The organism is Paraburkholderia domus, from assembly GCF_905220705.1.
In the GTDB taxonomy this organism is placed as follows: domain Bacteria; phylum Pseudomonadota; class Gammaproteobacteria; order Burkholderiales; family Burkholderiaceae; genus Paraburkholderia; species Paraburkholderia domus.
This window is the reverse complement of sequence record NZ_CAJNAT010000018.1, coordinates 1-55636: the sequence shown is the minus strand read 5'-3', so window position 1 is coordinate 55636 and position 55636 is coordinate 1. Positions and strand designations below refer to the sequence as shown.

Below are 55636 nucleotides of genomic sequence, written 5' to 3'. Positions count from 1 at the left end.
TCGGTGATCTCGAAGCCGGAAAACGAAGAAGAAGTGGCGCTGTACAAGTCGATTGCCAAGCATCTGGATGCGGATCCGGTGTGGTACTCGACACGCCTCGCGCACATCAAGGGCGTGACCGAAGAAACCACGACCGGCGTGCATCGTCTGTATCAGATGGAAAAGGAAGGGCGCCTGCCGTTCCCGGCCATCAACGTGAACGATTCGGTGACGAAGTCGAAATTCGACAACCTGTATGGCTGCCGTGAATCGTTGGTCGACGGCATCAAGCGTGCAACCGACGTGATGATCGCGGGCAAGATCGCGGTCGTGGCCGGTTACGGCGATGTGGGCAAGGGTTGCGCGCAATCGCTGCGCGGTCTGGGCGCCACGGTGTGGGTCACGGAAATCGATCCGATCTGCGCGTTGCAGGCAGCGATGGAAGGTTATCGCGTGGTGACGATGGAATATGCCGCCGACAAGGCCGACATTTTCGTGACGGCAACGGGCAACTTCCACGTGATCGGCCACGATCATATGGCTGCCATGCGCAACAACGCGATCGTCTGCAACATCGGTCACTTCGATTCGGAAATCGACGTGGCATCGACGCGCCAGTACCAGTGGGAAAACATCAAGCCGCAAGTCGACCACATCATTTTCCCGGACGGCAAGCGCGTCATCCTGCTGGCTGAAGGGCGTCTGGTGAATCTGGGTTGCGCGACGGGGCATCCGTCGTTCGTGATGTCGGCATCGTTCACGAACCAGACGATCGCGCAGATCGAACTGTTCGTGCACGGCGACAAGTACGAAAACAAGGTCTACGTGTTGCCGAAACACCTTGATGAAAAGGTCGCGCGTCTGCATCTTGGCCGTATCGGTGCCGAACTGACGGTCTTGTCGGACTATCAGGCAAACTACATCAGCGTCGACAAGAACGGTCCGTTCAAGCCGAACCATTACCGCTACTAAGTCACGCTGCTAAGTAAGATTAAGCACGCGGGCGGTTTTAAAGCATGACAGTCTGATAACAGGGCGGCGCGCAAAGCGCCGCTTTGTTCGCCATGCCCGCCCCTTTCCGTTCAACCGGACATCCTGCCCAAAAGGAGCTCTACATGACCGTGCTGCTGACCTGGCTGATCAACGCGCTTGCGCTTCTGATCATCACCTACCTCGTACCGTCGATTCATATCCGCAGCTTCGGAACCGCTTTGATTGTCGCGGTGGTGCTCGGCTTGATCAATACGATTCTGCGGCCGGTGCTGATCCTGTTGACGCTGCCCGTCACGATCGTCACGCTCGGACTCTTCATCCTGGTGGTCAATGCGCTGTGCTTCTGGCTGTGCGCGTCGCTGCTGAAGGGTTTTGAAGTGTCGGGTTTCTGGTCGGCGTTCTTCGGCTCGATTCTGTACAGCATCGTTTCGTGGCTGCTGTCCGCGCTGATTTTCGGCAACCGCAGCATCGGTTGAGCTACTGAATCATGAACCCGATCGAACTTTCATTCGAATTCTTTCCGCCGAAAACGCAGGAAGGCGTCGACAAGCTGCGCGCCACCCGCGCGCAACTCGCGTCGCTCAAGCCCAAATTCGTGTCCGTCACGTTCGGCGCCGGCGGCTCGACGCAACAGGGCACGCTCGATACCGTCGTCGATATGGCGAAGGAAGGGCTCGAAGCGGCGCCGCACGTGTCGTGCATCGGCTCGTCGAAAGAGAGCCTGCGCGCGATCCTCAACGAGTACCGCGCCCATGGCATCCGCCATATCGTCGCGCTGCGCGGCGATCTGCCGTCCGGCATGGGCGCAGTCGGCGAGCTGCGTTATGCGTCGGAACTGGTGAGCTTTATCCGCGCCGAGTTCGGCGACTGGTTCTGGATCGAGGTGGCCGGCTACCCGGAGTACCACCCGCAGTCGCGCTCGCCGCGTCACGATCTGGAAAACTTCGCTCACAAGGTGAAGGCCGGCGCCAATTCGGCGATCACGCAGTATTTCTTCAACGCGGATGCGTATTTCCGTTTCGTCGACGACGCGCGGAAACTCGGCGTCGACGTGCCGATCGTGCCGGGCATCATGCCGATCACGAACTACTCGCAGCTGATGCGCTTCTCGGAGATGTGCGGCGCGGAAGTGCCGCGCTGGGTTGCACGCCGCCTGGAAAGCTTCGGTGACGACCGCGAGTCGATTCGCGCGTTCGGGCTGGATGTGGTGACTGACCTGTGCGGGCGTCTCATCGACGCGAAGGTGCCGGGCCTGCACTTCTACACGCTCAACGGCGCAGCGGCGACCAAGGCGATCTGCGAACGGCTGGGCGCTTAAGGCCCGAGCGGCCTCAGCACCGTTGTAAAGAACCGCGCGGCTACTCGAGCCGCGCGGTTTTTTTTCGGACGGGCAATCTCGCGCGGCTATCTCCCAAGGGAAACTTTGCCCGCGAATCTGTCCTAGATCGTTGCTGCGACGCAACAAAACACGCCACCAGGCGTTTCCTTCGCCGTGTAAGCCCGCATTGAACCCGATTTTTCTGCTGCCTATGATCGATACGCAGCTGACGTGGCTGCCGTGCGGAGAACATGATGACAGTATCCCGATTGCTGTTTGCAGTTCGCCATACCTGCCTGCCAGTCTTGAGCGCCTGCGCGGTCCTGGCTGCCGGCCTCGCGCCCGCTGCTGCCAACGCGGCCACCTTGCCTGACAAAACCCTCGTGTTCTGCTCCGAAGGCAGTCCGGCGGGTTTCGATTCCGCGCAGTACACCACCAGCGTCGAATTCACCGCCGCTTCGTACACGGTCTATAACCGCCTTGTCGAGTTCGCGCGCGGCAGTACTGATATCGAGCCGGGCCTCGCCGAGAAGTGGGATGTGTCGCAGGACGGCCTGCAATACACGTTCTACCTGCGGCACGGCGTGAAGTTTCAGACCACCTCGTTCTTCAAGCCGACCCGTGAATTCAATGCTGACGACGTTGTCTTTACTTACGAGCGGATGCTGGATCCCGACCAGCCGTTCCGTAAGGCATACCCGGTCCCGTTTCCCTACTTCGTCGACCTCGGACTGGCGAAGAACATCGCCAAGGTCGAGAAACTCGATCCGTACACGGTGCGTTTCACGCTAAAAGATGTCGATGCACCGTTCCTGCAGCAGATCGCGATGCCGTTCGCGTCGATTTTGTCGGCGGAATACACGGATCAATTGCTGAAAGCCGGCAAAGCCGCCGATATCAACCAATACCCGGTCGGCACCGGGCCGTTCATTTTCCGAAGCTATACCAAGGACGACTCGATCCGCTTCGACGGCAATCCTGATTACTGGAAACCGGGCATCGTGAAGCTCGGCAAGCTCCTCTTCTCGATTACGCTGGATCCCGCGGTGCGGCTGCAGAAACTGAAACGTGGCGAATGTCAGGTGATGAGCTATCCGCGTCCAGCGGATATTCCGCAGATCAAGGCAGACTCGTCGCTGGCGTTACCGAGCGAGGTTGGTTTCAATCTGGGCATTCTCGGGTACAACACAACGAAAAAACCGCTCGACAACGTGCTGGTGCGACGCGCGCTGGATATGTCGATCAATAAGAAAGCGATCATCGAGTCGGTGTATCAGGGCGCCGGGCAAATCGCGACGAATCCCATGCCGCCGACCCAATGGGGCTACGACAAGAATCTGAAAGATGCGCCGTATGACATTGATAAGGCCAAGGCGTTGCTGAAGGAGGCCGGTTACCCGGACGGCTTTGACCTTACCCTGTGGGCCATGCCGGTACAACGGCCCTACAACCCGAACGCGAGGCTGATGGCCGAAATGCTGCAGGCCGACTGGGCGAAGATCGGCGTCAAGACGACGATCGCCACGTACGAGTGGGGCGAGTACATCCGCCGCGCCCATGCCGGTGAACACGAGGCGATCCTGATCGGCTGGACGGGGGACTACGGCGATCCTGACAATTGGCTTGGCGTGTTGCTTGGCTGCGATGCGGTAAAGGGCAGCAACTTTTCCAAATGGTGCTACAAACCTTTCGACGACCTGATCAGGAAAGGCCGCGGCACCACCGATCTCGCCGAGCGAACCAAGGACTATGTGGAAGCACAGGAAATCTTCAAGCAGCAGGTTCCGTTCACGCCGATCGCCCACTCCACAGTCTATCAACCGATCAGCAAAGACGTCACGGGCTTCAAGATCGACCCGTTCGGTCCGACGCAATTCATGGGCGTTGGCCTGAAATAGCCGCCGGCAATGCCCCATGGGCCGCTTTTTGCTGAGCCCACTTCTCGCGCCGCGCGTTCCGGCCAGCGCCGGCGCGCGGCCGCCCTTATGCCTCAACTGTTTCCGATCGTCAACGGGGGTATTTTCCTCCGCTTGTTGCGGTGAGCCAAGCTCAAGTAATATCGCGCTACGCTGGCGGAAGCCAGCCCCGAACCTGGAGGAAACATGAAGCAAAACAATCTGTTGCGCGCCGCGCGTGTTACGACGCTCGTCGCAGCTGCAGCGGCATCGATGGTGGGCGCAAGTGTCGCGCGTGCCGAGATTCCGAATAAAACCCTGGTTTACTGCTCAGAAGGCAGTCCCGCGGGTTTCGATCCGGCCCAATACACCACGGGCACCGATTTCACGGCTAACACGTTCACTGTCTACAACCGCCTCGTCGAATTCGAGCGCGGCGGCACCAAGGTCGAACCGGGCCTCGCCGAAAAGTGGGAAGTCTCCGCCGACGGCAAGACGTATACGTTCCACCTGCGTCATGGCGTGAAGTTCCAGACCACGTCGTTCTTCAAGCCGACGCGCGAATTCAATGCGGATGACGTCGTGTTCACGTTCCAGCGCATGCTGGACCCGAACTCGGCATTCCATAAGGCGTACCCGGTCCAATTCCCGTACTTCACCGACATGGGCCTCGACAAGCTGATCACCGGCGTCGAAAAGGTCGATCCGTACACGGTCAAGTTCACGCTGAAGGAAGTCAACGCACCGTTCATCCAGAATCTGGCGATGGAATACGCGTCGATCCTGTCGGGTGAATACGGTGACCAGTTGATGAAGGCGGGCAAGGCCGCCGACATCAACCAGTACCCGGTCGGCACGGGCCCGTTCATCTTCCGCAGCTACACGAAGGACGCGACGATCCGCTTCGACGGCAATCCGGATTACTGGAAGCCGAACGCAGTGAAGATTTCGAAGCTGATCTTCTCGATCACGCCGGACGCCGGCGTGCGCGTGCAGAAGATCAAGCGCGACGAATGCCAGGTGATGAGCTATCCGCGTCCGGCCGACATTGCGCCGCTGAAGGCTGAAGCGAACATCGATATGCCGTCGCAACCGGGCTTCAACCTCGGCTACCTCGCGTACAACGTGACGCACAAGCCGGTCGACAAGCTCGAAGTGCGTCAGGCGCTCGACATGGCGATCAACAAGAAGGCGATCATCGAGTCGGTGTACCAGGGCGCAGGCCAGGCCGCAACGAACCCGATGCCGCCGACCCAATGGTCGTACGACAAGAACCTGAAGGGCGCGTCCTTCGATACGGACAAGGCCAAGGCTCTGCTGGCGAAAGCGGGTTACCCGAATGGCTTCGACATCACGCTGTGGGCCATGCCGGTGCAACGCGCGTACAACCCGAACGCCCGTTTGATGGCGGAAATGATCCAGGCCGACTGGGCCAAGATCGGCGTCAAGGCGAAGATCGTCACCTATGAATGGGGCGAGTACATCAAGCGCGCTCACGCGGGTGAAGACGACACGATGCTGATCGGCTGGACCGGCGACAACGGCGATCCGGACAACTGGCTCGGCACGCTGCTCGGCTGCGAAGCGATCAACGGCAACAACTTCTCGAAGTGGTGCTACAAGCCGTTCGACGATCTGATCCAGAAGGGTCGCGTCACGTCCGATCAGGGCGCACGCACGACGGCGTACATGCAGGCGCAGCAGATCTTCGCTCAGCAACTGCCGTTCTCGCCGATCGCTCACTCGACCGTGTACCAGCCTGTCAGCAAGAAGGTGGTCGACATGCGTATCGAGCCGCTCGGTTATGCGCGCTTCGACGGCGTCAGCGTCAAGTAAAAGTAATACAGTCAAGCTTACGCAGTAGCTTTTCGCACGGTTAGAAAACTGGTCGAAATGGTCCGGCGGCCGGGGTCACAAGCCCTCGTCGCCGGTTGCGTTTTTTCTTCATCAAGACCATAGGGACGAACCATGTTCCGCTTTGTTTTGCGCCGCATCGGCATGGTGATACCGACCTTCATCGGCATCACGATCCTCGCGTTTGCGCTGATTCACCTCATACCGGGCGACCCCATCGAAGTGATGATGGGCGAGCGCGGCGTCGATCCGGCCATGCATGCCGCCGCGATGCACCGCCTGGGGCTCGACGAGTCCTTGCCGATGCAATACGTTCACTACATCGGCCGCGCCGCGCACGGCGACCTCGGCACCTCGATCATCACCAATACCAGCGTGATGGGCGAATTCCTCGCACGTTTCCCCGCTACCATCGAACTGTCGTTCTGCGCGATGATGTTCGCGCTGATCGTCGGCCTTCCGGCGGGCGTGTTCGCGGCCCTCAGGCGCGGCACGGTGGTCGATCACGGTGTGATGGGCACGGCGCTAACCGGCTACTCGATGCCGATCTTCTGGTGGGGCTTGATTCTCATCATGTTTTTTTCCGTGGACCTCGGCTGGACGCCGGTGTCGGGCCGCATTGCGGTCGAATACGACATTCCGCACGTGACCGGCTTCATGCTGATCGACGCGCTGATGTCCACTGACGAAGGCGCGTTCAAATCCGCGCTCAGCCATCTGATCCTGCCGGCCATTGTGCTCGGCACGATTCCGCTGGCAGTCGTCGCGCGGATGACGCGTTCGTCGATGCTGGAAGTGCTGCGCGAGGATTACATCCGCACTGCACGTGCGAAGGGCTTGTCGCCTGGCCGCGTGATCGTCGTGCATGCGTTGCGTAATGCGCTGATTCCGGTCGTGACCGTAATCGGCTTGCAGGTCGGTACGCTGCTGGCCGGTGCCGTGCTGACCGAGACGCTGTTTTCGTGGCCGGGTATCGGCAAGTGGCTGATCGACGCGATCGGCCGGCGCGACTACCCGGTGGTGCAGGGCGGTATCCTGATGATCGCTACGCTAGTGATCGTTGTGAACCTCGTCGTCGATCTGTTGTACGGCGTGTTGAATCCGCGCATTCGGCATACGAGGTAACTAGCCATGGCAGACATTCAAAATACAGTCCCCCAGTCGGTGACGCCGCCCAGCGGCCGCGCCATCGCCGCCCGCGAATTCTGGGCGAATTTCTCGCGTAACCGTGGCGCGGTCGGCGCCGGCATCATCGTGCTGGCGCTGGTCTTCATTGCGATCTTCGCGCCGTTGATTGCGCCGCATAGCCCGATCGAGCAGTACCGCGATTCCGTGAAAATCCCGCCCGCCTGGCTCGACGGCGGCAACTGGAAGTTCATTCTCGGTACCGACGAAGCGGGCCGCGACATCCTCTCGCGGCTGATGTATGGCGCGCGGTTGTCGTTCTGGATCGGCTTCGTCTCGGTGGTGCTCGCGCTGATTCCGGGCATCGTGCTCGGGCTGATCGCGGCCTTCTTTGAGAAGTGGGCCGATACGCCGATCATGCGCATCATGGACGTGCTGCTCGCGTTGCCGTCGCTGCTGCTGGCGGTTGCGGTGGTCGCGATCATCGGCCCGGGTCTCGTCAATACGATGCTGGCGATTGCGATCGTCGCGTTGCCGGGTTATGTGCGTTTGACGCGCGCGTCGGCACAAGGCGAATTGCAGAAGGAATATGTGACGGCTTCGCGCGTGGCGGGTGCCAGTACCTTGCGTCTGATGTTCTCGCAAGTGCTGCCGAATTGCACGGCACCGCTGATCGTGCAGGCCACGTTGGGCTTTTCGTCGGCGATTCTTGACGCTGCGGCACTCGGCTTTCTCGGCCTTGGCGTGCAGCCGCCGTCGGCGGAGTGGGGCGCGATGCTGGCCTCGGCGCGCGACTATATCGACAGCGCCTGGTGGATCGTCACGATGCCGGGTCTTTCCATCCTGATCTCGGTGCTCGCGATCAATCTGCTCGGCGACGGGCTGCGCGACGCACTCGATCCCAAACTGAAACGGATGGCCTGACATGAGTAATCTATTGACCATCCGCAATCTCGCGGTGGATTTCAACGGCCTGCCCGCTGTCGATCGGATCAATCTCGATGTCGCGCAGGGCGAAGTGGTCGGCGTGGTCGGCGAATCGGGCTCGGGCAAGAGCGTGACGATGATGGCGCTGATGGGCCTGATCGATGCGCCAGGCAAAGTGACCGCCGACGAAGTCACCTTCAACGGCAAGAACCTGCTGAAAGCATCGGCGAAGGAACGCCGCAAGATCATCGGCAAAGACATCGCGATGGTGTTCCAGGACGCGCTTACCAGTCTGAATCCGAGCTACACCGTCGGCTATCAGATCAAGGAAGTGCTGAAGCTGCACGAAGGCTTGCGAGGCAGTGCGCTGGACAAGCGCGCGCTGGAGCTGCTCGATCAGGTCGGCATTCCCGATCCGAAAGGCCGTATTGGTTCGTTCCCGCACCAGATGTCCGGCGGCATGAACCAGCGCGTGATGATCGCGATGGCGATCGCCTGCAATCCGAAGCTGCTGATCGCCGACGAACCCACCACCGCGCTCGACGTCACGATCCAGGCGCAGATCATGGAGCTGCTGATCAAGCTGCAGAAGGAACGCGGCATGGCGCTCGTGCTGATTTCGCACGATCTGGCGGTGGTGTCCGAGGTCGCGCAGCGCGTCGCGGTCATGTACGCTGGCGAAGTGATCGAAACCAACCGCGTGCCGGATATCTTCGCCGCGCCGCATCATCCGTACACGGAAGCGTTGCTGGCGGCGATCCCGGAGCACAATGTCGGCGCGGTACGGCTCGCTGCGCTGCCAGGCATGGTGCCGGGGCGCGACGACCGGCCCAAAGGATGTCTCTTCGCGCCGCGCTGCAAGTACGTGGTCGACGACTGCATGAAGGCGCGGCCCGCACTGGCGCCGCTGCAAGGTCACGCTGAGGTCGCGCGTGTGCGCTGTATCAAACCCTTGAACCTGAGCGGCGACGCCAACGTTCACACCCATGGAGGCGCACGATGAACGCAGTACTCGAACCGCGGCGCCAGTCGGACCATGCGGGCGATCACGTGCTGGTTGCCGACAAGCTTGCGCGTTACTACACGGTCAAGCGCGGCATGTTCAGTCAGGGCACCGTCAAGGCGTTGAACGGCGTGTCGTTCGCGCTCGAACGCGGCAAGACTCTTGCCGTGGTCGGCGAATCGGGCTGTGGCAAATCGACGCTCGCACGCCAGCTGACGATGATCGAAGCGCCCAGCGCGGGTCGCTTGCTGATCGATGGCGAAGATGTCGCCGGCGCCGATCATGCAAAGATCGCGGCATTGCGGCGGCGCGTGCAGATGGTGTTTCAGAATCCGTTTGCCTCGCTGAATCCGCGCAAGACCGTCGAGCAGACGCTCGGCGAGCCGCTCGCGATCAACACGCAACTGAGCACGACCGAACGCGCCGAACGGATCGCGCAGATGATGCGCACGGTCGGCCTGCGTCCGGAGCACGCAAAACGCTATCCGCATATGTTCTCGGGCGGCCAGCGGCAGCGCGTGGCGATTGCGCGCGCGATGATCCTCGATCCGCAGATCGTGGTCGCCGATGAACCGGTGTCCGCGCTCGACGTGTCGATCCAGGCGCAGATTCTCAATCTGTTCATGGATCTGCAGGAGCAGTTCAAGACCAGCTACGTGTTCATCTCGCACAACCTGTCAGTGGTGGAGCATATCGCCGACGATGTGATGGTGATGTACTTCGGCGGCGTGGCGGAACTCGGCGACAAGAAGCGGATTTTCTCGAATCCGCGTCATCCGTACACGCGTGCATTGATGTCGGCCACGCCTTCGATCTTCGAAGCGGACCGCACCATCAAGATCAAGCTGCAAGGCGAAATGCCGTCGCCGCTGCATCCGCCGTCGGGCTGCACGTTCCATCAGCGCTGCCCGTACGCGATCGACCGCTGCCGCAGCGAAGAACCGAAGTTGCGTGAAGTGGATGGCCGTCAGGTGTCGTGTCACCGCGCCGAGGAGGTGGGGGACGTGGATGCCTGATGGAGTGGCGGCGCGTCGTTTTACGCGCCGCTTGCGTGATGGCGGCCGCAATGCTGCTTTCGCGCGGCGCTGGGCAGCGCGTGCACGAACCGGTGCCGCGCTCTTCGGCGTTTGTTCTGTTTTTCACCTGAGCGCGGGGCCGGTCGGCGTCGCGCATGCCGCGGGGGCGGCCGCCAATGCGCCGTCACAGGCGGGGCACCCGGCGATGCCGGTGCCCAATCTGCCGGCGCCGCCACGCGCCACCTTGCCGGGCTTCAATCCGCCGCCCGCCGCGCCGGGCACCACAGCGAGCGGTCCGGTGCAAACGCAGCCGGCGCGCATGCCGTTCTATGTCGCGACGCGCGGCACCACGACCATCTACGTGCTCGGCACCTTGCACGTCGGCGACCCCGCCGACTATCCGCCCAAGCAACCGTTCCGCGCGCCGATTCTCGGTGCGCTGGCCGCATCGCCAACGCTAGCGCTCGAACTCTCACCCGATGAACTCCTGGTCTCGCAAGACGACGTGTCCAGGTACGGTGTCTGTCGGCGCGACTGTCTACCGGGCCTGTTGCCCGATCCTTTGTGGCGCAAGCTCGCCTATCGCTTGCGCGGCAATCCCGCCGCACTGGATGAAATCAAGAAGATGCGGCCGTGGCTCGCTTCACTGGTGGTGGAAACCTACGACTCGCTGAGTGCCGGTCTGCAGACCGAATACGGCACGGAAGCGCAATTGCAGAACGTCTATATCAGGACGCGGGGCAAGATCGTCGGGCTGGAAACGTTGTCGCAGCAGATGCGTGCGTTCACCGGTTTGTCGCTCGCGCAGCAGCGTGAAATGCTCGCGCAGGATCTGGTGCAGACGCCTGCGGAAAACGTCGACGATGTGCGGACTTTGCACCGGCTGTGGAGAGTGGGCGATGCTGACGCGATCGCCGCATGGCAGGCCGCGAAGTCAGAAACACTGGCGCGCGACAAACGCATCTCTGATCAGATCGACAACAAGATCGTGTACGAGCGCAACCGGCGCTTCGTGTCACGGATGCTGTTGATCGCCGCACCGAACAAGCCGGTGTTCGTGGCGATCGGCGCGTTGCACCTTGGGGGCCGCAAAGGCGTGCTGCAGCTGTTGCGGCAGCACGGGTTCGTGGTGGATGCGGGGTGAGCTTATTGGTCCTGCAGCGCTTTGGAAACTTCTGCAACCACCGGCGCCCAATCGCCCAGCAGCGTCTGCCGGAACAATTTCATCGCCGGATACCACGGTGAATCGCTGCGGTTTTCGAGCCAACGCCAGTCGGAGTTGGCCGGCAGCAGCACCCACACCGGCTTGCCCAGTGCGGCCGCCAGGTGCGCCACGCCAGTGTCCACGGCGATCACCAGATCGAGATTCATGATGAGTGCCGCGGTGTCGTCGAAGCTATTCAGGTCGGCGGTGAAATCGTGGGCGCGGAAAGCTTCCGGCGCGTTAGCCAACTGCGCGTGCGCCGGGCCTTTCTGCAGTGCATACCAGGCGACATTCCCGATTTCGCTGAGCGCGCTCAGGTCGGCCAGCGCCATTGACCGGTAGCAGTCGTTGCCGAACGTCGGGCTGCCGGCCCAAACCAAACCCACTTTACGCGTCGATTTGCCGGCAACGTCCGTCCGTTTGCGCCACGCCTCGATCTTCGCTTTGTCGGCGAACATGTACGGCACTTCAGCCGGGATGGTCGACAGCTCCGTGCCGACGCACGACGGCACACTCATCATCGGCACCCAGAAGTCGTACTGGCCATCGGGCTTGCCGCTGAACGCGCGGTGCACGCCGGGTATGCGTTCGACTAAAGGCAACAGCGGCTCGCGCACGCAGATGTCGACCGTGGCGCCGAGTTGCTCAAGCACGCGCGCATAGCGTAGGAACTGGAAGTGATCGCCGAAGCCCTGTTCGCCGACTAGCAACAGACGGCGTCCGTCGAGCGGTTCGCCGCGCCATTCGGCGACGTCCGCGATGGCGATCGCCTCGTAGTCGCTCTTGCGCCAGCGTTGCGCAAACTCCGCCCAGCCGTGCCTGTAGTCGCCGCGTTTGAGCAGGAGCCACGCGAGATTCTGGTGCGCGTCCGCATAGTGGGGATCGAGTGCCAACGCATGCCGGTAAAACCCTTCCTCTTCGTCCAACCGACCTTGCGCGCCGAGCGATCCCCCGAGGCAGACCAGGTTCGTGGGGTTCGGCTTGAGTGCGACCGCACGCCGATACTGTGATTCAGCGCCGACATAGTCGCCGAGCTTGCCGATCAGGCTGCCCAGGTTGATGTGCGCCTCGGCGTAATCGCCGCGCAGTGCCAGTGCCCGTTCGAAACTGGCGATGGCCGCGGCGTGCTCGCCTCGCGCGTTGTACGCATTGCCAGCATTGAAATGTGCTTCCGCCGAGTGCGGGTCGAGCGCCAACGCGTGTTGATAGCAGACCAGCGCTTCATCGTAGCGGCCCAGCTTGTTCAACGCCGTGCCGAGGTTCAGATGCGCATCGACCAGCGACGGATTCACTGCCAACGCCAGCTGATACTGCCCGACCGCTTCGTCAAACGCACCTTGCGCTTGCAGTGCGACCCCGAAATTGTTGCGTGCGTCGGCGAAATCCGGCTGCAACTGCAAGGCCTGGTCGTAGCAAATCATCGCTTCGTTGGGATGGCCGAGCGCGGCAGCCACAAGGCCGCGATTGCTCCAACAGGTGGCGTCGGTGCGATCGAGTTTGAGCGCTTCGCTCATCAACTCGGCGGCGAAGACGTGGTCGCCGCGCTGATGTTGCAGCACGCCGAAGTAGTGCAACGCTTTTGCATACGCGGGGTCGAGGGCGAGGGCTTCGCGGTAGAAGGGCTCAGCGGCATCGAGCCGGCCGGCCTGGTGCGCTTCGAGCGCTGCGTCGATCAGCGAGGTGAGGTAGGGGGTGGGCGGCGCGTCGGCGCGCGCGGTGTCAGGGTGGGGTTGATGTTGCATGGGAGACCTGCTGGAAAGCACTGGCGGCGCGCGTTGCACGCGTCGCCAGTGTATGTGGATGGGGGAGACCATCCGTCAGCTTATGTTCCGGCCCCTTTCCTGACGATCGGACGCCTCCGAATTCGGTGGCGTCCATTTGCCACGGGCTTGTACAACTGCACCGACCCGCGCGAAATTTCTACACGATGTCGGCATCTGCCGCGCGGCCTTGCCAAAGGTCCTACAAGAACATCAAGAAATTCAACAGGAAGATATTCACCACGAGCAAGGTGAGCGCGGTGGGCACTTGCACCTTGATCACGGCGTTCTTATCCGGCAACTCCAGCAATGCCGCCGGCACCATGTTGAAGTTAGCGGCCATCGGTGTCATGAGTGTGCCGCAGTAGCCGCTGAACATGCCGATCGCGACCATTACAGCCGGATTGCCATGGAACACGCCGACCAGGATCGGCACGCCGACGCCGCCCGTCATCACCGGAAACGCGGCGAAGCCGTTGCCCATCACCATCGTGAACAGCGCCATGCCGATGCAGTACACAGCGACCGCGATGAATCGGTAGTCGAGGCTGATATAGGCCGTGGTCACGTGAGCGACGGCCTTGCCGACGCCGGCGTCCGAGAATACGAGGCCGAGCATGCCGAGCATCTGCGGCAGCACCGCGGCCCATGACAATGCATCGACCAGGCGGCGCGCCTCCTTCACCGATTGGCCGACGGTGTCACGCGTCAGCACGCAGGCAATCGCTAACGCGATCACGCAGCCGATCCCGAAGCCGATCAACGTGACGTTGGCCTTTTCGATCAGCGGCGTGCCGCCAAAGATCAGATGGCTGGCAGACAAGGTGATGATCACGGTGACGACCGGGATCGTCAGCGCGGGCACGAACAGCTTGTTGCCCAGACGCGCGGCGCTAGCTTTGCGGGCTTCGAGCGACAGTACTTTGGGCTTGGCCGCAGTGACGCCGCCAAAGCCCGCAATCAGTGCCATCACGATCACCAGCACGCCGACCACCGAGGGCGGCAGCTTGTCGCCGATCAGGAAGATCAGCGCATAGAGAATCCAGAAACCGCCGGCGGTGAAACGGCGCGGATGTTCCTTGTCGGCGACGATCATGCCGCCGATAACGAGCAGCACGACGCCGAGCAGCCAGAAGAGATAGGTAATCGTGAACGTCATGCTTTGTCTCCCGCGGCAGGCTGGGCCGGCGAACCAGCGGCTGCATTGCCGCGCAATTCGCGCTCTAGCGTGCGGTCGAGCAGATACAGGCGAAAGCCGTGGATGATGAACGCGCAGATCGCGGTCGGAATGCCCCAGACAGCGACGTGGATTGGTTCGACGACGATGCCCGCTTCCTTCAGGAAGGTCGTCATCAGCACGATTGCGCCGAAGGCGACGAAGATGTCTTCGCCGAAGAACAGGCCGACGTTGTCGGTCGCCGCGGAGAACGCGCGCAATTTGAAACGCACAGCGTCGCTGATTTTGCCGAAGCGGGTTTCAGTGGCGCCTTCGGCCATCGGCGCGATCAGCGGACGCACCATTTGCGGATGGCCGCCGAGACCTGTAAGACCGACAGCGGCGGTCAGCTCGCGCACCAACAGATAGACGATCAGCAGACGTCCGGCGGTCGCGGCCTTGATGCTGCCGATCCACGCTTGCGCTCGCTCGCGCAGGCCGTGCCGTTCGAGCAGGCCGATCACGGCGAGTGGCAGCAGGATGATTAGCGGGATATTGCGGGTCTTGATGAAGCCGGTGCCGATCTCAGCGAGAATCTTTTCAGGCGGGAAGTGCGCGGCCAGTCCGGTGACAATCGCGGCAACCGCCACGATCAGCATCGGATTGAACCGCAATAAAAAGCCGACGATGATGACGGCCACGCCAATGAGCGGCCATAGACTGACTGTTGTCTGCATCTGGATCTCCAAACAGGGTTTCAACCTCGCCGCTTGTGGCGGCTCACGTGGGCCGGCGGCCGGGAGGGAGACCCCGCGCCGTCTTGCTGCTACGGCTCTTGATGGCCGCATTGCTTCGACTGCACCTGCACCTGCATCTACTGCTTATCTGCTGATTGACTGCGGGCACTGCAATGAGTCCTGCACCTGGCAAACGCCCCGCTGAGGGCGGGGCGTTCAGGGCCTGGCAAGAGGTTGAATCGCGCTGTCTGGCTCGTGTAAGCCGACGCGTGGATCAGACGCTCGCGGCGCCGGCCGCGTGGACTTCAATACCGGCGTCCTGTAGCGCGCTGCGGATGCGCCGCGCGAACGCCAGCGCATGCGGGCCGTCGCCATGCAGGCAAATGGTCTGGGCGTTGAGCGGCACCCATTGTCCGTCCACGGCTTGCACGCGGCGCTCGCGCACCATCGCGAGCGTGCGCGCCAGCACCACCTCTTCGTCGTCGAGCAGCGCGCCGGGCTCCTTGCGCGGTACGAGCGACCCGTCGGCCCGGTAGCCACGGTCGGCGAAGACTTCTTCGACGGCAGTCAGGCCGGCTTGGCGTGCGGCCGCCACGAGTCCGCTGTTGGCGAGCGCGAACACCGCCACCGACGGGTCGAAATCGTGAACGGCAGACACGATCGCGTCGGCGATCTTTGCGTCGCGCGCGGCCTGGTTGTACAGCGCGCCGTGCGGTTTGACGTGCGCGATGCGACCGCCCTCGGCCTGAGCGATCGCCGACAGTGCGCCGAGTTGATACAGCACGCCCGCGTAAATGTCGTTGGCCGGCAGATCCATTTCCTTGCGGCCGAAATTCTCGGGATCGTTAAAGCTTGGATGCGCGCCGATCGACACACCTTTTTGCACTGCCCAGCGCACGCAATCGCGCATGGCGTTGGCGCCGCCCGCGTGCCAGCCGCACGCGATGTTGGCCGAGCTGACGAGGTCGAGCAGCGCCTCGTCGGAGCCGCAGCCTTCGCCGAGATCGGCGTTCAAATCGATTTCCATGGTGTTCCTCTGCTTAGTGTTACAACGCTGCGACCGCCGCGAGTTGGCGCGCGCAGCGCTCTTCGTGCATGGCAATCGCGGCGTCGATCTGCCGCAAATAGGTGCGTTCTTCCAGTAAAGCCTGGCGCGCCTCGTAAGGTGTCGTCGGGATGAAGCGGATGGAGGCGTTCAGGCGAACCTGCGCGAGCTTCCACAGATCGGCCTGGATCACGGCGCCGATCTTCGGGTAGCCGCCGGTGGTCTGTGCATCGCTCATCAGTACGATCGGCTGGCCGTTCGGTGGGACCTGAATCGTGCCGGGCAACACCGCGTGCGAGAGCAGATCGCGTTTCTGGGTGCGCTTCAGTTCCGCGCCGGCGAGGCGGTAGCCCATTCGGTTGCTGTTCGGTGTGACCAGCCATTCATCGGACCAGAACGATTCGTGCGCTTCCTCGGTGAAACTGTCGTACTCGGGGCCTTGCAGCACGCGGATCGGCACAGCCCACGGCACGCCGGACGGATGCCGGCCGCGCCGCAGCGGTTCGTGGACCAGCACGAACTTGCACCAGGCGGGCGCCTTCACGCCGAATTCCGGCGCATCGGGGGTAAAGCCGAGGTGGCCGCGTGGTGGCGGCGCGCCGACCGGCAGACGATCGCCGTCGCGCAGCGGCCGGCCGCCGAGTCCGCCGAAATGTCCGGCGATATCCGTGCTGCGCGAGCCGAGCATCGGCAAAACGTCGATACCACCCGCGACGCAGACATAGCCGCGCATGCCGCGTTTGGCGGCTTGCAGAACCAGCTCCTGGCCGGCCTGCACGGGCAGGCTCCACCATGAATAGACCGGTTTGCCGTCGAGCGTCGCGCCGAATTCGGTGCCGGTGATGGCCACGCGTGTGGCACGCAGAAAGCGCAGCACGGTCGGGCCGAAGGTAATTTCCAGGCCGGCCGCATCGGGCCGGTTGCCGACCAGCCGGTTGCCGACTTCGAGCGACAAACGGTCGAGCGCGCCACCCATCGCGACGCCGAGGTGCCGGTAGCCGTGGCGGCCGAGATCCTGGATCGTGGTCAGGAGACCCGCGCGAATCACATCGATCATGCGTGTATCCCCGCGACGGTGAAGCGCACCCGGTCGCCCGGTTGCAAGAGCGTGGGCGGACGGCGGGCCGGATCGAACAGCGGCAGTTCGGTGCGGCCGATCAACTGCCAGCCGCCGGGGGAGGTCGCCGGATAAATTCCGGTCTGTTCACCGCCGATGCCGACCGAACCGGCCGGCACTTCCAGCCGCGGCGACGAACGGCGCGGCGTGTGCAGCGCTTCTTCGAGCCCGCCCATATAGGCGAAGCCCGGCTGGAAGCCGAGGAAGAACACCACGTACTCGCCTTGCGCATGGCGTTGCACGACCTCGCGCACGCCCAGGCCGGTGTGATTGGCGACCGCTTGCAGATCGGGACCGAACTCGCCGCCGTACTGCACCGGAATTTCGACTTCACGGCCGGGTGCGGGCACGTCGCTTACCGCGTCCCAGGCTGCTTGCAATTGGTTCACGAGCGCTTCGCGGTCGGCTTCGAGCGGATCGAATACGAGCGTCAGATTGTTCATGCCCGGCACAACCTCCAGCACATGCGGCCAGTCGCGCGCGGCCTCGGCGGCGGCCCATACGCGCCGCTGGCAGTCCAGCGTGGCAGGCGGCGGCGCTTCGCAGACTAGCGCGGCGTCGCCGAGCAGAAAGATTCGTGGTTGGCTCATCGCTTAATGGCCCAGGTCGAGTCGGAAATGTCGAGCATATCGGACCCTATGGTTATTTATCGACATAAGGTACGTGATGCTTGAAGCGTACATTATCAATAAAATATCAACAAATTATCAATAAGCGTTTTCGCCAGGCTCCCGGGAATGGGCTGCTCGTCGTACACTCCCGACACCTTTCCATCCTGCTTCTCGAGAAACGTCACCATGTCGCGCCACCCCACCAAGATTGTCTCCTCGGAACATCTCGTGTCTGACACAAGCGCGGAGCTGTCCGAGCTGGAGTACGCACTCATCATGGCGAGCAATGCGTTCAACCGGTGGATGGTGCGCTGCATGTCAGCCGCCGGCGAAAAGGACATGACCGCGATCGAAGTCTCGTTGCTGCACCACGTCAGCCATCGCGAGCGGCGCAAGAAGCTGGCAGACATCTGCTTCGTGCTGAACATCGAAGACACCCACGTCGCCACTTACGCGTTGAAGAAGCTCGTAGCTAGAGGGTATGTAAAAAGCGAAAAGACCGGCAAGGAAGTGTTCTTCTCGGCGACCGATGCCGGCCGTGAGCTCTGTCTGAAATACCGCGAGGTGCGCGAGAGCTGTCTGATTTCGACGCTGAAGGAAAGTGGCCTGACCAACGAGCAGATCGGCGAGGCGGCGCAACTGATGCGCAACGCGTCCGGACTGTACGACACGGCCGCGCGGGCGGCGGCGTCTTTATGACTCGGCTCGGCCTCGGCAACGGATGAAGGAGGCGCCTCGCACGGCGCTCTTCGAACGCTTAATCCGCCGGATGTGGGTAGAGGCCGGCTTCTGTCACGATCAGATCGAGCGGGATGTCGTGAGCTTCGCGCTGCAACGCGTCCGTGCGGCACACTTCATAGGCGATGCCGACCGTGACTGGCTTCTTCGACGCCGGCCACGCGGCCAGCGTGCGGTCGTAGTAGCCGCCGCCGTAGCCGAGCCGGAAGCCGCCGGCGTCGAAGCCCACGCACGGCACGAACAGCAGATCGGGAACCACCACGCGCCCCGAAGTGGGCTCGGCGATCTTGTGATGGCCGATCTTCATCGGCGTATCCGGCGTCCATGCGTGAAATTCGAGTGGCGCGCCACGTTCCTTGACGATCGGTAAGCTCGCCTCGCGTTGCGCATTTGCCGCGAGCCAGATCGCGATCGCGGCGCGCGCGTCGAACTCGCCCGACAGAGGCCAATAGAACCCCACGCTGCTCACGCCATAGTGCTTCAACGCGTCGAGAATGCGACGGCTGAGCGCGGCGTTGTGCGCCGGCTCGGAAGCCGCTTGTAGCCTTGCTTCCAATAGCATTCGACGCAGCGCCTTTTTCGATTCTGCGACCGGGTTGCATGCTATGCTTGGGTCCAATTCGCGCTCCAGAAACAACGATGTCAAAACGCCTCTATCGAGTATATCGCGCGGCCGGTCTGGCGCTTGCCGCTGCGGCACTCGTCGCGTGCAGCACGGCCTCCGCCGTCAAGCCCGTTCCCCTTTCGCAACTCACGAACGACGACCAGATCTTCGTCCAGCTGCGCGAAGCCGCCCGCAATAATGACGCGGCGCGTGCAGCGCAACTGGCGAGCATGATCCCGAACTATCCGGCGCCTTCGTATCTGGAGTACTTCCAGATCAAGCCGCAGCTGTTCGATTCCAGCGGCCATGCGCGCATCGACGCGCCGGATGCGCCGGTGCTGGCGTTTCTGCAGAAGTACGACGGCCAGGCCATCGCCGACCGCATGCGCAACGACTATCTCACGGTGCTCGGCGCGCGTCACGACTGGCGCAACTTCGATCAGCAATACGTGCGTTTCGTGCTGGACGACGATACGCAGGTGAAGTGCTACTCGCTCGAATCGCGTGCCGCGCGTGGCGAAAACGTCGCCGACGCGGCGCGTGCCCTGCTGGTCGATCCGAAGTGGTACGGCGACGGCTGCGTCGATCTGATTACCTCGCTGGCGGTGAGTCAGCAGTTCAGTTCCGACGACGTGTGGCAACAGATCCGCCTCGCGTACGAGCAGAACTACACCAACACCGGCAGCAAGCTCGTCGACGCGCTCAGCAACCAGCCGCCCGATCCGGTGCTGTTCGGCCAGGCCACGAGTACGCCACCGTTGCTGCTGGCGCGCGGCGTCGGTCCGGATACGCAGTCGCACCAACTCGCGTTGCTCGCAATCACGCGCATGGCGCGCAACGACCCGGCCATGGCCGCGGCCACGTTCGCCTCGGTGGCGCCGTCGCTGAGCTCGCCCGAGCGTGCAATCGGCTGGGGCACGATTGCCTATCAGGCCGCGACCAAACAGATGCCGAGCGCAGTCGACTGGTACCGGCTCTCGGTGAATGCGCCCCTGTCGACCCCGGCGTACGAATGGCGCACTCGCACCGCGCTGCTGGCGGGCGATTGGACGATGGTGCGCTGGTCGATCGAACAGATGCCGGCGGCGCTGCGCAATCAGCCGTCGTGGGTGTACTGGCACGCCCGTGCGCTCAAGCAAGCCGGCGACACGGCCACGGCCAACCAGGAATTCGGGTCGATCTCGCAGGGCTTCAACTTCTACGGCCAGCTGGCTTCGGAAGAGCTCGGTCAGAAGATCACCGTGCCGCCGAAAACGACAGTGACCGACGCCGAAATCCAGCAAGCCGGCAACACGCCGGGCTTCGATCTGGCGCAGCGGTTCTATGCGCTGAATTTGCGGCTCGAAGGCAATCGCGAATGGAACTGGCCGCTGCGCAACATGAGCGATCGGCAACTGATCGCTGCTGCTGAGTACGCGCGCCGTATCCAACTGTACGACCGCACCGTCAATACGGCGGACCGCACGAAGAGTGAGCACGATTTCTCGCTGCGCTACCTGTCGCCGTTCAAGGATATCGTCGAGCGCGATGCGCAGTCGAATGGGTTGGATGTGGAATGGGCGTACGGGCTGATCCGCCAGGAGTCGCGTTTCATCATGAATGCGCGCTCGGAAGTCGGCGCGAGCGGTTTGATGCAGCTGATGCCGGGCACCGCGCAACTGGTGGCAAAGAAGATCGGCCTCGGTCCGATTTCGCGCGAGCAGATGAACGACATCAACACCAACATCCTGCTCGGTACGAACTATCTGTCGATGATCTACAATCAATTCGACGGTTCCGCCGTCTTGGCCACCGCGGGCTACAACGCAGGCCCAGGCCGTCCGCGCAACTGGCGGCAATCGCTGCAGCGTCCGGTTGAAGGCGCAATTTTCGCTGAGGCGATTCCGTTCCAGGAAACGCGCGACTACGTTAAGAATGTGTTGTCCAACACGGTCTACTACGCGGCATTGTTCGAAGGCCGTCCGCAATCGCTGAAGGCGCGCCTAGGTTATATCGCACCGTAAGCGCCGTGCCGCCGCCGCGTCAATCTGATGCGGCGGTGCGCCACGCCAGCCGTTGCCGCGGCTTCCTCCAGGGAGTCGAGAAATGCGACATAAAGCCATTGCGATCATCGGCGGCTCCGGTTTTATCGGCAGCCATCTCGTCAACGCCCTCGTCGAAATGGGCAAAGACGTGCGCATCGCCACCAGGCGGCGCTACAACGCCCGCCATCTCACCCTGCTCCCCATCGACGTGATCGAAGCCGACGTGTTCGATCCGGTGCAGCTGGCGCGTTTCGTCGAAGGCGCCGATTGCGTCATCAACCTCGTTGCCACCCTGCATGGCAAACGTGGCACGCCCTATGGCCCGGAATTCGCACGCGTGCACGTCGAATTACCCACGAAAATCGTTGCGGCTTGCGAAGGCAAGGGCGTGCATCGGCTGATTCATATCAGCGCGCTCGGCGCTGACTCGAACGGGCCGAGCATGTATTCGCGCTCGAAGGGTGACGGCGAAAAGGCCGTGCACGCGGCGAATGTGGCGTGGACGATTTTCCGGCCGTCGGTGGTGTTCGGTCCCGAAGACCAGCTTCTCAACAAGTTCGCGTTCCTGCAGCGCGTCTTCCCGGTGATTCCGCTTGCCATGCCGGATGCGAAGTTCCAGCCGGTGTACGTTGACGACGTGGCGAAAGCGATCTGCAACGTGCTCGATCTCGATGCGGCCAGCGGCCATACCTACGAACTGGGCGGCCCGACCGTCTATACGCTGGAAGACCTCGTCAAATATTGTGGCGATGTGATTGGCAGGCATGCGCGCATCATTCGCCTGCCGGAAGCGTTGGCGCGTTTGCAGGCGTTGACGTTTGAAATGGCACCCGGCGAACCGGTGATCTCGCGCGACAATCTCGACTCGATGAAAGTCGACAATGTGTTGAGCGGACCGCTTGCGCCTGAACTCGACATCGAACCCGCCAGCATCGAAACGATTGCTCCCGTGTATCTAACCGGCGCCTCGACGCGTTCGCGCTTCGACACGTTTCGCGCCAGCGCGGGGCGCTGAACTTTTTTATCTCCTCTCTTATAGACGAAACATGAAGCTGCTTATCGGTGACAAAAACTATTCGTCATGGTCGATGCGTCCGTGGCTGCTGGTCAAGCATTTCGGCCTTCCGTTTGAAGAAGTGTTGATTCATCTGAATGAACCCGGCACGAAGTCAGCGATTCTGGCTTACGCGCCGACGGGTCCGGGCAAGCTGCCGTGTTTGATCGGCGAAGACGGATCGGCTACCTGGGATTCGCTGGCGATCGCCGAGACGCTGGCTGAGCGCTTCCCGCAGCATGCGCTGTGGCCGCGCGACCCGGCGGCGCGCAGCCACGCGCGCAGTGTGAGCGCCGAGATGCATTCGGGCTTCGGCGACTTGCGCTCGAACATGTGGATGAACATTCGCGCGTCGTTTCCGGGCAAGAACGCCACGCCGGGCGCGCTGGCCGACATTACGCGCATCGAGTCGATCTGGAGCAGGTGTCTCGATACCTACGGTGGCCCTTTCCTGTTCGGCGAGTTCAGCATTGCCGACGCGATGTACGCGCCGGTCGTGATGCGCTTCAACACGTGGCAACCGGCGCTTTCTGAAGCCGCCGCGGCTTACGCGCGTCGCGTCACGGCATTGCCGGCAGTGAGGGCATGGGTCGACGATGCACTGCGCGAAACGCACGCGATTCCCTATCAAGACGTATGTCCATGAATATCTACGCGGTTGGCGGCGCGATTCGCGACGAGCTATTGGGCGTGCCCGTGCAGGACCGCGATTACGTGGTGGTTGGCGCGACACCCGAGCAGATGGTGGCGCAGGGCTATCGTCCGGTGGGCAAGGATTTTCCGGTGTTTCTGCATCCGCAAACGCACGAGGAATACGCGCTCGCACGCACCGAGCGCAAGACGGCTGCGGGTTATCACGGCTTCCAGTTCTTCTACGCACCGGACGTCACGCTCGAAGAAGATCTCGCTCGCCGCGACTTGACGATCAATGCGATGGCGCGCGAGATGCGCCCGGACGGCGAACTGACCGGCCCGGTGATCGACCCGTTCAACGGCCGGGGCGATTTGCAGGCGCGGCTCTTTCGCCACGTCAGCGATGCGTTTCTCGAAGACCCCGTGCGAATTTTGCGGATTGCGCGGTTCGCGGCACGCTTTGTCGATTTCACCGTTGCACCGGAGACGATGGCGCTGATGCGCAAGATGGTGGCCGACGGCGAGGTGGATGCGTTGGTGGCCGAGCGCGTGTGGCAGGAAGTGTCGCGCGGGTTGATGGAGAAGAAGCCGTCCCGGATGTTCGAGGTGCTGCGGGAGTGCGGCGCGTTGGCGCGGATTCTGCCGGAGATCGATGCGTTGTTCGGCGTGCCGCAGCGGGCTGATTATCACCCGGAGGTGGATACGGGCGTGCATGTGATGATGGTGATCGACCATGCTGCGCAGCAGGGCTACGCGTTGCCGGTTCGGTTCGCGGCGCTCACGCACGACCTGGGCAAAGCGACGACGCCGGACGACGTGTTGCCGCGGCATATCGGGCATGAGGGGCGCAGCGTCGATTTGCTGAAACCTTTATGCGAACGGCTGCGGGTGCCGAATGAATGCCGCGATCTGGCGCTGCTGGTCGCGCGGGAGCACGGGAATATTCATCGTGTGATGGAGATGGGCGCGGCCGCGTTGGTGAGGCTGCTCGAGCGTAGCGATGCGATTCGGAAACCGGCGCGGTTTGCTGAAGCCTTGCAGGCTTGCGAGGCGGATGCGCGTGGGCGGCTTGGGTTTGAGATGCGGGCGTATCCGCAGGCTGAGCGTTTACGGATTGCGCTGGTCGCTGCGCGAGGCGTGGATGCTGGCGCTGTGGCTGGGCGGCTCGCTGACTCGCCTGGTGGGATTAAGGATGCGGTGCATCTGGAGCGCGTTCGCGCTGTTGAAGTGGCTCTTGTATAAAGGTTTGGTTTTTTGCTTTCGCGGCGCGTATTGTCTGTGTGCCCATGGTGTTGGCCTTTCCTTGATTTCTTATTGGTCTATTAGTGTCGCCCCTGTGCGGGGCGGGCACTTACTTCTCTTTGCCGGCCGCAAAGAGAAGTAAGCAAGAGAAAGCGGCTTAAACCGCTAATTCTTAAGTGGGTCTGCCGCGCAGCCGCGGTAGTGGTGCATCTGGAATCCGTGCTCTCGCACATTCAGCGTCAGTGACAAAGGAGTCATCAGCGCCCACTCCGCACGACGTGCGTCGCGGATGGGCCTGCCAGGGAAACCAGGGGCTTTGGTTGGACGCGGGGGGCCATCGGCTTCGCCTCGGCGAGGCGTCGAGCGAAGCCCGCGCGCGAAAACAAGCCGACGGTTTTGAGAAGTACCCTTCGGCGCGCGCAGCGTCGCCGGAAGTATGACGGCCTTGTCACCAGGGCGGAATGTACGAGGGCACAGATTCCAGATGCACCACTCCCCGCTCCAAGCCAAGGGACCCGCTTAAGAACTAGCGGTTTAAGCCGCTTTCTCTTGCTTACTTCTCTTTGCGGCCGGCAAAGAGAAGTAAGTGCCCGCCCCGCACAGGGGCAACGCTAATAGACCACTAACAAAACAAGGAAAGGCCAACGCCCCAGGCATACAGACAACAAACGCCGAACAGTCAAAAACCCTCACTTACAAAACCCTGGCAAGCAGCGACAAAACAATAGAAAGCACCAACGTCGACATAAATGGAAACGGATACTCACGCCCGAAGAGGCGCAACGTCACATCACCAGGCATCCGCCCAATCCCAATCTTCCTGAGCCACGGCCAGCAGGCCGACAACACCGCCACCGCAACAAACGTAGTCAACAGCCAGCGGATCATCACAAATCCCTAAGGCAAAAAATCACAACGTATGTGACCGGTCACCGCTGGAAAACGCCTGCAGCGTGTCATCCAGCCCGCGCGAAAACGCAATCACCTTGAACAACTCGCCCATCTCCGCCTCGGACAACAACTTCTGCACCGCGTTCGCCGCAGGCAAAAACCTCGCCGTGTCCGTTGGATCGAGCGTCGATAAAGCCTCAGTAATCCCCGCATTCAACAGGAACCGCGCCTGCGAAGTGAACCCCAATAAATCCGCGCCAGCGTCGACTCCGGCTTCGGCAATGCCGGTAAATTCCACGTGCGCAGTAATGTCCTGCAAGCCCGGATAAACAAACGGATCGCCATGCGCCCGGTGCCGGTAATGGCACATCAACGTGCCCTGCGCACGCTGCTCATGGTAGTACTCGTGGCGCGGAAAACCATAGTCGATAAAGAACGCCGCGCCACGCGTGAGCATCGCGCAAATGGTCCGCGTGAACGCCCGGGCGGCGTCGTGCGTCTCGGTGACGTAGTCGTCGCCGGTCGTTTCAATCTCAGCCAGAAACGCAATGTCCGCAGCCGCCGATACCGGACGGTCGTCAAACGCAAAAGCCTCATCCCGCCATACCACGCCGCGCTCGTGCCAGGCGCCGCCAATAAAGGCGAAGAGCCGCACGGGCATCGCGTCCAGCACCTCATTGCCGATCACCACACCTTCGAACTTTTCCGGCAACGCGTCCAGCCAGCGCACCTTCGCGGCCAGCGCCGGCGCGGTGGTTTCGATCGTTTCGCGCTGACGCTCGCGCAGTTCACCCGACAAATCCACGATCGAGTAGCTGTCGAATTCGACGCCCAGAGCGTCGAGCGCGTTCAGCAAACCGGCGGCGAGTTTGCCTGTGCCGGCGCCAAATTCCATCACGTCGCGCGTGCCGCTTGCCTGCAAGGCCTCGGCGAGCGGGCGCGCCAGCGTCGCCGCGAATAGGGGTGACATTTCCGGCGCCGTCACGAAGTCGCTGCCGTCGTCGCCGCGCAGGCCGAATTTGCGGGCGCCGCCGCTGTAATAGCCGAGTCCCGGCGCGTAAAGCGCGCGCTCCATATAGCGGTCGAATGGCAGCCAGCCACCGGCGGCTTCGAGCTCCGAGCGGATCTGCGCGACCAGCGCTTCTGACTGCTCAAGCGCGCTCGGGCCGGGAGCAGGTAAACTATCGGGTTGGTGAGCTTTCGGATTCATCCCCGCATTGTAAATGACCGCCTCTCTGGACACCGCCGCCGCCCGCGCACCTGAAACGCCGCGCATCGTGCTGATTACCGGCGCCGCCCGCCGCATCGGGCGCTCGCTCGCGCTCGGCTTCGCCGCGCGTGGCTGGGACGTAGCGGTCCATTACGGCGCTTCGCGGGAGGAAGCTGACGAGGTGGTCGCGGAAATTGCCGCCTTGGGCCGCCGTGCGGTGGCTTTACACGCGGAATTAGGCGACGAAGCTCAGGTCAAGCAGCTCATACCTGCCTGTATGGCCGCGCTGGGGCGCCCGGCGTGTATCGTCAACAACGCGTCGCGCTTCGAAGAAGATACGGCGCAGAACGTCGGTTACGACCTTCTGCTGAAGCTGACCGCGATGAATCTCGGCGCGCCGGTGGTATTGGCGCGTATGCTGTTCGAGGCCACGCCGGAGGCCGCTCGCACCGATGAAAGCCAGCGCGGCGTGGTCATCAATGTGCTGGACCAGAAGCTGTACAACATGAACCCGGACTACCTGTCCTATACGCTGTCGAAAGCAGCGTTGCAGACGGCGACGGTTGCTCTGGCACAGGCGTTGGCGCCGAAAGTGCGCGTGGTCGGGCTCGCCCCCGGTCTGACGATGCAATCCGCAGATCAAACGCCGGCCGGTTTTGAAGAAGCTCACCGTGCTACGCCTTTGGGCCGCGCGTCGCGGCCGGAGGATATTGTCGCCGCAGCGCTGTATCTCGCCGATGCAGCGGGTGTCACCGGAACGACGCTGGTGGTCGACGGCGGGCAGCACCTTGTGCCGCTGCCGCGCGACGTAATGTTTTTGACGGGCGCCTGAAGCGCGTGCGTGTCTGTTGCCGGGTCAACCGGCGGCTGCCCGCGCGTTGAAGCGCCCACCTGAGTGCTCCGCGCTCTTTTTTCGACTGGAACGAACATGTTTGCCGCTCTTTCGCATCCCCGGCTCGCCGATTGCCGCCGGCTCTTTCTGCGCAATTACGAAGTGCACATCAACATCGGCGTGCACGACTTCGAAAAGCGTGGCGAACAGCGCGTCGTGATCAACGTCGAACTGTTTGTGCCGCTCGCGCTGTCCACGCCGGTTCAGGACAAGTTGAACGAAGTCGTCGATTACGACTTCATGCGCTCGACCATCGCGCGCCGCGTCGAACAAGGTCATATTCACCTGCAGGAAACCCTCTGCGACGACCTGGTCAAGGCACTGCTCGATCATCCGCAGGTGCGTGCCGTGTGCGTGTCGACCGAAAAGCCGGACGTTTATCCCGACTGCGACGCAGTAGGCGTCGAAGTCTTCCGTATCAAAGAGGATTGAGCCATGAATGCTCAGGAAATCCTGAACGACACCGTGGCCCCTGGGACTGCGCAAGCTGCGCACGCCTCGGCGGTCAAAGCGCCGCTCACGCGCCGCGAGCAGAAAGAAGCCTACGAGAACAACAAGCTGTTCAAGCGGCTTGCGCGCCAGGTCGGCGAGGCAATCGGCGACTTCAACATGATCGAGGAAGGCGACAAGGTGATGGTGTGCCTGTCGGGCGGCAAGGACAGCTACGCGATGCTCGAAATCCTGATGCGGTTGCGCGAACGCGCGCCGATCAACTTCGACATCGTCGCGGTGAATCTAGACCAGAAGCAGCCGGGCTTTCCGGAGCATGTGCTGCCCGAGTACCTCAAGCAACTCGACATTCCGTTTCATATCGAGAACCAGGATACGTACAGCATCGTCAAGCGGCTGGTACCGGAGGGCAAGACCACCTGTTCGCTGTGCTCGCGCTTGCGTCGCGGCATTCTGTATCGCGTGGCGGGCGAACTCGGTGCGACCAAGATAGCGCTCGGCCACCATCGCGACGACATCCTGCAAACGTTGCTGCTGAACATGTTCTACGGCGGCAAGCTGAAGGGCATGCCGCCCAAGCTGCAATCGGACGACGGCAAGAATATCGTGATTCGTCCGCTCGCTTACGTGAAGGAAACTGATCTGGAAAAGTACGCGGAGCTGCGCGAATTCCCGATCATTCCGTGCAACCTGTGCGGCAGCCAGCCGAACCTGAAACGTGCAGAAATGAAGGCGCTGATCCGCGATTGGGAGAAGCGCTTCCCGGGCCGTATCGAGAACATGTTCAATGCATTGTCGAACATCGTGCCGTCGCACCTGATGGATCACAAGCTGTTCCCGTTCGGCGGCCTGCGTGCAAGCGGCGAGGCCGATCCGCAAGGCGATATCGCCTTCGACGAAGAGCCGTGTTCGACCGATGTCGGCGACGGCGCGCCGCTCAATGGATCGAAGCCGATTTCGATCGTCCAGTTCGACGATCTTTGATCAAGCCGCGAAGTGCCGGGAAATCAAGGGTTTCCGGGTGATTCAGCTGGGTGACAAGGCCGCGCGAGCGGCCTTTGTCGTGATGGGCTGCATGATAGAATCGGCGGCTCCAAACTTGTCTGATTGCGGACGCCATGAACATCGTGATTTTGGCGGCAGGCACCGGTAAGCGCATGCGGTCCGCGCTTCCCAAGGTGCTCCACCCCCTGGCCGGCCGGCCGCTCCTCGCTCATGTCATCGACACTGCACGCGCGCTCAAGCCCACACGTCTGGTCGTGGTGGTCGGTCATGGCGCCGAAGCCGTGCGTCAAGCCGTAGCGGCACCGGACGTCCAGTTCGCCGCGCAGGAGCAGCAGCTCGGCACGGGCCACGCAGTGCAGCAGGCGCTGCCGCTGCTCGATCCGTCCGAACCCACGCTGGTGCTGTACGGCGATGTCCCGCTCACGCGCGCCAGCACGCTGCAGGCGCTGACCGACCGCGCGGGCCGAGGCGGCTACGGCGTGCTCACCGTCACGCTCGACGACCCCAGCGGCTATGGCCGCATCGTGCGCGATCAGCACGGCAAGGTGTCGCGCATCGTCGAACAGAAAGACGCGACGCCCGAGCAGCTCAAGATCGCCGAAATCAACACGGGCATCATCGTCGCGCCGACCGAGCGTCTCGGCGGCTGGCTCGCAGCATTGAAAAACGACAATGCACAAGGCGAGTTCTACCTGACCGACGCGGTCGAGATGGCGATCGAAGCCGGGCTCCAAGTCGTTACCACGCAGCCTGACGAAGAGTGGGAAACGCTCGGCGTGAACAGCAAGCAACAGCTTGCCGAACTCGAACGGATTCATCAGCACAATGTCGCCGAGGCGCTGCTGGTGGCCGGCGTGACGCTTGCCGATCCCGCTCGCTTCGACGTGCGCGGCACGCTCGAATGCGGCCGCGACGTTTCGATCGACGTGAACTGCGTGTTCGAAGGCCGCGTCACGCTGGCCGACAACGTTACTGTCGGGCCGAATTGCGTGATCCGCAATGCAACGATCGGCGCCGGTACGCGCGTCGACGCGTTCACGCATATCGAAGGCGCCGAAGTCGGCGCGAACGTCGTGCTGGGCCCTTATGCGCGGCTGCGCCCGGGCGCGTCGTTGCGCGACGAGTCGCATGTCGGCAACTTCGTCGAGGTGAAGAACGCGGTGCTCGGCCATGGCTCGAAGGCGAACCATCTTTCGTATATCGGTGATGCGGATATCGGGGCGCGCGTGAATATCGGTGCGGGCACCATCACCTGTAACTACGACGGCGTGAACAAATTCCGCACAATCATCGAAGACGATGTGTTCGTCGGTTCGGATACGCAATTCGTTGCGCCAGTGCGCGTGAAGCGCGGCGTGACGATCGCGGCGGGCACTACAGTCTGGAAGGATGTCGAAGAGGACATGCTGGTCCTGAACGACAAGACTCAAACAAGCAAGACGGGCTATGCCCGCCCGGTCAAGAAGAAAAGTTGATGGGCGTGATGCGCGTGCGGAGCGCGCTCCCTGAAACCCGGCACTGAAAAGGAATAAACCATGTGTGGCATTGTCGGCGCAGTTGCGCAACGTAATATCGTTCCCATCCTGATCGAAGGACTGCGTCGCCTCGAGTACCGCGGCTACGATTCGTGCGGCGTGGCTGTACTTGGCGACAGCGGGCCGCGTCGTGCTCGCAGCGTCACGCGCGTGGCCGATCTGGACGAGCAGGTGCGTGAGAGTCACCTTGAGGGCATCACGGGTATCGCGCATACGCGCTGGGCGACGCACGGCGCGCCGGTGACCGACAACGCCCACCCGATCTTCTCGAAAGATACGCTCGCGTTGGTACACAACGGCATCATCGAAAACTACGAATCGTTGCGTGAAATACTGCGGGGTAAGGGTTATACGTTTGTCTCGCAGACCGACACAGAGGTTATCGCACACCTGATTCACAGCCTGTATCGCGGCGATCTGTTTGCCGCGGTGCGTGAAGCGGTCGGGCAACTGCACGGCGCGTACGCGATCGCAGTGCTGCATAAGGACCAGCCGCACACGGTGGTCGGCGCACGGCAAGGATCGCCGCTGGTGGTAGGACTCGGCAACGGCGAGAACTTCCTCGCTTCGGATGCGCTAGCGCTTGCGGGCAGCACCGAACGGTTCATCTTTCTCGAGGAAGGCGACGTCTGCGAACTGTCGCTCGAGGGCGTGCGTATCGCCGATCGTGACGGTTACGAAGCGCAGCGCGAAGTGCGCCAGGTCGCGGCGTATGGCGGCGCGGTCGAACTCGGCCCGTATCGCCACTTCATGCAGAAGGAAATTTTCGAGCAGCCGCGTGCGATTACGGACACGATCCCGCAAGGCGATTCGTTCGACGCGTCGCTATTCGGCGAGAGCGCCGACAAGGTGTTCGCAGATATCGACAACCTGCTGATTCTGGCGTGCGGCACGAGCTACTACTCGGGACTGACCGCGAAGTACTGGCTCGAGTCGGTCGCGAAGATCCCAACCCAGGTGGAAATTGCCAGCGAGTATCGCTATCGCGATTCGGTGCCGAATCCGAAGTCACTGGTGGTGGTGATCTCGCAGTCGGGCGAAACGGCCGATACGCTGGCGGCGCTCAAGCACGCTCAATCGCTGGGGCATAAACATACGCTGGCGGTATGCAATGTCGGCACGAGCGCGATGGTGCGCCAGACGGAACTGTCGTTCCTGACCCATGCGGGTCGCGAAATCGGCGTGGCGTCGACGAAAGCCTTCACGACGCAGCTGGTTGCGCTGTTCGTGCTAGCCGCAACGCTTGGCAAGCTGCGTGGACAGGTGAGCGCGCAGCAGGAAGCTGAGTATCTGAAACAGCTACGCCACTTGCCGGCGGCGTTGAATAGCGTGCTGGCGCTGGAACCACAGATCATTGCGTGGTCGGAAGAGTTTTCGCGCAAGGAACATGCGTTGTTCCTCGGGCGCGGCTTGCATTACCCGATCGCGCTTGAGGGCGCACTGAAGCTCAAGGAGATTTCCTATATCCATGCGGAAGCGTATCCGGCCGGCGAGCTGAAGCACGGGCCGCTGGCGCTCGTGACTGAAGCGATGCCGGTGGTGACGGTGGCGCCGAATGACGCGCTGCTGGAGAAGCTGAAGTCAAATATTCAGGAAGTGCGCGCGCGGGGCGGTCAGCTTTATGTGTTCGCGGACGCGGATACGAAGATCGTGAATGACGAAGGCCTGCATGTGATCCGGATGCCGGAGCACTACGGCTTGCTGTCGCCGATTCTGCACGTGGTGCCGCTGCAGTTGCTGGCTTATCACACGGCGTGTGCGCGAGGCACGGACGTGGACAAGCCGCGGAACCTGGCGAAGTCAGTTACGGTGGAGTGAGGGTGGGAAGGCGCAGGCCCATGCATGTAAGGCGGTCAAAGCCGCGCCAGTTCTTTTTTCATCCACTCGTGGACCGCTCGACTCAGTTCCTGCTGTGAGAGGTCCCGAGGGGAGAATGCCGGGCCTACAACCACACGAATTTGTCCACGGCCGGTGGGCCAGCCTTTCGCCGGCCAGACTTTGCCCGCGTTGAGAACGACCGGAACAGCAGGCACGCCAGTTGCGCAAGCCAATCGAACGCCTCCCGATGTCATCCTCAACGGGGCATCGTGTGGCACCCGGGTTCCCTCCGGGAAAATGACAACGACATCTCCCTTCGCCAGCTTCTCAGCGCTTTCCTGCGTCACAGCCTGATGAGCCTGTCGAGCGGAGCCACGGTTCAGGCTAACCATGTCGAGGCCACGCAGCACCCATCCAAAAAAAGGAATGCGCAGAAGCTCCTCCTTGAAAACAAAGCTGATGCGCCTTGGAAAAAGTGCCAGAAATGCGAGTGTCTCCCACGTCGATTCGTGACGGCACAGCAGTATCGCGGGCCCTTCAGGAATATGCTCAAGCCCTTCTATCGAACATGAGACGCCAGGCAGCCAGCGCATCACCACCACCAGTGCGCGACACCATTGTTTTGCCAACCAGTATCGTCCAGTCCTGCCGACGAAAGGAAACAGGAGCAGTATGGCGATTGAATACAGCGTGCCGCTACCGAGAAGGTAGACGATGAACAGCCATTTAGTGAAAGTCGAGCGCATTGGGCCTGATTCAGATTGATTTGTGGCGGAACATTTCACCGTTGACAGGTGAGACTAAGCCGTGAGCGATGCGTTCGTTCCCCAGACCGAAATCGGCAACGCCACACCTGAAATCTGGCGTTCAACCGAAGCCAACCCTCTCCAGCCAAGTACGCGATGAACGAACCTACCGCAATGGATGACCGATTTGACAGACGTGAACTACTGCTTCATCTCGGGGACATACTCGAAGCTTCGAACTGTTTAGCCCAGGCAAGCAGGCCGACCGCGGCGGTGGTGCACCTTATGCGGGAAGATGATTCATTGCTGCACTTCGAGTTCCTCCGGGCGCTGGCGCCCACAATGACGGTGGCCGAATTCACTAAACGCGTCGCGAGCGCATTCTTCCCGTGGCCTAGGGAGCTGCTTGCGGCGGAGCTCAACCGGGACGCGCTGGCGGCAAGCGTTCAGCACAACCTGTTTGACGGTGACCTCGACGGCTGGAACGCGTATGTTACCTACGTCCAACGGACAGTAGCGTGGTTCGGGACCGGGCGTTCGACGGTGAAAGCGGGGGCGTCGGCAGGACCGGCTCGCGATGCCGCAAAGGATGCAACGCCGGCCGAGGTATCGGCCGTGGCCACGCTGCCCGCCAAGTCGGACGCACCCATCGAGAAGAGGGGGTGGCCTTGGCCCGAGCCAAGGTCGAAGTCCTGACCCCGAAAGCGGGGTGACCGGTTGCTCGCAAGCTTACGCCGGAGCAAATATCACTGCTCCAACGTCAGCGATGTGCGTAAAGCTTCGAACAAACCGGTACGTCTGGCCGCCGATCGCGATCCGGTTTACGCCTGCGTGCGTCAGTTCGAGTATCTCGTCTGCCACGTCCGCCGTGATGGTTCCGTGACCCGTCAACTCGTTGTCCTCGTCCGCCGGGTCGCCGATGTAGACAGCACAGACGTCTGGACCGCGGCGCATCATGACGACGTTCTTGCCCTCATCCAGCGAGAGTTCGAGATATTCAACCAGCGTCAACAATGACTCTGGCGTCTGTCCCTGCGGATCGTAAGCCAAACCAGAATCAGCAGTCATAGTGCCGTCCCCCGTCAAATGCGTCGGTCCTGAACCGGAAGCTCGCCCCCAAGGCGACGATATCTCCACTATAGGCGCCCATGTTCGAATGCGGGACATATTGGAAGGTCTACCGAAGAGCAGGTTCTGGCCGCCACGAGCTATGGACACTTACTTCTTCTGAAGCTGCGTCACGGTCAGGGCGCCAGCCACTTGTTAAAAAAAACAAACGCGAACCGGACTCCGTGTCCGGCGATACGGGTTCAGCTCTCCGGTAGTTCACCGGTGTATTCGTAGGCGACCGTCCCTTTGGGATGCCTGAACCAGCTTGGGTCGCGATAGTCGTTGCGGCCCAGTCCCTCCCGAACCTTCACGACAGTGAACATGCCGCCCATTTCCAGCGCGCCGAATGGGCCTGTTCCTGTCATCATCGGCAGCGTGTTGTCGGGTAGCGGCATCTCCATCTCGCCCATCGCACCACCCGTGCTGCCCATCGCCATGTAGTCCGGCACCAGCTTGTTGATACGCCTCGCCAGGTCTTTTTGCGGAACGCCAATCAGGTTGGGTACCTGGTGTCCCATCGCGTTCATCGTGTGGTGCGACTTGTGACAATGGAATGCCCAGTCGCCGGGACGGTTCGCTGTAAATTCGATAGCGCGCATCTGGCCGACCGCAACATCGGCGGTCACCTCGGGCCAGCGCGCAGACTGCGGAATCCACCCGCCGTCAGTCCCTGCGACCTCGAAGTGGTAGCCGTGCAGGTGAATGGGGTGATTGGTCATCGTCAGATTGCCGCACCGGATACGCACGCGGTCCCCTGCACGTACCGGTAACGGATCGATGCCTGGAAAAACGCGCGCATTCCAGGCCCACATGTTGAAGTCGGTCATTTCATTGACGCGCGGCGTGAAGCTGCCTGGGTCGATGTCATACGCGGACATGAGGAACACGAAATCACGGTCGACTTTCATGACGGCAGGGTCTTTGGGGTGCACGATGAACGTGCCCATCATCCCCATCGCCATCTGCACCATCTCGTCGGCGTGCGGGTGGTACATGAACGTGCCGTGCTTCTCCAGCTGAAACTCGTAGACAAAGGTCTTGCCCGGCGGAATGTGCGGCTGTGTGAGACCGCCGACGCCATCCATGCCGCACGGCAGGAGCATGCCGTGCCAGTGAACCGTGGTGTGCTCCGGCAACTTGTTGGTCACGAAGATGCGCACCTTGTCGCCTTCGACTGCCTCGATGGTGGGTCCCGGCGCCTGGCCGTTATAGCCCCACAGGTTGGCATTCATGCCCGGCGCCATTTCGCGTACAACCGGCTCGGCAATCAGGTGGAATTCCTTCCAGCCATTTTTCATGCGCCACGGCAGTGACCAGCCGTTCAGCGTGGCAACGGGCGTGTAGGGACGGCCGTTCGGAGGGGCGAGCGGCGGCTGCATCGTCGCCTTATCCATCGTGAGAGCCTCAGGAAGCGAGGCGGCACCGGCCTTGCTGACCAGTGCCGCCCCCAACAGGGCGGCCCCGGAACCGCTGAGAAAATTTCGACGAGACAGCATTTCATTTACCTTCTGAATCGGCGGGCGACGCTGGTTGCGTCGTTGTGGCGGATGGCGCGGAGACCATCGCCAGTGGTTGCAGACGGCCGCCGAGTGCCTGCTGCAGGTCGGTCTCTGCGAGCCAGTAGTCCTTCAACGCGTCGATATAGCTGTTCACCGCGCCGACCTGGTCGCGTGAATCGGCGAGCAGTTCGAACACGCTCGCGAGCATGCCGTTGTAGCGAAGCAGGAGCTCGTCCGAGACGGTCTTCCGGATTGGCACGACCTCATCGCGGTAATGCTTCGCGACGTCGTAGTCAGTCACGTAGGCTGAATACGACTCGCGAACTTCGGACCGGGCGTTAATGGCGGTCTCGGCGACCCGGTCAACCGACTGCATATAAATCGCTTCGGCGCGCGCAACCTTCGAACCGCCCCAGTTGAAGAGGGGAATCTCGACACTGATTTCGTAGCCCTGCTCATGGCCGTCGGCGGTCGTGAAATTGTTCTGATAGCCGACGTCCAGGGCGTTGATGAAACGCGTCGCTTTGCTAAGACCCAATGAGGATGCAACGCTCTGCGTTTGGAGCTTCGCAGCCTGGATATCCAGCCGGTTCCGCATCGCGAAGCGCTCGAGGTTGTTTAGCTCGGGGCGGTCCTTGGGCAGGTCCGGCAAGCGCCCGGGAAGCGTGTACTGCGCTTCCGCGCCCCATAGCCCCATTGTTCGAGTGAGTTTTTCCCGTGTGGACACCGACCGCTGTCGGGTCCTGGCGAGCTGCGCCACCGCATCTGCATAGAAGGCCTGCTCGCGCGCGTAGTCGAGTTTGCTGAAGTTGCCAGCCTGCTGCATCCGCAAGGAGAGTTCGGCACCGGCCTCGGCCGAGTCCTTCACCTGCTCCGCATACGCGGCAGACTGCTGCGCTGCGACTGCGCTGACATAGGCACGCCGAGCATCCGCGGCGACCTTGAGCATCGCGTCCGCAGCAAGCAGCTTGGTCTGCTCGAAGCGGCGACGCTCAATACGCGTCGCCAATGGCAGTGTCAGGACATTCAACAGGCCGAGCGTGAAGGTGCGGCTGATGCTCAGGTCATTGCTCCCATGCGTCCGGCTGAACGTGAAGCCAGGGTTCGGAAGCCGGCCGGCCTGAACCAGGTCCGCCTCGGCAATACCGAGTTCGCCGTATGACGCCTGAAGCCCCCGGTTGTTCAGCAGAGCGATCTGGACTGCATCGTCCATGCTCAATGGTCCGGAAAGCAGTTCCTGCGTTCGTCTGGTGACAGCGTCCCGGTCTTCGTCGGTCCTCACTCGTACTGCGTCTTTCCCGAGACGCTCGGAAGCGGTTGTCGAAACGGCGGTGAACCCTCCGTCCTCCGAAAACGTCGTGCAACCGGCGAGCAACACCAGAGCCGTGGCGGCAGCGACGATGCGGCTGCCTGAAAAGGAATCCGGGGTCATTTGGCCGGCCCCCCGTGTTTCGCGCTGTGCTCGTCGTAGTTGGCGTCGGAACTGCTAGCCGGCGGGTTGCCGTGGCTCATTCCTTTCATCGCCGGAGCACTTGTCACCGCCCGATTGAGCGCCTGCCAGGTAGGCGCTTTCTGGTCCCGGTACGGCTGGTAACCGGCGAAGGCGGACGGCATGTTGACCGCAGGAACCGATGCGGAGGCGTCGGCCGGGTCAGAAGGTGGTGCTGTGGCGTGCGCGAGCGACGGCAACAATGCCGCCGCGCTGAGCAGCGCCGCGATAAACATTCGCATGGATTTTTCTCGTCGTAAGTCACCTGGATGGCCGGCATACGGACATCAGGGCGAAATTGCGCATCGCGGCCTCAGACCGCGGCAAAGGACTAGACGAGGAGGGTTCTGGGAGGTCGTTCGATGCCGCTAGTCAGGAACGATGCGGCATTGACAGAGGAAGGAAGCGGCACAGCAAGGTGAGCGATGTCGGCGTGTGTCGCCGTTGTCGGGCCGACAGGAAAACCAGCACCGAGACAGCAGGACGCGCAGGTACTGCAGGCGTGCGCATGAGGCGCTTCGCCGGGATGATGGCCGGGGTGGCTAGCGTCGGCCATTGCGGCAACGTGCATATCGTGACTGTGAGCCGACCCAGACGCATGTTCATCTTGCGCCGACGTCATTTCGCCCATGAAATGCGAGGTCTCGCATTTCATGGAGAGAGCCGCGAACGACTGAACCGGAAGGCTCAGTACCAGCAGCATGATGACGAAGAATTTGCGCCAATATGACATGGGGTTGGAGTCTAGCATGCTGTTTAAGAGGAATGTAAGCTAGGCGCGGCGCGCTCTTCTCACTTCCTCACCACCTCCACCGCAGCCGCCGAAACAAACTCCGCCCGCACACTGTCCCCGACTTTCAACTCATTGAGCGGAACGTCCCTCGCAGCCCTCAGCACCTGCTGATGCTTCGGTCCACGTAGCGTCACCATCCGGCTCTTACGGTCGATCTTCAGCACCGTCGCGACAACCTGCACGCGATGCGCCGATGACGCGTATCCCGCCGAAGCCGGTATCGCCGCCGTCGTCTCGATGCGTTCACGCACACCTTTGGTCGTCACCTTGTCGATCTGAAGCAGCAGCGCCTGTTGATAAGCAATGTTTAGTTTGTCGCCGACGCGCAGTTTGCTGACATCGGCCAATTGGGGATTGACGTCGACATCCGTCAGATGGCCGTGCGGGCCACGCAGCGTGACGCTGTTGGTGGCGGGATAGATAGCGACTACATGGACCTGGGTGTGAACGACCTCGGCTTCTCCGAGCGCCTTCTGACCGGCATTGGCGTCAGCGTCCTGAGCGAGGCCGGATTGACAGCAAGCGGCCATCAGCACAGCCGCGCTCCACTTAGCCGCAGCAGATGGGCCTGCTTTGCGTAGACGAGTCATCCTTTGCTCCCAAAGTGACCAGTTCAAACGACGGCCCCGAGTGGCTAAGCTTAGCGGCTCACCTAAGTACCCCCAAAACCCAGCCACGCTTCTACGCTTACAACTCCGGACGCGCCAGGTCGCTGGTCACGATATGCTCGCCATACACCTGCGCCGCCGCGACAGCTTCCAGTTTTGTCGCGTAAGGCCCGAGTTCCGGCGCGCCGTCGAACGGGAATAGCACGCGGCCATCGGTGGTTCGAACCACTTTCAAGACGCCGAAAAACCGGCGGTAGCCAGCCAGCTTCGATGTCGCCGAAACGTCAAAATCGTCTTCCGACGTCGCGGGGACACTGGGAATAAATACGGTCTTGCTCATACCTGAAAACATCTCTTGTTCAATGGGCCGCCAGCTGCTCGAAAGGCCAAGGCTACACCCGGTTGTCCCGGGAAGACATTCACCGGCGGCCTTCATTGTCTCAAATCCTCGCGCGTTCAACCGGGTGCCAGTTCAGTCAGCCACCGCACGTATCCCGTGTCTTTGATCCACGCAACAGGCACGGCGGCCAGATCGCGCTGTCAAGCGTCGTTGACCGCCGCCGCGTGCTCGGCCGCCAGCGCGACATCCCGCTCGGTCACCATCACGAAGCTCGGCCGCGAGCAGACCCGCTGGGCATACTCGAGCACAACCGGCGTCTCGGGCACCAGCTTGAACATCATTCCCCAATGCAACGCGATGCCCCACAAGATGTCCGCAGCCGACATCCTGTCGCCGAGCAGATAGGGCGAAGCCTCCAGCTGGCTCGTCAAGGTCTCGAGCATCGAGTCGAAATCGCCGTACGGCGAGGTAGCGTGCGGCGCCGGTTCGCGCTTCATCGCCTTGTCGACCAGCGCCGGTTCGTAACATGCCGCGTAGTACACCAGCCAGCGCAGATACGGCCCGCGCGACGGATCGTCGAGCGTCGGCGCGAGGCCCGCTTCGGGAAACAGGTCGGCCAGATAGATAAAGATGGCGACCTGTTCGGTGACCAGCGCGTCGCCGTGAAGGATCGCCGGCACTTTGCCGAGCGGATTGATTGCGAGATACGGCGCCTTGCGCTGCTCGCCGGCTTTCATGTTCAGCACCTTCAACTGATACGGGGCGCCGAGCTCCTCGAGCAGCGTGAGTGCGCTCACTGAGCGGCATTGCGGTGAGTGGAACAGCGTGATCGTGCGGTCGGTGGTCATGGCGGGGGCCTTCTGAGTGTGAGTGTCTCGTGGGAAAAACCAGCGTCCATCAGGCGCCGGAAGTCCTCATCCTAAGCGCCTATACCTGTCAGTTTGTGTCAGGTATGACTACACTTGTCCGAATGAGAGCCAGCCGTCTTCTTTCCATCCTGATGACCTTGCAGGCGCGCGGACGCGTGACCGCGCAGTCGCTCGCCGACGAATGCGCAGTCTCGCTACGCACCATCTATCGCGACGTCGACGCCTTGTGCGCCGCAGGCGTTCCCGTCCAGAGCGACCGTGGCGCGGAAGGCGGCTATCGCCTGCTCGACGGATACCGTACGCGTCTGAACGGACTGTCGTCGCAGGAAGCGGAGGCGCTGTTCCTCGCCGGCTTGCCGGGACCGGTGCAGGCACTAGGTCTCGGCGCCGTGATGGCCGGCGCGCAAACCAAGTTGCTCGCCGCGCTGCCGGTCGAACTGCGCTCGACCGCGGAGCGCATGCGCTCGCGTTTTCACCTCGACGCCCCGGCCTGGTTTTCCGACGCGGATCGGCCCTCGAATCTGCCGTTGATCGCCGGCGCGGTGTGGGAACAGCATCCGCTGCAGATTCGCTATCAGAGCTGGAAAGCCGAAAAGTTTCGCCGGATCGAACCACTCGGCATCGTGCTGAAAGGGGGAGCCTGGTATGTGGTTGGGCGGGTCGGCGCGGACATTCGTATCTACCGCATTTCGCGCATTCTCGAGCTGAGCAGGCTGGACGAGACTTTCGAGCGGCCACTCGCCTTCGATCTGGCGGCTTACTGGCAAGACAGCACGCAACGTCTGTCCGAAGAGATGCATGCGAACGAAGCAACGCTGCGTCTGTCGCCGTGGGGCATGCAGATGCTCGAAGTCTTTACTTCACCGTTCGCACGCGCAGCCGCGAAAATCGGCGAGCCGGATCCGGTCGACGGCTGGCGCACGGTCACGCTGCCGGTCGGCTCAATGAGGCAGGCGTGCGCCGAACTGCTGCGCTTTGGTACCGAGGCCGAGGTGCTGACACCGCCGGAATTACGTGCGCGCATGGCGGAGGTTGCGGCGGCGCTGCATCGTCGTTACGCGTAATGAAGACATCGGTTCGCCGTTTCAGCGAACGACATATGTCGCTTGAAATGATCGATATGTGACGTAACGGTGACGCTGTTCACGGGGTCGTCATACATCATGCATAAAGTTTGCCCGCGAATAAAACTCCAATCCCCAAGGGCAAAAAAACATGTCACAACGCAGCTGGTTGCGTGCATTCTTCGCCGTCGTTTGCGCGGTCTTAATTGGCGTTATCGTCGCCGCGTGCGGTTCGTCGTCCTCGTCGGTCAATCTAACCGGGCAGCAGCAGATCCGGCACGTCTTCGTTATCACGCTCGAAAACGAAAACTACGCGACCACGTTCGGTGCGAACAGCAAGGCGCCGTATCTGTCGCAGACGCTGGCGTCGCAAGGGGCGATGGTGCAGCAGTACTACGGTACGGGGCACGTGAGCCTCGACAACTACATCTCGATGATCAGCGGTCAGGCGCCGACGCCGGAAACGGACAACGACTGCATCACCTATCAGGACTACAAGCTGACGGGCACGACGCCGGACGGTCAGGCGATCGGCTCGGGTTGCGTGTATCCGGCCAGCATCAAGACGCTGCCGGACCAGCTGAAGGCTGCGGGCTACACCTGGAAGGGCTATGAAGGCGACATGGGCAATGACCCTACGCGCGAAGCCGCCACGTGCGGCCACCCGACGCTCAACACGACCGACCTGACCCAATCGGCCGAAGCGCCGAGCGCGGCCGTACCGCTAGGCGATCAGTACGCGACGCGTCACAACCCGTTCATGTATTTCCACTCGATCATCGATTCGCCCGATTGCGGCCAGAACGTCGTGAACCTGAACAAGCTCACGACCGATCTGCAATCGATCTCAACCACCGCCAACTTCAACCTGATTACGCCGAGCCTGTGCGACGACGGTCATGATTCGCCGTGCGTGAACGGCCAGCCCGGCGGCCTGACGAGCGCGAACACGTTCCTGCAGAAGTGGGTGCCGATTATCACTGCCTCGCCGGCGTTCCAGCAGGATGGTCTGTTGATCATCAACTTCGACGAAAGCAGTTACGCCACCGTGACGCAGTCTGCGTCAGGCGAGAATCTGATCTTCTCCGGCGCGACCTGCTGCAGTCAGCAACCGGGTCCGAATCTGCCGGCGTTCCCGCAGACTTCGTCGCTGACGTACAAGGGCTTGACGATCAATCTGACCAAGCAGAGCTTCGGCGGCGACCAGACTGGCGCGGTCATGATCTCGAAGTTCATCAAGCCGGGCACGGTGTCGACGGTGCAGTACAACCACTACTCGATGCTCAAGAGCATTGAAGACATCTTCCAGCTGGGTTATCTGGGCTATGCGGGGCAGGCCGGTCTGGTCGGGTTCGGCAACGACATTTTCACGAACCTGTAAGCGACTCGATGCTGTTTTTTGCTACGCGATTCACCGCTAGCGCCGCCACGCGATTGGCGGCGCTAGCCGCGCTGGCCGGTGCCGTATTGCTGCCGTTCCTGGCAGTGGCTGCGTCGGCGCCGGCCGACGCGAAACCCGTCTACAGCGACGCCGCGGCGCTCGGCAAACTGATGTTCTTCGACGCATCGTTGTCGGCCTCGGGCAAGATGTCGTGCGCGAGCTGTCATAGCCCGTCGCACGCGTACGGGCCGCCCAACGGTCTGGCGGCGCAATTGGGCGGTCCGGACATGCGCTCGCAAGGCACGCGCGCCGTGCCGAGCCTGCGCTACGTGCTGAACCGCACGCCGATGTGGAGCCATGCCCAGGCCGCCAGCATGTCCGAGCGCCTGAGCGAAACGGACAACGCGCCGGTTGGCGGCTTTGGCTGGGACGGGCGCTTCAACCGGCTGCACGATCAGGCGAGTTTCCCGTTGTTCAATCCGGACGAGATGGCCAACAAGGACCCCGCGGCGGTGCTCGCGAAACTGGAGCAGGCGCCGTATGCCGCGCGCTTCAGGGAAGTGTTCGGGCAGAACATCTTCGCCGACCCCACCAGGGCGTTTGTGCAGGCGATGTATGCCATCGAGCGCTTCGAACTCGAAGACCCGAGCTTTCATCCATACACCAGCAAGTTCGATTACTACCTCGATGGTAAATTGCAACTAACGGCACAGGAGTTAAGAGGCAAAAAACTGTTCGACAATCCGACGGGGGGCAATTGCGCCTCGTGCCATATCGACCAATCGGGTGTCGACGGCTCTCATCCGCTTTTCACCGACTTCAACTTTCAGGCGCTCGGTGTGCCGCGCAATCCGGAGTTGCGTGCGAACGCAGATCCGAAGTACTTCGACATGGGTTTGTGTGGGCCGCTGCGTACCGATCAGTCGAGCGACAAAAGCAACTGTGGACTCTTCAAGTCGGTGTCGCTGCGTAACACGGCGACGCGGCAGGTGTTCTTCCACAACGGCCGCTTCCATACGCTGAAGGACGCACTGCGTTTCTACGTCCAGCGCGATACGAATCCGGCGAAGTGGTACCCGAAAGACGCCCACGGCAAGGTCGACAAATTCAACGACCTGCCGGTCGCGCTGCGCGTGAACGTCGATACCACCGACGTGCCGCTCACGCGCAAACAAGGTGAACGGCCGGTCTGGACGGAGCGGGATATCGACGATGTCGCAGCTTTCCTCGCCACGCTAAACGACGATTACGTGCTGAAACCGAAGCAGTCGAAATAGCGTATGTACACGCACCAGCCGGCCGCCTTTCCTCAGACGAATGTTGGCCATTTCGGTGCCTCTTTTGGGGGCAGAGCTATAATGCGCAGATCCCCTTTCTTTTCCGTCCTCCGTTATGAGCCGGTTACTTTGCCTGATCGTGCTTTCGCTCGGCCTGATGCAAGCCGCAACGGCCGACGAAAACAATGACCGCATGTCTGCGTATCTGACGCAGAAATTCGGTTTGGCAAAGGAAAAGGCTCAAAAGATTTCGGACGCGGTGCAGTCCGCCGCGTCGAAGTATTCACTGCCGCCGGCACTGCTGCTGGCGATCATCTCGATCGAATCCCGCTTCAAGGAAAAAGCCAAGGGCGCCAACGGCGCGACCGGGTTGATGCAGGTGGTGCCGGGCGCTCATCGCGGGCTGCTGAGGAACGTCAAGGACCTTACCGAGCCGACCACCAACATCGAAGTGGGCTCGGCGATCCTGTACGGCTACATGCGCTCGGCAAACGGCGACATGAACGCGGCGCTCAAGAGTTACGGCGGATCGCAGGCATACGCGAAGAAGGTGAGCTTGCGCGTCGAAGATTTCGCCGGTGTCGCCGGGCCGCAAGACGTCGCGTCGCGTCCGGACGCACAAGCCAGCACGTGCGAGGCCGACCGTTGCCCGGCGCCGGGCAACTGGGCCGACGCTTTCGCGATACCGGCCGGCGACGCCGCCGGAGTGAACGGCGGCGCGGCGCAGCAAAGCGCATCGCCTGCAACCCCGCACTGAGCGACAGCTCCCGCTTATTTTTCCTCGTTGTCCTGCTCCCGCACTGAAGCTTCGGACATGAGCCGTCACGTCGTATAAGGCGATGCGGGGCGCGCGCTGCGCGCTTTTTACGCACACCTGGCAACCGCTCTACAATGCATTCCCATTCGAGCTCACGCTGCGCCTCTTCCGATCGACCATGTTTACCTCGTTTTCCAAGGCGACTGCCGCCACGCTTCTCGGCCTGCTGACGCTTGCCGCCTGCAGCAGCGCCCCGCAACCGAAATTCCAGCAGGAATTGTTCGAAACGGGCGCGAGCCCTTACGCTCGAAATTTCAATTCGAGCACCACGGATGCCTGCGAGGCGGCGCGCCGCGCATTGCTGAGTCAGGGTTATCTGACGACGATGACGCGTACCGATACCGTCGATGGAACGAAAAATTTCCAGCCGACCGGCGATACCCACATCGTCGTCGAGTTCCACGTGGTGTGTACGCCGGGGGAAGAGGCTAGCAGCACCAGCATCGTTTATGTCAACGCCGTGCAGAACGGCTTTGCGCTGAAGAAAAGCGACACGTCGGCGAGCGTCGGGCTGAGCGTGCTGGGGTCGCTGTCGCTGCCGATCCGCTCGAACAGTGATGCAATGGTCAAGATTTCGAGTGAGACCATCCCATCGGGCAAGTTCTACGATCGCTTCTTTGGTCTCGTCGATCACTATCTGCAAACGGTGGTGCGCACGCAGCCGGTTGCAAACACCAGCATCGAGACGCGTATGTTGCCGGTGCCGGTCGAAGTAACCATCCCGGCGCCGCTTCCCGATATGCCCGATGCAATCGACAAGGCTGCTTCGGTGCAACCGGCAAGCGGAGCCAGCAGCGTGGCGCCGTGATGCATCTACCACTGCTGCGGGTTTTGGGCTGATCAAGAGCTGATCAGCCTTTGATCTCATCACGCTGCGGTACTTATCCTATGTCTTTTACTTCATACGTATATATATGTAGTAATAGTTAACAAGGGTTAACCCCTTCTGTGGATAACTCTGAAATTCCCCGTCACATCAATGTCATGCGAAATCCATAACCCTGCGGAACACGTCTGTAGAAAAACTACAAAGCTGGGATAACTTTGACGGGGCAAGCCTCGCGTCCCGTCTTATCAAGATTTCGCACACAGGCTGTCCGATGCGCTATCCCGAAGTTATTCATAGGGAATTGTGGATAACTTGTGCGTCCGGCCGTATACCGCCTGGCGCCGGTTCAGTCTTTTCCGTCGACGCCATCCGCTCGCCACCGTACAGACCGCGACCGTCCGGGCGTGCACATTGAAGCTGGAAGGTACAAAGATTGCGTCGATGTTTTTGCGAGCGCAACTGTTGCTATTTAGTCAAAATCATTTCAGCGACGCCCTTTCCAGGCATAGAGTTAAAGTGTTTTCTGAAGTTATTGGTGCAGTGCGGGGGTGTGCAATGAAACGCAGAACAGCACGACAGCTAGTCCGTCTTCTCTCGGATATCAGACATGCCAGCCACTGCACGACGCTGCGGGCGGCGGCCACAAACCGGGCCATATCCCTCGCATCCTCCGAGCATGATGAGGATGGCACCGATAGCGATGAAAACAACGAAGCCGCGCACGAGGCGAGTCACGACAAGCCGGCCCGGAGCGGATCATGAGAGCCGCAAGCGAACAATCGCTGCGTTTTCTGGTCGAGAAATGGCTGGCGCCAGGGCCGTCCGTCCCGATTCACGTCACCGAATTCAGCCGCACCCGTCTGGGCGGCAGGCGTTATGTGCGCGTGGAGACGTCTCCAGAAGCCGGATCGCGCGGTCTCTTTTTCTTTCGTCACGACGACGGCTGCTGGTGTGTGTTTCCACCCACTGCTGATACACCCAAGCTCTTCGCAAACCCACGCGCCGCTTAGCAGAGCCGGCCGCGCGGGCGACCGCTACGCCCTCACGCTTCATGAGGCAAGCGATCACCTTCGTTTCTGCGCCGCCGGGCGGGCATCACCTGGCACACGATCAAACCGGTGAGCATCAGCGCGCATCCAAATAGCGCGCGCGCCGACAGTGTTTCACCGAGTACGAGCCACCCGGCGAGCGCGGCGAAAACGCCTTCCATGCTGAAGATCACCGCAGCATGCGACGGCGCCGCGTACTTCTGCGCAACCACCTGAATCGTATAAGCGATGCCCACCGACAGCGCACCGCCGTACAGAATCGTCGGCGCGGCGCGCTCGATCATCGCGAGACTGACGGGCTCGATCACGAGGCCGACGGCCAGACATGCGAGCCCGCAAGTCACGAACTGCACGAGCGCCAGCATGAGTGTGTCGTGTCGCAGCGCAAATCGCCCCACCAGCATCATCTGCACGGAAATCACCACCGCGCCGGCAAGCTGATACCAATCGCCATACAGGATCGAGAAGTGCTCGTTGACGCTCAGAAAGTACATGCCGAGCGCTGCGAGCGTTGCACCGAGCCACGTGCCGAATCCCGTTCGATGACGAAAAAGCACACCCAGCAGCGGCACGATCACGACATACAACGAACTGATGAAGCCAGCGTTGGCGACCTTCGTGTATTGCAGGCCGATCTGCTGCAATGAAATCGACGCGGACAGCACGATGCCGAGCAGCACACCGGCACCGAGCAACTCACGTGCGCCGCCGGGTTCGCGCTTCGACAATTCCGCAAGCGCGGAGCGCCGCACACAGACGATCATGGTCAGCACGACCAGCGCGCCGAGCAGGAAACGCAGTCCGGTGAACAGAAACGGTCCGATCGCATCGAGGCTCAGGCGTTGCGCGACGAACGCGGAGCCCCAGATTATTGCCGCGATCAGCATCAGCAGGTTGGCGCGCAGGTGTTGGCGTGTGTCAGGTTTCAAAGGCGGTTTTTCGAATTTGGTTGTTCTAACAAGACGTCCAGGGCTTAGCCGTGACGCGTGGCGTCTTGCGGCGCCGCCTCGTTCATCGGCAACGGCAAGGCAGGCAAGGCAGGCAAGGTGATCACAAAGCGCGCTCCACCCGATGCCGCTTCTTCGAGCCGCACGTCGCCGCCGTGAACCAGCGCGACGCGCCGCACGATCGCGAGGCCGAGGCCGAAGCCGCCGGTGTGGCGGTCGCGGCTGCAATCGAGCCGATGAAACGGTTCAAATACGCGGCCGCGGTCGGCGAGGGGAATGCCGGGGCCGTCGTCCTCGACGATCAGCACCAATGTGCCTGCCGCGCCGGCGCCTGCGCTCAACGAAATCGTCTGCTGTGCATAGCGGGTGCTGTTGCGCAGCAGATTCAGCAGCGCACGCGCGACGAGTTTGGGATCGCAGACATGATACGCGGGCGTCCGGGCTACCGGCGTACGGGAACCCGGTGCACCGGCAGCGGATGTACCGGAAGCAGGCCTACCGACATCGGCATCCGCAGCAGGCACACGTGTGTTGACCGAAAGCGTCAGCGAACGGTCGGCGACATCGTTGGACATGCTCGCGGCGACGCTGTCGAGCAACTCGTCCACCGACACCCGCATCAGCACCAGATGTCCTTCACCTTGTTCCAGGCGGCTCAAAGTCAGCAGTTCGGTGACGAGTTCGTCGAGTTCGCGCACGTCTTTGCGCAGCGCCATTTGCCGTTCACGCTGCCGCTCGGGCGACTCGGGCGACTGCAACAACGCGAGTCCGAACTCGAGCCGCGCAAGCGGCGTCTTCAACTCGTGCGAGATGCCGCGCATCATTTCACGCTGGTTCAGGATCGACGCTTCGATCTGCTGCGCCATTTCGTTGAATTGCTGCGACAGCTCGTAGATGTTCGATTTCTTCGACAACAGCGCGCGGGTCGACAGATTGCCCGAACCGAATGCACGCGCCGCTGCTTCGAGCTTGCGCAACTCGCGCCAGTGATAGTGCACCCACACGATCACCGAAAGCAGCGTGGCAAGCGCGAGCAACGCATACGCGAGTGCCTGAATCTCGACGGTGGTAGCCTCGCTGCGACGCGCATTGACGACGATGCCGTCTGACAGAGGCAGGTAGTAACTCGTGGTGTCGTCGTCCAACACCAGCTTGCCATCGCGCAACTCGCGCCATTGGCGCTTGCCGACCAGTGGCTCGACCTCGTCGGTCGTCATCAACCTGAAGCCTTCGCTGCCGCGCTTTTTTAATTCCGCGAGCGCCGCGGCGCGATCCGGGCCCGCGTGCCGTTGCAGGTAATCCTCGAGTACGAATGCGTACGTACGGTCCGCGCCGCGCTCGGTTTGTGTGACGCGCTCATGGAACAGTTGCGAGAATGAGGTGTTGATGAACGCAATGGTGAGGCCGCCACCGATGACAACGATCAGATACAGGCGGATCAGCGAACGGAGCATTTATTCCTCCCACGCCGAAGGGCTGAACAGATAGCCGCGGCCCCAGATCGTCTTGATCTTGTGCGGCTCAAGCGACGCATCTTCGAAACGCCGGCGCAGCCGTGAGATTCCCGCGTCGACGGTACGGTCCAGACCGTCGAATTCGATGCCACGCAATTGTTTGAGAATGTCATCGCGGCTCAGCACGGTGCCGGCCGCGCGCGCGAGGATCAGCAGCAGGTTGTATTCGGCGGTTTTCAGATCGACCGGTTGACCGCGCCAGCTCACAGCACGATCGGGCGGAGAAATCACCAGTTCGCCGAAGGTCAGCGTGTCGTCCTGGATGGACGGTTCCACGCTTTTGGCCGGCTGCGCGCGCCGCAGCAAGGCGCGGGCGCGTGCGACCAGCACGCGCGGCTCGATCGGCTTGACGACGTAGTCGTCGGCACCGGTTTCCAGTCCGGCGATCTGATCGAACACGTCGACGCGCGCTGTCAGGATCAGCACCGGTACGCGCGAAAAGCTGCGAATGCGCCGGCAGACCTCCATGCCGTCCATATGCGGCAGCATCAGGTCGAGAATCACCAGCGCCGGTTTGTGTTCGTGCACGGCGGCCACGGCGGCGTCGCCGCGCCGCACGATCGTCACGCTGAATTCATAGCCGTTCAGATATTCCCCGATCAACTGCGCGAGGCGATCATCGTCCTCGATCAGCAGCACGCTGGTTTTGAGGGGGGCTTCGCTCATATCGGTCTCCACTATCAGGCGCCGATTCTATCCGCGCGCACCCATACCGGATACGCCGTGAACACTCGCGAACACTTGAACACAATTGCGCACACATTCCCCCAACTTCAGGACAGACGCGGCGAGGCGGCGTCCCTAGACTGCGGCTTCCGTCTCAAATAAAAAGTCCTGATCGTGCGCAAACGCCTCTCTTATCTTTGTGTTCCGCTGTTTGGCCTGACCTGCTCGTCGATGGCATACGCCGAGAATTTCTATCTGTTTTCGCTGGCCGGCGGTGTGGCGCCGCGCTATCAGGGCAGCCGCGATTACCGCCCGTTCGTGGCACCGTTGATCGCCGCCGAGTTCAGCAACGGCATCTTTCTGAACCCGATGGACGGCCTTGGTTACAAGCACAGCTTCGCCAACGGCCTGTTCGCGTCGGCGGCGTTGAGCTACGACTTCGGCCGCACCGATCGCAATCGCGCGGATTTGCCGGGCTCCGACTACCTGAAGGGCATGGGCCGGATTCCCGGCTCGGTGATGGTGTCCGTGCAGGTCGGCGCGCATCTGTTCGGTCCGTCGACGATCAGCATCACGCTGGACCAGCCGCTCACCAACACGAGTCACGGTACCAGCGGGCACGTCGATCTGACCGTGCCGGTGCTGCAATCGGTCGACAACGACATCAGCATCACGGGCAGCGTGCATGCAGGCAGCGGCAGCTATACGCAGACCTTCTTCGGCGTCACCGATGCGCAGGCGGCCGCGAGCCGCTTTCAGCCGTATGCAGTGAAAGGCGGATTCGACAGCGCGAAGGTGTCGGCCGCCTGGACGTACATGGTTTCGCCGCGCTGGTCGGTGCATACCGAAGGCGGCGTGACGCGGCTGCTCGGCGCGTCGGCGAACAGCCCGATCGTGCAGTCGAAGAACAATTACTTCGCGATCACGGCGCTGACGTATCGCTATTGATGTGCTTGTTGATGCGCCTATTCATCGGTTATCCGAATCGACGTTTCGACGATCTGACGTCCCTTCAAGGAGCTCGCGATGTTTGCATGGCAAACCCCTCTGTCCAACGCCTGGCAGGACAGCCTGGTATCGTCGGCGCGCGCGCAGGCGATTGGCGTCGACAGTTTGCTGCTGACCGGTGCGACTGGTTTTATCGGCGGCAATCTGTTTGTGACCCTGATCAACGCCGGCCTGGTCGAGCGGATGGTGTGCCTGGTACGAGGCGCCAGCGTGGCCGATGCGCTTGCGCGGCTGCGCGCTTCGGCGGTGCGCTGCGGGCTGCCGCATTCTCGCGCTCAGCGGATCACTGAAGCAAACGTGATGGTCGGCGAGCTCGGCAGTGCGTTTTCGGAAACCGATCTGGCGCGGCTCGGCAAGGCATCGCACGTGATCAACTGCGCCGCGCTTGCGTCGTTTTCGACGCATCCGCAGGTGCTCGATACGAATGTGCGCGACACCTTGCGCTTCGCGTCGCGCTTTGTCGGCAGTAAAACGCTGCGGCGTTTTCTGCACGTGAGCACGGCAATGGCGTGCGGCACACAATGCGGTGCGAACGTGCAGGAATCTCCGTTCAGCTATGGCGAGACGCGCCACCTCGTGCCGTACACGCAAAGCAAACGCGAAGTCGAACGTCTGTTGCGCAGCACGTATCCGCGTCTGCCGCTGGTGGTGGTGCGGCCGTCGAGCGTGGTCGGCCATACGGTGCTCGGCACGTTGCCTTCGGCGAGCCTGTTCTGGGTGTTTCGGGTGGTGCACGGCGCGCGGCGCTTCACGGCGCGGGCGATGAACCGCATCGACGTGGTGTCCGCCGACGACTGCGCGCGTGCGCTCGCGCTGCTGGCGGTGAAGCCGTCACTGGCTTTCGATACGTATCACGTATCGGCGGGCGCCGAAGCGCCGACCATCGGTCAGATCATCAGCGCCATGGATGAAGCCACCGGTACCTCGGGCCGCCGCTATTCGATGTGCCGCGTGCGCGACTTCGGCAAGATCGCACGCGAGGTGGTGGGGCGCGACCGTTGCGGCAGTGGCCGCCTGATCGAACACGCGTTGCGTTTGTACGCCGGTTTCGCCGAGCTGGACTATACGTTCGACAACCGCCGTCTGCGTGAAGAGATCGGCTTCGAGCCGCTGCCCTTCACGGACTACGTGAGCGAATGCGTGCGGACCTCGCGCGGGGTGGGGATCGTCGAGCAGATGCGCTGGGACTTCAAATAAGCCGTCAGCCGGTTGCATGGCGAGCGACTCGCGCGATAATCGCGCAACGGCCATGCGGCTCAGGATACGACTGACCACAGGGTCGACCGACTTTCAGGCAGACGCAATGGACGAGAAAGACTGGATTGCCGGTGCCGCGAAGGCGCTGGCAATCATCGAGGCATTCGACGAAGAGCATGCGCGCATGACGCCGACCATGGTGGCCGCCCGCGCCGGGCTCTCGCGCACGGCGGCGCGCCGCTATCTGCTGACGCTGCGCGAACTCGGCTACGTGGATACCGATGGCAAGCTGTTCTGGCTCGCACCGCGCGTATTACGGCTCGGTCAGTCATATCTGGATTCGGCGCGCTTGCCGCGCACCGTGCAGCCGTTTCTTCAACGCATCACCGCAACTGTGCAGGAAACCGCGCTGGTCGCGATTCTCGACGAACACGACGTGGTCTACGTCGCGCGCAACGGCGTGAACCGGGCGATGGCGGTCGGTTTCGTGCTCGGCTCGCGGGCGAGCGCTCCGCTGTCGTCGGCGGGTCTGGTCCTGCTGGCCTTCCAGCCGCCAGAAAGCATCGAACAGTGGCTGGCGTCCTATTCGATCAAGGTGTTCACGCCGCACACCTATTCGACCGTCGAGCGCTTGCGCGAAGTGCTGGGCGAAATCCGCCGCGACGGTTATGTCGTCACCGATCAGCAACTGGAGTTGGGCATGCGTGGCGTGGCGGTGCCGTTGCGTGACCGGCATGGCTCGGTCGTGGCGGCGATCAGTGTGAGCATGCCGATCGGCCAGGAGTCGGCGAATGCCGCACTGCATCGGGTGCTGCCGACCCTTCAGGAAACCGCCAGTTTGCTGCGAAACCTGGTCTAAAAGCAGTACTAGGTAATCTCCCTGATACGGCATGCTTAATGAGTGAAAGAATATCGAAAGCAAGCTGTCTCGCGGAAAATACATATCGAGTTTTGCGCATGACAAACCGCCTACGCTGCGTAATACTCTCCCGCGGGGAGCGGTAAGGCGCCTCAAGCCTTGTCTGCTTCACCGTTCAGCTATTTCATTCACATTGACTCAGTCGTCCAGGTTTGGGGAACAACACATGAAAAAATTCATCATCTCGCTCGCAGCCGCATCGATCGCGCTGGTCTCCGTTCAAGCTTTCGCACAGGCATCGGACGCAGCAGCGCCGGCCGCCGCAGCTAGCGCACCGAAGAAGCATCACACCAAGACTCTGAAGACGCACGGTAAAAAGGCTCCGGTTTCGGCAGCTGCGTCGGCAGCCGGCACGAACGACAAGGGCACGGCAAACTAAGCTCACGCTTGGTTTCGTTGGGCGAACCCTGCCGGTTTCCTTCTGCATACCGCTAGTCGGCGAGTGCAGCGCAGTTCCGGTTAAATGTCGCCAGCAAAAAGGCCAGAGCTTCTGCTCTGGCCTTTTTGTATTGGGCGGCGGCTTTGGGCGACGTTTAGCCCGCGAGGCCGCGCTTGATGACCTCATTCAGCAGTCCGGTCATACCTTCCGGATGCGCGGCGGCCCGTTCTTTCAGTTCCGTGACCAGGTCGCCATTCAGCTTGCAGGCGAACGCGACGAGGCCTTGCGCCTGGTCGAGCTTGCGCTGTTCGCGGCGATCGAGCTTCGGGTCCGCGGCAGCGGCTTTGCCGAAGCGGTCGGCGGTCGACAGTTTCATTGCGTTGTTCAGCTTGAGTGCCTTGTTCTTTTCAAGGTCGGTTTTTTTCATCGCCATTCGGAAGGCCTCTGCCAGATAAGTAATCCCGCATTGTACGCATCGCGCCGCGCGTCAAGCGAGCGGCGGCGATTTCGCACTCAAGCGGCGGTTGAATGGTGGTCAGACCGCGCAGAGTCTGAGCCGCCGAACGGTGTTCAAGCGGGCCGTTCCGGCGCGCCTGCCACGCTGTCCATCAGCGCACGCATTCGTTGCCAGTGCGTGCCTTCCCAGAACACCCGCCGACACACGTCGCAGGTGACAAACTGGTTATGCCGTTCCAATACGCCATCGGGCGCTCGATTGCCGACTTCATCTTTGGCGATACGCCGCAGCGGCGCATTGCACATCAGACACAAACGGAACGGCTGCGCGCTACCGGCCAGGTCGAGCCGTTCAAACACTTCACGCAATTGCTCGCGCGGCCGCAGCGTGCGCACGTAGCAGCCGTGCGTGATGGTGCGGCGTTTCAATAGCTCACGGTCGCGCGTCAGTACGATACGCTGTTGCGCGGCGGCGAGCGCTTCGATATCGGCGTCGGGATAGTGGTTGTCGTAAAGCGTATCGAAGCCGGCCAGCCGCAGCAGCGGGGCGAGACCGCCGAGATGCGCATCGGCAATGAAGCGCACCACGCGCAGCGGATGTGCGCGCACGCGCAATAGGGGCTGGATGTCCAGCGCTTCAAACTTGGGATAAACGGCTATGCGATCGCCGTCGGTCAACGGGTGATTGAAACCAACCGATTCACCGTTCACCAGGATCAGTTCGACTTCGGTATGCGGCACGCCGAGCACTTCGATCATATGTTTCGCTGTGGCGCCCTGCGCGCAGACGTAACTGAACGCGCGCCGGCGCAGCGGCCGGGCGAGAAAATCGTTCAGCTCCTCGTAGAAGCGGAATGTCGCGGTGACCATCGCACAAGTATCGCACTGTGTTTAATTGCGCGCTGCCCTGCAGGTGTCGCACGGGTGTGTTTTACTTCCAGTTCCTTAGAAGACGGAGCGACAGATGGACATCGGTTTTATCGGTCTCGGCGAGATGGGCGCCGCGATGGTTGCAAACATTTTGAAAGCCGGGCATCAGGTGCGCGTGTGGAACCGCTCGCCGGAACGCGCGCAGCCGCTCGCCGACGCAGGTGCGCGGATCGTCGCTACGCCGGCCGAAGCGTTTGCGGGCGACGCCGTGTTCTCGATGCTCGCCGACGATGCCGCGCTGCGCGAAGTCATCACCGCGTCGCTGCTGGAACACGCCCCGCGCGGCTTGATCCACGTGAACATGGCAACGATCTCGGTGGCGCTGGCCGAGGAACTGGCGACGGCACACGCGTCGCGCGGCGTCCATTACGTCGCGGCACCCGTGATGGGGCGGCCTGATGTCGCGGCGGCGGGCAAGCTGACGATCGTGGCAGGCGGCCCGGCCGAGTCGATCGACCGTGTGCAGCCGATTTTCGACGCCATCGGCCAGAAAACCTGGCGCATCGGTTCGCTGCCGCAGCAGGCGAACGTGATGAAACTCGCGGCTAACTTCATGTTGGGCGCGGCTGTGGAAACGCTCGGCGAGGCGGCCACGCTCGTCACCGGCCACGGCCTTGCGATGCAGGATTTCCTCGACGTCATCACGAGCGGCCTGTTTCCGGGACCGGTCTATTCGGGCTACGGCAAGTTGATCGCGGAGCAGCGCTACGAGCCGGCGCTGTTCAAGGCGCGCCTCGGGTTGAAGGATCTGCGCCTTGCGCTGGCGGCCGCAGATGCGGTTAACACGCCGCTGCCGATTGCGAGTGTCGTGCGCGACAGCCTGATCGAAGCAGTGGCGCATGGCGACGGCGAGAAAGACTTCGCCGTACTGGGGCAGGTGGCGGCTCGGCGGGCAGGGCGCTAAGCGGGAGCGGGGACATGCGCGCGCGCTTTAAGGTGCGCGCGGGCATAATAGCCGCCCGATCCTCTTCTGCGTCGATCCCAATGAGTCTGCATACCTGGTGGCTGTTTGCCGCCACTGTTTTTGTCGTTTCGGCGATTCCCGGCCCGAACATGCTGCTGGTGATGACACACGGCGCCCAGCACGGGCTGCGCCGTTCCAGCGCCACCATGGCTGGCTGCCTGTCGGCGCTGGTGCTGATGCTGGCGGTGTCGGCGGCGGGTCTCGGCGTGTTTCTCGAGGCGTGGCCGGCAATGTTCAGCGCACTGCGCATGATCGGCGCGGCTTACCTCGTCTATCTGGGCATCAAGGCCTGGCGGGCGCCGGCTGACGAAGGTGCTGCCGGCGAGGTCGACGAACTCTCCGCAAAGCCCGCGCGTTCGCGCCTCGCCTTGTTCCGCAACGGCTTCCTGGTGGCGAGCAGCAACCCGAAAGCCATCCTGTTCGCCGCCGCGCTGCTACCCCAATTCATCGACGCCGCAGAGCCCAAGCTGCCGCAGTTCGGCGTGCTCGTCGCTACTTTCGCGGTCATCGAGGTGAGCTGGTACCTGGTGTACGCGGGTTTCGGCACGCGAATCGGCGCCAGGTTGAAGAGCCGCAGCGTCGCCAGAATGTTCAATCGTCTGACAGGCGGGGTGTTCGTCGGCTTCGGCGCGATGATGGCGCTGGTGCGCCACTAGACAAATGGCGGACTGCTGCGCGGCAGGCTACGCCGTTCGCGGAGCGCAACGAGGACTGTGGTGCCCATACAACGCCGAGGGTCTACCCTAATTTGTATGTTGCGCCGCACCAAACCATTTGCTATAGTTCGTCTTGTCTCCTCCATGTCTCCTCTGATATGGATTCAGCCCGCCCACTTAGGCGGGCTTTTTTTTGGTGCGCCGAGCATGCGCAACAGCTAGGGGGTGCAAGTCCCCTTCTATGAGCAGGAAGTTGTCAAGGCCTTTCGCGAACTCCCCGTTTTGTGGACGCC

General features: G+C 62.0%; 55 protein-coding genes (1 of these 55 cut by a window edge). 33 read left to right on the top strand and 22 right to left on the bottom strand.

Going from position 1 to position 55636, the window contains the following annotated elements; all coding sequences use genetic code 11:
* The 10 genes from ahcY to KHO31_RS25645 form a co-directional block, all read left to right on the top strand.
* Positions 1 to 951: the 3' portion of an adenosylhomocysteinase gene (ahcY, locus tag KHO31_RS25690; protein WP_120302799.1), read on the top strand. 465 nt of this gene lie to the left of the window's left edge; the window shows 951 of its 1416 coding nt (coding positions 466–1416); its start codon lies beyond the left edge, outside the window; it ends in the stop codon at positions 949 to 951.
* 143 nt (positions 952 to 1094) lie between these two features.
* Positions 1095 to 1448 carry a phage holin family protein gene (locus tag KHO31_RS25685; protein WP_028198543.1) on the top strand — a complete coding sequence of 118 codons (354 nt, stop codon included), beginning with the start codon at positions 1095 to 1097 and terminating at the stop codon, positions 1446 to 1448.
* 11 nt (positions 1449 to 1459) lie between these two features.
* Positions 1460 to 2290: a methylenetetrahydrofolate reductase [NAD(P)H] gene (metF, locus tag KHO31_RS25680; protein WP_201071266.1), complete on the top strand. Its 831-nt coding sequence runs from the start codon at positions 1460 to 1462 to the stop codon at positions 2288 to 2290.
* A 254-nt stretch (positions 2291 to 2544) separates the two neighbouring features.
* Positions 2545 to 4188 (top strand): ABC transporter substrate-binding protein, encoded by a 1644-nt coding sequence (locus KHO31_RS25675; RefSeq protein ID WP_201071264.1) that lies wholly within the window; start codon positions 2545 to 2547, stop codon positions 4186 to 4188.
* 204 nt (positions 4189 to 4392) lie between these two features.
* Positions 4393 to 6021 (top strand): ABC transporter substrate-binding protein, encoded by a 1629-nt coding sequence (locus KHO31_RS25670; RefSeq protein WP_201085818.1) that lies wholly within the window; start codon positions 4393 to 4395, stop codon positions 6019 to 6021.
* 132 nt (positions 6022 to 6153) lie between these two features.
* Entirely contained in the window at positions 6154 to 7164 is a 1011-nt protein-coding gene (locus KHO31_RS25665) for an ABC transporter permease subunit (RefSeq protein WP_201071259.1), read from the top strand.
* Between the two features lie 6 nt (positions 7165 to 7170).
* Positions 7171 to 8088, top strand: coding sequence for an ABC transporter permease subunit (locus tag KHO31_RS25660; RefSeq protein ID WP_201071256.1), 918 nt, complete (start codon positions 7171 to 7173; stop codon positions 8086 to 8088).
* 1 nt (position 8089) lies between these two features.
* Entirely contained in the window at positions 8090 to 9094 is a 1005-nt protein-coding gene (locus KHO31_RS25655) for an ABC transporter ATP-binding protein (protein WP_211624386.1), read from the top strand.
* Positions 9091 to 10110 (top strand): peptide ABC transporter ATP-binding protein, encoded by a 1020-nt coding sequence (locus KHO31_RS25650; RefSeq protein ID WP_201071250.1) that lies wholly within the window; start codon positions 9091 to 9093, stop codon positions 10108 to 10110. The genes KHO31_RS25655 and KHO31_RS25650 overlap by 4 nt, the downstream gene beginning before the upstream one ends.
* Entirely contained in the window at positions 10103 to 11254 is a 1152-nt protein-coding gene (locus tag KHO31_RS25645) for a TraB/GumN family protein (protein ID WP_211624384.1), read from the top strand. Before KHO31_RS25650 ends, KHO31_RS25645 begins: the two co-directional genes overlap by 8 nt.
* Positions 11255 to 11256: 2 nt before the next feature.
* Here the strand turns inward: KHO31_RS25645 and KHO31_RS25640 are convergent, their stop codons facing one another.
* The 6 genes from KHO31_RS25640 to pxpB form a co-directional block, all read right to left on the bottom strand.
* On the bottom strand, positions 11257 to 13056 hold the full coding sequence (locus KHO31_RS25640) for a tetratricopeptide repeat protein (protein WP_211624382.1): 1800 nt from the start codon (positions 13054 to 13056) through the stop codon (positions 11257 to 11259).
* Between the two features lie 220 nt (positions 13057 to 13276).
* Complete coding sequence (locus KHO31_RS25635) at positions 13277 to 14233, bottom strand: DUF979 domain-containing protein (RefSeq protein ID WP_211624380.1); 957 nt, start codon at positions 14231 to 14233, stop codon at positions 13277 to 13279.
* The gene (locus tag KHO31_RS25630; RefSeq protein ID WP_201071242.1) at positions 14230 to 14967 is read right to left on the bottom strand and encodes a DUF969 domain-containing protein; all 738 of its coding nucleotides are present in this window, start codon (positions 14965 to 14967) and stop codon (positions 14230 to 14232) included. The genes KHO31_RS25635 and KHO31_RS25630 overlap by 4 nt, the downstream gene beginning before the upstream one ends.
* Positions 14968 to 15241: 274 nt before the next feature.
* Positions 15242 to 15994: a 5-oxoprolinase subunit PxpA gene (gene pxpA, locus KHO31_RS25625; RefSeq protein WP_201071239.1), complete on the bottom strand. Its 753-nt coding sequence runs from the start codon at positions 15992 to 15994 to the stop codon at positions 15242 to 15244.
* A gap of 19 nt (positions 15995 to 16013) precedes the next feature.
* Positions 16014 to 17069 (bottom strand): 5-oxoprolinase subunit C family protein, encoded by a 1056-nt coding sequence (locus KHO31_RS25620; protein WP_201071237.1) that lies wholly within the window; start codon positions 17067 to 17069, stop codon positions 16014 to 16016.
* The gene (pxpB, locus tag KHO31_RS25615; RefSeq protein ID WP_201071235.1) at positions 17066 to 17719 is read right to left on the bottom strand and encodes a 5-oxoprolinase subunit PxpB; all 654 of its coding nucleotides are present in this window, start codon (positions 17717 to 17719) and stop codon (positions 17066 to 17068) included. Before pxpB ends, KHO31_RS25620 begins: the two co-directional genes overlap by 4 nt.
* 207 nt (positions 17720 to 17926) lie before the next feature.
* Between pxpB and KHO31_RS25610 the strand changes: the two genes are divergently transcribed.
* On the top strand, positions 17927 to 18439 hold the full coding sequence (locus KHO31_RS25610) for a winged helix DNA-binding protein (protein WP_201107678.1): 513 nt from the start codon (positions 17927 to 17929) through the stop codon (positions 18437 to 18439).
* A gap of 58 nt (positions 18440 to 18497) precedes the next feature.
* Here the strand turns inward: KHO31_RS25610 and KHO31_RS25605 are convergent, their stop codons facing one another.
* Positions 18498 to 19040 carry a 5-formyltetrahydrofolate cyclo-ligase gene (locus KHO31_RS25605; protein ID WP_236061251.1) on the bottom strand — a complete coding sequence of 181 codons (543 nt, stop codon included), beginning with the start codon at positions 19038 to 19040 and terminating at the stop codon, positions 18498 to 18500.
* A gap of 77 nt (positions 19041 to 19117) precedes the next feature.
* Between KHO31_RS25605 and KHO31_RS25600 the strand changes: the two genes are divergently transcribed.
* From KHO31_RS25600 to KHO31_RS25585, 4 genes are all read left to right on the top strand, one after another.
* The gene (locus tag KHO31_RS25600) at positions 19118 to 21085 is read left to right on the top strand and encodes a lytic transglycosylase domain-containing protein (protein WP_201107666.1); all 1968 of its coding nucleotides are present in this window, start codon (positions 19118 to 19120) and stop codon (positions 21083 to 21085) included.
* An 82-nt stretch (positions 21086 to 21167) separates the two neighbouring features.
* Positions 21168 to 22121 carry a complex I NDUFA9 subunit family protein gene (locus KHO31_RS25595; RefSeq protein ID WP_201071231.1) on the top strand — a complete coding sequence of 318 codons (954 nt, stop codon included), beginning with the start codon at positions 21168 to 21170 and terminating at the stop codon, positions 22119 to 22121.
* 31 nt (positions 22122 to 22152) lie between these two features.
* Positions 22153 to 22806: a glutathione S-transferase family protein gene (locus tag KHO31_RS25590; protein WP_201071228.1), complete on the top strand. Its 654-nt coding sequence runs from the start codon at positions 22153 to 22155 to the stop codon at positions 22804 to 22806.
* Positions 22803 to 24035 (top strand): multifunctional CCA addition/repair protein, encoded by a 1233-nt coding sequence (locus tag KHO31_RS25585; protein ID WP_201071225.1) that lies wholly within the window; start codon positions 22803 to 22805, stop codon positions 24033 to 24035. The genes KHO31_RS25590 and KHO31_RS25585 overlap by 4 nt, the downstream gene beginning before the upstream one ends.
* Positions 24036 to 24728: 693 nt before the next feature.
* Here the strand turns inward: KHO31_RS25585 and KHO31_RS25580 are convergent.
* Together KHO31_RS25580 and KHO31_RS25575 are read right to left on the bottom strand one after the other, a co-directional pair.
* Positions 24729 to 24923 (bottom strand): DUF2905 domain-containing protein, encoded by a 195-nt coding sequence (locus KHO31_RS25580; RefSeq protein WP_201071222.1) that lies wholly within the window; start codon positions 24921 to 24923, stop codon positions 24729 to 24731.
* Positions 24924 to 24945: 22 nt separating this feature from the next.
* Positions 24946 to 26136 (bottom strand): class I SAM-dependent methyltransferase, encoded by a 1191-nt coding sequence (locus tag KHO31_RS25575; protein ID WP_201071219.1) that lies wholly within the window; start codon positions 26134 to 26136, stop codon positions 24946 to 24948.
* A gap of 13 nt (positions 26137 to 26149) precedes the next feature.
* On the opposite strand from KHO31_RS25575, the gene KHO31_RS25570 reads away from it, so the two are divergent.
* The 5 genes from KHO31_RS25570 to glmS all read left to right on the top strand — a co-directional run bounded on the left by KHO31_RS25570 (position 26150) and on the right by glmS (position 31836).
* Positions 26150 to 26968 (top strand): SDR family oxidoreductase, encoded by an 819-nt coding sequence (locus tag KHO31_RS25570; protein ID WP_201071217.1) that lies wholly within the window; start codon positions 26150 to 26152, stop codon positions 26966 to 26968.
* Between the two features lie 96 nt (positions 26969 to 27064).
* Complete coding sequence (locus tag KHO31_RS25565) at positions 27065 to 27460, top strand: dihydroneopterin aldolase (RefSeq protein ID WP_063497570.1); 396 nt, start codon at positions 27065 to 27067, stop codon at positions 27458 to 27460.
* Between the two features lie 3 nt (positions 27461 to 27463).
* Entirely contained in the window at positions 27464 to 28462 is a 999-nt protein-coding gene (ttcA, locus tag KHO31_RS25560) for a tRNA 2-thiocytidine(32) synthetase TtcA (RefSeq protein WP_201071214.1), read from the top strand.
* A 134-nt stretch (positions 28463 to 28596) separates the two neighbouring features.
* Positions 28597 to 29958 carry a bifunctional UDP-N-acetylglucosamine diphosphorylase/glucosamine-1-phosphate N-acetyltransferase GlmU gene (gene glmU, locus KHO31_RS25555; RefSeq protein WP_201107667.1) on the top strand — a complete coding sequence of 454 codons (1362 nt, stop codon included), beginning with the start codon at positions 28597 to 28599 and terminating at the stop codon, positions 29956 to 29958.
* A 60-nt stretch (positions 29959 to 30018) separates the two neighbouring features.
* Positions 30019 to 31836, top strand: coding sequence for a glutamine--fructose-6-phosphate transaminase (isomerizing) (glmS, locus tag KHO31_RS25550; protein ID WP_201071209.1), 1818 nt, complete (start codon positions 30019 to 30021; stop codon positions 31834 to 31836).
* Between the two features lie 35 nt (positions 31837 to 31871).
* On the opposite strand, the gene KHO31_RS25545 is transcribed toward glmS, so the two are convergent.
* Positions 31872 to 32582 carry a lysophospholipid acyltransferase family protein gene (locus KHO31_RS25545; protein WP_201071207.1) on the bottom strand — a complete coding sequence of 237 codons (711 nt, stop codon included), beginning with the start codon at positions 32580 to 32582 and terminating at the stop codon, positions 31872 to 31874.
* 156 nt (positions 32583 to 32738) lie between these two features.
* Here KHO31_RS25545 and KHO31_RS25540 point away from each other — a divergent pair, with 156 nt between their 5' ends.
* Positions 32739 to 33278: a hypothetical protein gene (locus tag KHO31_RS25540; RefSeq protein WP_321207299.1), complete on the top strand. Its 540-nt coding sequence runs from the start codon at positions 32739 to 32741 to the stop codon at positions 33276 to 33278.
* 33 nt (positions 33279 to 33311) lie between these two features.
* On the opposite strand, the gene KHO31_RS25535 is transcribed toward KHO31_RS25540, so the two are convergent.
* The 7 genes from KHO31_RS25535 to KHO31_RS25505 all read right to left on the bottom strand — a co-directional run bounded on the left by KHO31_RS25535 (position 33312) and on the right by KHO31_RS25505 (position 39269).
* On the bottom strand, positions 33312 to 33650 hold the full coding sequence (locus KHO31_RS25535; RefSeq protein WP_201071205.1) for a hypothetical protein: 339 nt from the start codon (positions 33648 to 33650) through the stop codon (positions 33312 to 33314).
* Positions 33651 to 33892: 242 nt separating this feature from the next.
* A complete protein-coding gene (locus KHO31_RS25530) occupies positions 33893 to 35188 on the bottom strand; it encodes a copper oxidase (RefSeq protein ID WP_211624378.1) in 1296 nt (431 codons plus the stop codon).
* Between the two features lies 1 nt (position 35189).
* Positions 35190 to 36623, bottom strand: coding sequence for a TolC family protein (locus KHO31_RS25525; RefSeq protein WP_211624376.1), 1434 nt, complete (start codon positions 36621 to 36623; stop codon positions 35190 to 35192).
* Positions 36620 to 36922 carry a hypothetical protein gene (locus KHO31_RS25520; RefSeq protein WP_211624374.1) on the bottom strand — a complete coding sequence of 101 codons (303 nt, stop codon included), beginning with the start codon at positions 36920 to 36922 and terminating at the stop codon, positions 36620 to 36622. The genes KHO31_RS25525 and KHO31_RS25520 overlap by 4 nt, the downstream gene beginning before the upstream one ends.
* Before the next feature lie 550 nt (positions 36923 to 37472).
* Positions 37473 to 38063 (bottom strand): hypothetical protein, encoded by a 591-nt coding sequence (locus tag KHO31_RS25515; RefSeq protein ID WP_201071195.1) that lies wholly within the window; start codon positions 38061 to 38063, stop codon positions 37473 to 37475.
* 97 nt (positions 38064 to 38160) lie between these two features.
* On the bottom strand, positions 38161 to 38421 hold the full coding sequence (locus KHO31_RS25510) for a DUF6723 family protein (RefSeq protein ID WP_201071192.1): 261 nt from the start codon (positions 38419 to 38421) through the stop codon (positions 38161 to 38163).
* A gap of 200 nt (positions 38422 to 38621) precedes the next feature.
* Positions 38622 to 39269 (bottom strand): glutathione S-transferase family protein, encoded by a 648-nt coding sequence (locus KHO31_RS25505; RefSeq protein ID WP_211624372.1) that lies wholly within the window; start codon positions 39267 to 39269, stop codon positions 38622 to 38624.
* A 104-nt stretch (positions 39270 to 39373) separates the two neighbouring features.
* Between KHO31_RS25505 and KHO31_RS25500 the strand changes: the two genes are divergently transcribed.
* The 6 genes from KHO31_RS25500 to KHO31_RS25475 all read left to right on the top strand — a co-directional run bounded on the left by KHO31_RS25500 (position 39374) and on the right by KHO31_RS25475 (position 45668).
* A complete protein-coding gene (locus KHO31_RS25500) occupies positions 39374 to 40354 on the top strand; it encodes a helix-turn-helix transcriptional regulator (RefSeq protein WP_236071466.1) in 981 nt (326 codons plus the stop codon).
* Positions 40355 to 40505: 151 nt separating this feature from the next.
* A complete protein-coding gene (locus KHO31_RS25495; RefSeq protein ID WP_201071186.1) occupies positions 40506 to 41735 on the top strand; it encodes an alkaline phosphatase family protein in 1230 nt (409 codons plus the stop codon).
* 8 nt (positions 41736 to 41743) lie between these two features.
* A complete protein-coding gene (locus tag KHO31_RS25490; RefSeq protein WP_201087098.1) occupies positions 41744 to 43012 on the top strand; it encodes a cytochrome-c peroxidase in 1269 nt (422 codons plus the stop codon).
* A gap of 115 nt (positions 43013 to 43127) precedes the next feature.
* Complete coding sequence (locus KHO31_RS25485) at positions 43128 to 43769, top strand: lytic transglycosylase domain-containing protein (protein WP_201071179.1); 642 nt, start codon at positions 43128 to 43130, stop codon at positions 43767 to 43769.
* Positions 43770 to 43947: 178 nt separating this feature from the next.
* A complete protein-coding gene (locus KHO31_RS25480) occupies positions 43948 to 44637 on the top strand; it encodes a DUF2242 domain-containing protein (RefSeq protein ID WP_201087099.1) in 690 nt (229 codons plus the stop codon).
* Between the two features lie 779 nt (positions 44638 to 45416).
* Entirely contained in the window at positions 45417 to 45668 is a 252-nt protein-coding gene (locus KHO31_RS25475) for a hypothetical protein (RefSeq protein WP_201071166.1), read from the top strand.
* A gap of 32 nt (positions 45669 to 45700) precedes the next feature.
* Here KHO31_RS25475 and KHO31_RS25470 read toward each other — a convergent pair whose 3' ends face one another.
* From KHO31_RS25470 to KHO31_RS25460, 3 genes are read right to left on the bottom strand one after another with little or no spacing between them, the layout of a single operon-like run.
* Positions 45701 to 46636, bottom strand: a complete 936-nt coding sequence (locus KHO31_RS25470; protein WP_236061246.1) for a DMT family transporter — start codon at positions 46634 to 46636, stop codon at positions 45701 to 45703.
* Positions 46637 to 46680: 44 nt separating this feature from the next.
* Entirely contained in the window at positions 46681 to 48108 is a 1428-nt protein-coding gene (locus KHO31_RS25465; RefSeq protein ID WP_211624370.1) for an ATP-binding protein, read from the bottom strand.
* Positions 48109 to 48834 (bottom strand): response regulator transcription factor, encoded by a 726-nt coding sequence (locus tag KHO31_RS25460; RefSeq protein ID WP_211624368.1) that lies wholly within the window; start codon positions 48832 to 48834, stop codon positions 48109 to 48111.
* Between the two features lie 231 nt (positions 48835 to 49065).
* Here KHO31_RS25460 and KHO31_RS25455 point away from each other — a divergent pair, with 231 nt between their 5' ends.
* The 4 genes from KHO31_RS25455 (at position 49066) to KHO31_RS25440 (ending at position 52337) form a co-directional block, all read left to right on the top strand.
* Positions 49066 to 49782 carry a MipA/OmpV family protein gene (locus tag KHO31_RS25455; RefSeq protein ID WP_201071155.1) on the top strand — a complete coding sequence of 239 codons (717 nt, stop codon included), beginning with the start codon at positions 49066 to 49068 and terminating at the stop codon, positions 49780 to 49782.
* A 78-nt stretch (positions 49783 to 49860) separates the two neighbouring features.
* Positions 49861 to 51039 carry an SDR family oxidoreductase gene (locus tag KHO31_RS25450; RefSeq protein WP_201071152.1) on the top strand — a complete coding sequence of 393 codons (1179 nt, stop codon included), beginning with the start codon at positions 49861 to 49863 and terminating at the stop codon, positions 51037 to 51039.
* A gap of 106 nt (positions 51040 to 51145) precedes the next feature.
* Positions 51146 to 51898, top strand: a complete 753-nt coding sequence (locus tag KHO31_RS25445) for an IclR family transcriptional regulator domain-containing protein (RefSeq protein WP_211624436.1) — start codon at positions 51146 to 51148, stop codon at positions 51896 to 51898.
* Positions 51899 to 52124: 226 nt separating this feature from the next.
* Positions 52125 to 52337 carry a hypothetical protein gene (locus tag KHO31_RS25440; RefSeq protein WP_201087102.1) on the top strand — a complete coding sequence of 71 codons (213 nt, stop codon included), beginning with the start codon at positions 52125 to 52127 and terminating at the stop codon, positions 52335 to 52337.
* Positions 52338 to 52491: 154 nt separating this feature from the next.
* On the opposite strand, the gene KHO31_RS25435 is transcribed toward KHO31_RS25440, so the two are convergent.
* Positions 52492 to 52770 (bottom strand): hypothetical protein, encoded by a 279-nt coding sequence (locus KHO31_RS25435; RefSeq protein ID WP_201087103.1) that lies wholly within the window; start codon positions 52768 to 52770, stop codon positions 52492 to 52494.
* Between the two features lie 137 nt (positions 52771 to 52907).
* Positions 52908 to 53663, bottom strand: coding sequence for a Mut7-C RNAse domain-containing protein (locus KHO31_RS25430; RefSeq protein WP_201071145.1), 756 nt, complete (start codon positions 53661 to 53663; stop codon positions 52908 to 52910).
* Positions 53664 to 53757: 94 nt separating this feature from the next.
* Between KHO31_RS25430 and KHO31_RS25425 the strand changes: the two genes are divergently transcribed.
* Entirely contained in the window at positions 53758 to 54627 is an 870-nt protein-coding gene (locus KHO31_RS25425; RefSeq protein WP_093641056.1) for an NAD(P)-dependent oxidoreductase, read from the top strand.
* 80 nt (positions 54628 to 54707) lie between these two features.
* Positions 54708 to 55343, top strand: coding sequence for a LysE family translocator (locus tag KHO31_RS25420; RefSeq protein WP_201071143.1), 636 nt, complete (start codon positions 54708 to 54710; stop codon positions 55341 to 55343).
* Positions 55344 to 55636 lie beyond the last annotated feature (293 nt).

Bases quoted from the DNA above. Each gene is read 5' to 3' on its own strand.
- KHO31_RS25480 (WP_201087099.1), top strand. From the start codon at position 43,948: ATGTTTACCTCGTTTTCCAAGGCGACTGCCGCCACGCTTCTCGGCCTG.
- KHO31_RS25545 (WP_201071207.1), bottom strand. From the start codon at position 32,582: ATGCGCTCGACTTTCACTAAATGGCTGTTCATCGTCTACCTTCTCGGT.
- KHO31_RS25565 (WP_063497570.1), top strand. From the start codon at position 27,065: ATGTTTGCCGCTCTTTCGCATCCCCGGCTCGCCGATTGCCGCCGGCTC.
- KHO31_RS25595 (WP_201071231.1), top strand. From the start codon at position 21,168: ATGCGACATAAAGCCATTGCGATCATCGGCGGCTCCGGTTTTATCGGC.
- KHO31_RS25600 (WP_201107666.1), top strand. From the start codon at position 19,118: ATGTCAAAACGCCTCTATCGAGTATATCGCGCGGCCGGTCTGGCGCTT.
- KHO31_RS25465 (WP_211624370.1), bottom strand. From the start codon at position 48,108: ATGCTCCGTTCGCTGATCCGCCTGTATCTGATCGTTGTCATCGGTGGC.
- metF (WP_201071266.1), top strand. From the start codon at position 1,460: ATGAACCCGATCGAACTTTCATTCGAATTCTTTCCGCCGAAAACGCAG.
- KHO31_RS25420 (WP_201071143.1), top strand. From the start codon at position 54,708: ATGAGTCTGCATACCTGGTGGCTGTTTGCCGCCACTGTTTTTGTCGTT.
- KHO31_RS25475 (WP_201071166.1), top strand. From the start codon at position 45,417: ATGAGAGCCGCAAGCGAACAATCGCTGCGTTTTCTGGTCGAGAAATGG.
- KHO31_RS25440 (WP_201087102.1), top strand. From the start codon at position 52,125: ATGAAAAAATTCATCATCTCGCTCGCAGCCGCATCGATCGCGCTGGTC.
- pxpB (WP_201071235.1), bottom strand. From the start codon at position 17,719: ATGAGCCAACCACGAATCTTTCTGCTCGGCGACGCCGCGCTAGTCTGC.
- KHO31_RS25685 (WP_028198543.1), top strand. From the start codon at position 1,095: ATGACCGTGCTGCTGACCTGGCTGATCAACGCGCTTGCGCTTCTGATC.
- KHO31_RS25590 (WP_201071228.1), top strand. From the start codon at position 22,153: ATGAAGCTGCTTATCGGTGACAAAAACTATTCGTCATGGTCGATGCGT.
- KHO31_RS25460 (WP_211624368.1), bottom strand. From the start codon at position 48,834: ATGAGCGAAGCCCCCCTCAAAACCAGCGTGCTGCTGATCGAGGACGAT.
- KHO31_RS25655 (WP_211624386.1), top strand. From the start codon at position 8,090: ATGAGTAATCTATTGACCATCCGCAATCTCGCGGTGGATTTCAACGGC.
- KHO31_RS25485 (WP_201071179.1), top strand. From the start codon at position 43,128: ATGAGCCGGTTACTTTGCCTGATCGTGCTTTCGCTCGGCCTGATGCAA.
- KHO31_RS25445 (WP_211624436.1), top strand. From the start codon at position 51,146: ATGGACGAGAAAGACTGGATTGCCGGTGCCGCGAAGGCGCTGGCAATC.
- ttcA (WP_201071214.1), top strand. From the start codon at position 27,464: ATGAATGCTCAGGAAATCCTGAACGACACCGTGGCCCCTGGGACTGCG.
- glmU (WP_201107667.1), top strand. From the start codon at position 28,597: ATGAACATCGTGATTTTGGCGGCAGGCACCGGTAAGCGCATGCGGTCC.
- KHO31_RS25435 (WP_201087103.1), bottom strand. From the start codon at position 52,770: ATGGCGATGAAAAAAACCGACCTTGAAAAGAACAAGGCACTCAAGCTG.
- KHO31_RS25510 (WP_201071192.1), bottom strand. From the start codon at position 38,421: ATGAGCAAGACCGTATTTATTCCCAGTGTCCCCGCGACGTCGGAAGAC.
- KHO31_RS25525 (WP_211624376.1), bottom strand. From the start codon at position 36,623: ATGACCCCGGATTCCTTTTCAGGCAGCCGCATCGTCGCTGCCGCCACG.
- KHO31_RS25430 (WP_201071145.1), bottom strand. From the start codon at position 53,663: ATGGTCACCGCGACATTCCGCTTCTACGAGGAGCTGAACGATTTTCTC.
- KHO31_RS25620 (WP_201071237.1), bottom strand. From the start codon at position 17,069: ATGATCGATGTGATTCGCGCGGGTCTCCTGACCACGATCCAGGATCTC.
- KHO31_RS25575 (WP_201071219.1), bottom strand. From the start codon at position 26,136: ATGAATCCGAAAGCTCACCAACCCGATAGTTTACCTGCTCCCGGCCCG.
- KHO31_RS25675 (WP_201071264.1), top strand. From the start codon at position 2,545: ATGACAGTATCCCGATTGCTGTTTGCAGTTCGCCATACCTGCCTGCCA.
- KHO31_RS25505 (WP_211624372.1), bottom strand. From the start codon at position 39,269: ATGACCACCGACCGCACGATCACGCTGTTCCACTCACCGCAATGCCGC.
- KHO31_RS25665 (WP_201071259.1), top strand. From the start codon at position 6,154: ATGTTCCGCTTTGTTTTGCGCCGCATCGGCATGGTGATACCGACCTTC.
- KHO31_RS25500 (WP_236071466.1), top strand. From the start codon at position 39,374: ATGACTACACTTGTCCGAATGAGAGCCAGCCGTCTTCTTTCCATCCTG.
- KHO31_RS25650 (WP_201071250.1), top strand. From the start codon at position 9,091: ATGAACGCAGTACTCGAACCGCGGCGCCAGTCGGACCATGCGGGCGAT.
- KHO31_RS25425 (WP_093641056.1), top strand. From the start codon at position 53,758: ATGGACATCGGTTTTATCGGTCTCGGCGAGATGGGCGCCGCGATGGTT.
- KHO31_RS25515 (WP_201071195.1), bottom strand. From the start codon at position 38,063: ATGACTCGTCTACGCAAAGCAGGCCCATCTGCTGCGGCTAAGTGGAGC.
- KHO31_RS25520 (WP_211624374.1), bottom strand. From the start codon at position 36,922: ATGCGAATGTTTATCGCGGCGCTGCTCAGCGCGGCGGCATTGTTGCCG.
- KHO31_RS25455 (WP_201071155.1), top strand. From the start codon at position 49,066: ATGGCATACGCCGAGAATTTCTATCTGTTTTCGCTGGCCGGCGGTGTG.
- KHO31_RS25645 (WP_211624384.1), top strand. From the start codon at position 10,103: ATGCCTGATGGAGTGGCGGCGCGTCGTTTTACGCGCCGCTTGCGTGAT.
- KHO31_RS25530 (WP_211624378.1), bottom strand. From the start codon at position 35,188: ATGCTGTCTCGTCGAAATTTTCTCAGCGGTTCCGGGGCCGCCCTGTTG.
- KHO31_RS25495 (WP_201071186.1), top strand. From the start codon at position 40,506: ATGTCACAACGCAGCTGGTTGCGTGCATTCTTCGCCGTCGTTTGCGCG.
- KHO31_RS25585 (WP_201071225.1), top strand. From the start codon at position 22,803: ATGAATATCTACGCGGTTGGCGGCGCGATTCGCGACGAGCTATTGGGC.
- KHO31_RS25630 (WP_201071242.1), bottom strand. From the start codon at position 14,967: ATGCAGACAACAGTCAGTCTATGGCCGCTCATTGGCGTGGCCGTCATC.
- KHO31_RS25540 (WP_321207299.1), top strand. From the start codon at position 32,739: ATGAACGAACCTACCGCAATGGATGACCGATTTGACAGACGTGAACTA.
- KHO31_RS25535 (WP_201071205.1), bottom strand. From the start codon at position 33,650: ATGACTGCTGATTCTGGTTTGGCTTACGATCCGCAGGGACAGACGCCA.
- KHO31_RS25610 (WP_201107678.1), top strand. From the start codon at position 17,927: ATGTCGCGCCACCCCACCAAGATTGTCTCCTCGGAACATCTCGTGTCT.
- pxpA (WP_201071239.1), bottom strand. From the start codon at position 15,994: ATGGAAATCGATTTGAACGCCGATCTCGGCGAAGGCTGCGGCTCCGAC.
- KHO31_RS25570 (WP_201071217.1), top strand. From the start codon at position 26,150: ATGACCGCCTCTCTGGACACCGCCGCCGCCCGCGCACCTGAAACGCCG.
- KHO31_RS25605 (WP_236061251.1), bottom strand. From the start codon at position 19,040: ATGCTATTGGAAGCAAGGCTACAAGCGGCTTCCGAGCCGGCGCACAAC.
- KHO31_RS25660 (WP_201071256.1), top strand. From the start codon at position 7,171: ATGGCAGACATTCAAAATACAGTCCCCCAGTCGGTGACGCCGCCCAGC.
- KHO31_RS25450 (WP_201071152.1), top strand. From the start codon at position 49,861: ATGTTTGCATGGCAAACCCCTCTGTCCAACGCCTGGCAGGACAGCCTG.
- glmS (WP_201071209.1), top strand. From the start codon at position 30,019: ATGTGTGGCATTGTCGGCGCAGTTGCGCAACGTAATATCGTTCCCATC.
- KHO31_RS25670 (WP_201085818.1), top strand. From the start codon at position 4,393: ATGAAGCAAAACAATCTGTTGCGCGCCGCGCGTGTTACGACGCTCGTC.
- KHO31_RS25635 (WP_211624380.1), bottom strand. From the start codon at position 14,233: ATGACGTTCACGATTACCTATCTCTTCTGGCTGCTCGGCGTCGTGCTG.
- KHO31_RS25580 (WP_201071222.1), bottom strand. From the start codon at position 24,923: ATGATCCGCTGGCTGTTGACTACGTTTGTTGCGGTGGCGGTGTTGTCG.
- KHO31_RS25490 (WP_201087098.1), top strand. From the start codon at position 41,744: ATGCTGTTTTTTGCTACGCGATTCACCGCTAGCGCCGCCACGCGATTG.
- KHO31_RS25640 (WP_211624382.1), bottom strand. From the start codon at position 13,056: ATGCAACATCAACCCCACCCTGACACCGCGCGCGCCGACGCGCCGCCC.